The organism is Novosphingobium sp. fls2-241-R2A-195, assembly GCF_030209485.1.
GTDB classification, from domain to species: domain Bacteria; phylum Pseudomonadota; class Alphaproteobacteria; order Sphingomonadales; family Sphingomonadaceae; genus Novosphingobium; species Novosphingobium resinovorum.
Genome location: NZ_JARVRY010000014.1, coordinates 1 through 55,415, shown reverse-complemented (window position 1 = coordinate 55,415; position 55,415 = coordinate 1). Strand labels below are relative to the sequence as shown.

Below are 55,415 nucleotides of genomic sequence, written 5' to 3'. Positions count from 1 at the left end.
TCCGCTTTTGCGACCGCCCTTGCGTGACGCGCTGTGGTTCTCGGGCTTGCCTCGCCCCGATCCGGACTTGTTTCCGCCACCTGATTCCTTGTTCACCGTCGCCCACGCACGGCGTTCGGCTTCCTTCTTGCCGACACCGCGTTCCTCATAGCCTTCCTCGATATGTTCGGCCTTGCGCTTCTGCTTGCCCGTGTAGCTCGACTTGTCGCCCTGCGGCATTGCTACTCTCCTGAACACTAATCCCCGAATTTTGCGAGAACGAACAACTGGCAAATTTGCGCCCTCACTTCGCCGCAGATGCCGCCACGGGAACCGGCGGTTCATGACGCCGTTCTTAAAAAGAACAATATGGGAACATGATATTGCCATGACCGAACAGCTGCACAATCCCAAGCTCGACGAGCATCCCGGCTCGAACACCGAAAAGAATCCCGAAGACTGGGTGTCCGGCGACGATCCGATGACGGGGGCGCAAGGCTCCTATTTGACCACGCTGTGCGAGGAAGCAGGCCAAGCGCCGCCGCCTGCCGACCTCAGCAAGGCCGAAGCGTCAAAACGCATCGACATGATCAAGGCGAACCTCGGTCTCGACTGACCGTAAACAATTCGTTGGTCAGTGAGCGAGCTGGTCGCGGGCGAGGCATATGGTCACGACCCGCTCGCCGCCATGCCACGCTTTTTCGATCGTCCCGCCGAGTCCACGCAGAGCCGCGCACATCAGCTCTGTTCCGAAGCCCTGATCGCCATTGTCATCACTGCCACCGTATTCGCGCCAGGCGATAGTGATGGTTGCATTCGCCACGGTGATATCGACCGTGAGTTGGCCGTCGGAATGGGAAAGAGCGCCATATTTGACGGCGTTGGTGGCGAGTTCGTGCAGAAGCAGCGCCAGTGACGTCGAGGCGTTAGCGCCGACGGGGGCGTCGCACTGCGCGACGGTGATCTGAGCCCCGTTTCGATAGGGCTCCAGTACCGCGCCGATGACCTCGCTTAGCGCCGCACTGGGTCGCTCCTCGCCAGGAAGGCCGAGTAAAAGTTGCTGCGCAGCGCCTAGTGCGGTGATCCGACTGCTCAGGTCGTCAGCAAAGTGATCGACATCGTCGGCCCTTCGGCGGCCAACTCCGACCAACCCTTGCACGATCGAAAGCAGGTTCTTGATGCGGTGATGCATCTCGCAAACAAGGATTCGTTGATTCTCAGCATGACGAAGGCGCTCGCCGATATCACGCGCGATCTTCGACGCGCCAATGATCTCGCCCGCGGCGTTGCGCACCGGCGAGATGGTAACCTCAATATAGACAAGTTCACCATCACTGCGCCGGCGCACCGTTTCGAGGCGATCAATGCGTTCGCCTGCCCGCAGTTTGCCAATGATGTCGGCTTCCTCCTGGAGCCGGTCCTCGGGGATGATGAGCGTAATGGGCTGGCCGATCGCCTCTGCGGCGGTGAATCCGAACAGCTTTTCGGCTCCCGCATTCCAGCTGGTGATGACGCCGTCGAGCGTTTTGCTGAGGATGGCGTCGCCGGAATTGTCCACCACCGAGGAAAGCCACAAACCGGCGTCGAATTTGGGATCATACATCGTCGAATGCCTCACGTTCCCTCGTTAGCGAACTTGCCAGTGGCCATTTCAAAAAACGTGTTGGCTGGCCACATGTGAGGCGCAGCAGTGGGCGTCAAGGACATTATAAATATAGGCGGATGCCATCGACGCCTGTCAGCCTGTTCGTGTCGTGGTCGATTAGCCATCCTTCTTGGCGCTTGTGCGTTGGTGCCGAAGCGGACCTCTCGTGATCGTCCGATCCCTGCCAGTAAACTCTCCGCTCTTGTCGATACTGAAGGATGCGCTGACAGCCTGAGGCTGACCAGCGCGCAAGTTCAAAATGCCTGCGAAGCCGAGGCCTTGATTGAGACCTTTCCCAATGGCGCAATCCTGGGGGGCGATCAGGGCTAAGACAGAAAGGCACCAACCGTCAGGAGGGCCCAGTAAGCACGAGATTTCTTGATCTGGAGGTGAGGATTTCAATGGACCGAAGCGAGCGCTGGATCGCCGCACGGCAGACGGGGGGAGGAGCCGGACCTGCCCAAAAAAATCTCTTGAAACCCCATCCTCTCTTCTTAACTTTTTCTCGCCGGACGCTGAAAACCGGGTCTGGTGGACATTGAGAGTGCCGGCTCTCTCCGGCACGTCTCATGCCCGAATTGCTCAATAGGAGGATTTGGAAATGAGAACCACTGCTTTTGACTTTGCACCTTATCGGCGCTCAACCGTGGGCTTCGATCGGCTGTTCAATCTGCTCGAAGCCGGCACCCGCGAAGATGACGGCTATCCGCCCTTCGACATTCTGAGAGAAAGCGATGACAGCTACCGCGTAACGCTGGCGGTGGCTGGCTTCCACCCTGAGGATATCGAGGTGGTGGCCCAACAGAACCTGCTCACCGTCACCGGCAAGCGAGCCGACGACAACGGGCAGGGCGAATATCTGCATCGCGGCATTGCCACACGCGCGTTCGAGCGGCGCTTTCAGCTCGCCGACTTCGTGGAAGCCGGGGACGCCCGTTTCGAGAACGGCCTACTGAGCATCGCGCTCAAGCGAGTCGTGCCCGAGGCAATGAAGCCGCGCAGAATCGAGATCAGCGGCGGCAAGGCTGCCCAGGATCAGATCGAAGCGCCAAGGGATGAGGCCCGCGAAGCGGCCTGATCCATGATTAAAAGGTTTGCCGGCACCGCCCCCCGCCGGGCCGGCAGGCCTTCACCCTTCCAGCCAGAAAAGGAGATGACCATCATGGCTTTTCGTGATCTCATTCCCTGGAGCCGGCAGGAAAACCGGCTTCCCGTCCCGGTCAGCGCCGAGCGCGACCGCGACACTAATACCCACTCTTTGCTCTCGCTCCACCGCGAGATGAACCGGCTGTTCGACGATACACTCCGCTGCTTCGGCGTGCCCGCATTAACCGGGTTCGACCGCGCTGCCGGCTGGCCGCATGTCGAGCTCGGCGAGACTGACAAAGAAATCCGCGTCACGGCCGAACTGCCGGGTCTCGACGAGAAAGACGTCGAAATCACCGTCGAAGACGGAGCGTTGACGCTTCGTGGTGAGAAGCGCTCCGAGGTCGAAGACAAGGACCGTGGCTATACCGAGCGCAGCTACGGCCGCTTTGAACGCCGTATCGGACGGCCTCAGGGAATCGACCGTGACCACGCCGCCGCAACCTTCAGGAACGGCGTGCTGACGGTCACCCTGCCGAAGACGGAGGCGGCGAACGAAAATGTCCGCCGCATTCAGGTCAATGGCAAGGCGGCATGACGATCTGGCCCGGGACTTCGGTTCCGGGCCATCCGTCAACGATAACCTCACCGGACCAAGCGCGGAGAGCGCGCTACCGCCAGATGCGCGACCCGTGATCGAGCCAGCGCCGAGTGCGACCAACCAGGTTGGACGCGCTTAGCGTGGACAATAGCGGGTGCGCTTCGCCGCGCTGGCGGCGCGTGACCGATCCCCTGACCGGATCGACCGGCTGCGGCGATCCGCTCGAGAAGATCGAGCTGCGCTTTTTAGACGCAGAGACCGCGGGGAGCTACTGTCAGCGTCAGGGATTGGACTTCTCGCTGCATGGTGCGCCGGGTCGCCCGCGCCCGCTTCCCAGTCGCCTGCCAGCGGAACCGACGCCTGTGCTGTGCTGCTGGCCGACAGGTCCGCACGCTCGATGCTGCGGCCGCTATCCCGCCGCGCTTGAAAGCGCGCTGGGCTCGGGAAGCGCGGCTGGCGTCGGGGGGATGGCATTTTCACATTCACCATGATCAGAGGAGACGTTTGATGCGAAAAATTCGTACAGCCGTCCTGGCCGGCGTGGCGGCGGTCGCCGCCATCGGCACCGCGCTGGCGGCGAGCCATGGCAGCCATATTATGAAGGTCGGCCTGCCGGACGGTGCGGTCGCCCGCATAGAATATGAGGGAGATGTCGCGCCCAAGGTCACGGTCACGCCTGCCTCCAGCGTTCCACCGATCACTTGGCTCGATCCATTCGAGCCGGCGGCATTCGCGGCGTTCGATCGGATTGCGGCGGACATGGACTGGCAGAACGACCTGATGATGCGTCAGGTTCGCGCCTTGCCGCTTCCGGCAATGGCCGATGGCGGGAAGATCGACCTTACGGCGTTGCGCAGCCTGCCTCCGGGGACTGCCAGCTACAGCTTCGTCTCGACGACCAATGGGGGAAGCACCTGCAGCTGCAGCGTTCAGGTCATATCCCTTGGCTCGGGGCAGCCACCGAAGGTCGTGTCGCACAATTCCGCTGACTGCCGCGAAGCGCCGCCAGCGGCTGCCGCGCATCCGAACCGAACGGACGCAATGCGCCGCACATGACGCAGCTTGCTGTCGGCCATCCCGATAGCTCATTCAAAGCCACCTGAGTCATAAGGGGGCGGCGTGGCCGCCGCTCCCTTTGCAAGTTTCCGTTGCCTGACCCATGCACATATCACCCAGCATCCTTTCCACCTTTATCACCCTGCTCGTCACCATCGGTCCGATCGAGACGGCGGTGGTCTTCGCCGGCCTGACGGCCGGAATTCACCGCAGCGAGCGGATCAGTCTCGCCACGCGCTCGGTCACGATCGCCACTGGCGTGCTGCTGCTGTTTGCTGTTGCGGGCGGCGTCGTTCTTTCGCTCCTGCATATCTCGCTGCCCGCATTCCGGGTGGCAGGCGGCGTGCTCCTGTTCCTTCAGGCTTTGACGCTCACCTTTTCCAGTCCTGGACTCTCATCCATCAGCGAAGGCGAGCGTCAGGAAGCCGAAGGGCCTGGCGACATTGCGGTCTTTCCGCTGGCGTTTCCCTTGATCGCGGGCCCCGGAAGCCTTTCGGCCGCCGTGCTCGTCATGGGCCGCACCGAGAACTGGATCGAGGGCGGCTGCGTGCTCGCGATGATCATGGTTTGTATGCTGTCGACCTGGCTCGCGATGCTCGCGGCCGACCGCCTTGTCCTTCTGCTCGGCAGCACCGGTGCCGACGTCGTCGGCCGCATCTCCGGCGTGCTTCTCGCCGGCCTCGCCGTCCAGTTCGTCTTCGACGGTCTCGCGGCTGCGCCGTTCCTGGCTGGCTGAATCAGCCGCTATGCGGCCTCGTCGAGCACCCGAAGCACCCGGTCGAGCATGGCGGCGTTCGAAGCGGCCTTGGGCAGTTCGCGGCGGGCGAAGCGCTGAAGCGGTGTGAGGTCCCGTCGCGGCAGTCGCAGCGTGATCAGGCTTTGCCCCAGCGCATCCCGGGGCACGCGCTGGGCTGCCTTGCCGGAGCGCAGGAAATGATCGAGGAGTCGCTTGCGGTCGGCAAAACTCCAGCCCAGCGCTTCCAGCTCATCGGGTGGCACCGACAGCAGGGCGAGCGCGAATTCCATGATGTCGTCGAAGGCGAGGACGAGGCGGACCGTCCGTCCGCCCCGCCCGCGCCAGCGCTCGCCAAGACCGTTCGTCATTGCAGTGGGATGATGCGATCGACCGCACGCCATTCGGTGGGTCCGACCAGTCGGCCATGGGCGATCCTTACCGAATGGAGCGCGGCCTCGACTTCAAGTCGCCAGTGACCCAGGAAATCGAACAAGATGGGGAAATCAGGCGCAAGATCGTATTCCTGCCATATGAACAGCTGGAGAAGCGACGGCGCATCGGGCCGGTAGTAATGGATCTCGGCGGTGGTGAGACCGTAGCCCTCCAGCTGAGCGATGAATCCGCGATCGCTCATTGAAGCGACCGACTATCATTTCGTGGTTCGTCAAGTGATCGCATGGCGGCGAACACCTCATCGATCGAAACGGCTTGCCTGGCGCCGGGAGGCTTTCGCATCAAGGGCAGGTTCTTTACCGCAGAGTGGTCGGATGCCCAGGAGGCGAGGATGGCGCGTTTGACCTCCGGCTCAAGGCTCGGGTGGCGCGCAACGTCGAAGGGGTGCAAGAAACGCGAAAATGGCTGCGACATGGCCGTGGCTCCTTTCCTTGTGTCGCTCCTTTCTCATGCGTGCGGTCCCGCACGAGGCTCAAGATTTTGGTGCTGATCCGAGTCGCGTCAAGAGGGATGATGCCATCGGACGTCACCTAGAATGGCTGGATTGGCACTCAGAAGAGATGAGTGCCAAAAAATTTCGGTCGCCCTCTTGACCCAAAAAATCTCATTTCCTAGTTCACGGGAACCTGTCGTTCAGATGAACGGCAGGGACATCACAACCTGTTTTGCATCTGGAGGTTTTGCCATGCATTTCCGCCCCTTGCACGACCGTGTGGTCGTCCGTCGCATCGAAGCCGAGGAGAAGACCTCGGGCGGCATCATCATCCCTGACACCGCCAAGGAAAAGCCGCAGGAAGGCGAAGTCGTCGCCGTCGGACCCGGCGCCCGCGACGACAGCGGCCAGTTGGTCGAGTTGTCCGTCAAAGTCGGCGACCGCATCCTATTCGGCAAATGGTCGGGCACCGAGGTCAAGATAGATGGCGAGGATCTGCTCATTATGAAGGAGAGCGACATCCTTGGCGTGATCGACACCGTCGTGCCTCTCAAGCAGGCGGCCTGATCGACCGCCCTTATCCCTCGAACATTCAGGAAGGACATAGAAAGGAGTAGCAGCGATGGCTGCCAAGGAAGTGAAGTTTGCGTCGGACGCACGGGACCGTATGCTGCGCGGCGTGGATACGCTGGCAAATGCCGTGAAGGTGACGCTTGGTCCCAAGGGCCGAAACGTCGTCATCGAGAAGAGCTTTGGGGCTCCCCGTATCACCAAGGACGGCGTGACTGTCGCCAAGGAAATCGAGCTTGCCGACAAGATCGAGAATATGGGCGCGCAGATGCTGCGCGAGGTCGCCAACAAGCAGAACGACAAGGCGGGCGATGGCACCACCACCGCCACCGTGCTCGCCCAGGCGATCGTGCGCGAGGGCTCGAAGGCTGTCGCCGCCGGCATGAACCCGATGGACGTAAAGCGCGGCATCGATCTCGCGGTGGGCGCGGTCATCAAGGATCTTGAGAGCCACGCCAAGAAGGTCGGCGCCAACAGTGAGATCGCGCAGGTTGCCACCATTTCCGCAAATGGCGACGAGGAAGTCGGTCGCATCCTCGCCGAGGCGATGGAGAAGGTTGGCAACGAGGGCGTGATCACGGTCGAGGAGGCCAAGAGCCTCGAGACGGAACTCGAGACGGTCGAGGGCATGCAGTTCGACCGCGGCTATCTCTCGCCCTATTTCATCACCAATGCCGAGAAGCTCAAGGTCGAGCTCGACGATCCTTATATCCTCATCCACGAGAAGAAGCTCTCGAACCTGCAGGCGCTCGTGCCCCTGCTCGAGAAGGTCGTGCAGTCGGGACGGCCGCTGCTGATCATCGCCGAGGATGTCGAGGGCGAGGCGCTCGCGACGCTCGTCGTCAACAAGCTGCGCGGCGGGCTCAAGATCGCTGCGGTCAAGGCGCCGGGCTTCGGCGACCGCCGCAAGGCCATGCTGGAGGATATCGCGATACTGACGGGCGGCAACGTGGTCTCCGAGGATCTCGGCATCAAGCTCGAGACCGTCACTATCGATATGCTCGGCCGCGCCAAGAGGGTGACGATCGACAAGGACAACACCACCATCATCGACGGGGTGGGCCAGAAGGACGATATCGACGGCCGCGTGGCGCAGTTACGCCAGCAGATCGAGACCACCACGTCCGACTACGACCGCGAGAAGCTGCAGGAGCGAGTGGCCAAGCTTGCTGGCGGTGTCGCGGTGATCCGCGTCGGCGGCGCAACCGAGGTCGAGGTCAAGGAGAAGAAGGATCGCGTCGACGACGCGCTCCATGCGACGCGGGCTGCGGTAGAAGAAGGCATCCTGCCGGGCGGCGGCATCGCGCTGCTCCGTGCGATCAAGGCGCTCGATGGGCTTAATGCCGCCAATGACGACCAGCAGTCCGGCATCGACATCATACGCCGGGCGCTGCGCGCGCCCGCGCGGCAGATCGCCGAGAATGCCGGCGAGGACGGCGCCTATATCGTCGGCAAGCTGCTCGAAAGCTCCGACTATAATTGGGGCTTCAATGCGGCCACCGCTGAGTATCAGGACCTCGTCGAGGCGGGCGTCATCGATCCGGCGAAAGTGGTGCGTACTGCGCTTCAAGACGCGGCCTCGGTCGCATCGCTGCTGATCACGACCGAGGCGCTCGTCGCCGAGCTGCCGAAAGAGGAGAAGGCCGCGCCGATGCCGGCCATGGACTACTGACAGTATCGGGGCCGGCCTCAACCGGCCCCGATCTTTCTGTTTCAATCGGCAGGCGGGGACTTGTTAATCTCCCTCGACCAATCCGCGAAGGGTGGTGCCTCGAGGTTGACACGCCATGCCCTGTCTTCACCGATCTTGTAGAGCGTGTAGCCTGCCTCCTCCATCCTCAATTATGATGATGGCCGCATCGCCGCACCGCATCCGGAAGCAACGTGCTACGAAATGCGCGCTTGCCATGCGGGCCTCGACAAGAGCGGCCTTGAGACCTCGGGCGCTAACTCAGACTTATCGAAACCGAGTTGCTCGGAACGAGGCCGAAGTCGCCATCGCGAAGCACTTTATTCGCCAGTCCTCAGATTCTCATAGGCTTCCGCAAGCTGATTGAGGAGGCTTTTTGCGCCGGCAGGCTTTCTCACAACTGGAACATCGCGCAGATGTTCGGGGATCATGACATTGTCCCCATAACCTGTCGCAAAGACAAATGGGATCCCCAGTGCGACAAGATGATCCGCAATCGGCTCCGACGTGTCGTCGCCCAGGTTGAAGTCCAGGACAGCGGCATCCGGTTTGTAAGAACCTAAGCTGCGCATGGCGTGCGCAGCATCCGGCGATAAGCGCACTTCTTTCGCGCCAAGCTGGCGCAACAGTTCTTCGGTATCCAGCGCGATCAGAGACTGATCCTCGACCAGAAGGATGGAAAGACCATCCAGTCCGGGTACCGCCGCGCCCGTTCCAGCGTCCACAGCTTCCGATGGTGCTGGCAGAGATCCCTCGGCAACCAGAGAAGCAAATTTCGGAGGAATGACCAGTCGAGCGACTAGGCCGCTTTCCAGATAATCAAGATCGACCAGACCGCCAAGATCATAGACCATCGTCGTTTGAATGAGCTTCGAGCCAAACCCCTGGCGACTAGGAGCGAGCGTTGGCGGCCCGCCTGTTTCGCTCCAGCGGATCTCGCACCCTTCGCTTTCTGAGAACGTCCAGCTAATGTCGAGGCGACCTGTGGGTACTGACAACGCGCCATATTTCGCCGCATTGGTCATCAGTTCGTGGACCACCAATGCCAGGGTTCCGAAAGCCCGATCGTTGAGCCGAACTTTTGCGCCTGCGGCGATCACCCGCTCTGTTTCAGAACCATAGCGATGCAACCCGGCCTCCGCCTCTATTAAGGTTGCAAGATCGCCGCCCACAGCAGCACTCAGCGACTGGTCATGCGCAAAGGCAAGTGCGCGCAGGCGCCCTTCGAACGACGAGGAGTAATCCTCGACCGAACCGGCATGGGCGCCAGTCTGCACCGCAATAGACTTGATCAGCGTGATGATATTCTTGACGCGATGATTAAGTTCGTCATTCAGCATCCGTCGCCGCTGATCGAGCCGCCCGCGTTCTTCGGCAGTGATTTCGTTTTGCTTCAGGAAAACATCGCGCAAATAGGTCCGCACGGTATCGGCTGCGGTCAAATCAGTTTCGCTCCAGGGACGGCTTTGTCCCCGTACCTCTTCGCGCCATGTCTCGAAGCTTCCGCGTGGGGTCAGCCGCTGCCCGTCCGGAGTATCGATGACGAGCTTGGTAGGTTTGCCCGCCCACTTAATTTCATGGGCCTCTTCGCTACGGAAAATCAAGAGATAATCACGCGGCATCGAGGTCAGCGGAATAGCAATGACGCCAGCAACCGATTGTCCGAAATTGACCTGTCCTGTGAGCTTACGCAAGTGCTGGGTATGCCAAAGGGCCAGCTGCGATGACGCGGAGCGCGGATGCACCTGCTCCTCCCCAGCGAGATAACGCACCAGTTCGAGCGCTTCATCATGCGTCGGAGTGACGCCACTGGCCGTCCATTGGTTTTCCGCCCACAGACCGACGCCATCGCAGTCGAAAAGCTCGGAGAAGGCGTCCAGATGGTCACGCAACCCTTCCATCAGGGTTTCATCAACCGCCAGTCCAGCGAGGATCTTGTCGAGCCGTTCACGGGCTACGCTTGAAGCAACGATGTGGGCGCGCCGCTCGGCGACGGAGATTTGCAGGGAAAAATAATGCCCAAACAGCTCGGCGCCGACTCTCAAAGGAACCGGAACCACTTTGGGGCTCTCATGGTGGCAAGAGATGAGACCCCAAAGTTCGCCATCGATCAAAATTGAGATCGACATGGAGGCGTGAACACCCATGTTCTGCAGATACTGGCAGTGTATGGGCGACACGGATCGCAGCTGCGCGAACGACATATCAATCGGCAGTTCGCCTGGCTTGATCGCCGGCTCCAAGGGCACCGGCGCGTAGCTGGCGTCTGCGATGGTCCGGATTGTATTGAGCTTGTAGAGTCGCCGCGCTTGGTAGGGGATGTCTGACGCGGGGAAATGCTGCCCCATAAAGCTCTCAAGCTCTGGCTGCTTCGCCTCGGCGATGACGCGCCCGGCACCATTATGCAAAAACTGATAGACCATGACGCGGTCGAAACCGAGCATCGCCCGAACTAGGCGGGCACCGGATTTCGCCAAGGCGCCGACCTCGGTCTCCACATTCACCCGCCGCATCAGCCCTTGAGTCAGGTCGAGCGCGTCTTTTGCGCTTTTCGCGCCATCCAGCGAGGGCTCGAACTCTACGATCAACCTGTCTTTATGGCTATGGACGATCATGTCGACTGGATCGGTGCCATGAAGCACCGTCATGCCAAGCTCGACGCCGGCAATCTCGCTACCGCCGGCCTTGGCACTGGCATTCCGGACCGAATGGGCAGCTTCGGCCCCAATGATCTCTGCCAGGGGCATACCGGGCTTGATTGTTGCGCCATTGCCAAGAAGGTCGCCAGCGTTCACAGACGCAAACAAGAGCGTGAAATCTGTCGGTGACACCACCAGCATAACTCCGTGGGGCTGGATGCTGCCGGGAATCTGGATCGGTTCCCGATCACAGTTTGTCAGATCGACGGTCATGGCAGGTAGCTTCGCCATATCAATCGGCCCCTTGTGCGCGTTGGAACGCGTTGGCTACGATAAGCATCACGGGGAAACGAAAAACGACATAGGTCGTTTCGATGTCAAACGCCGCTGCAAATTTGTCTGTAAAAGGAGGCACTTCTAGATCCGAGCTGGGTGGCGTTTCCGGCCACGGGCAGGGGAATGCACACTCCACAGCCATTCACCGAAAAAGCTCATAACGCGAGTTATGTGTGCGAGTAACATTGGTCAACCATGAGCTTTGTGCATAAGTGCACCAAGGCGCCCAATGTTAATGCAGATTGATCAGGAGAGACCATGTCGGCGCCTACCCCGGAAGAATTGGCAGGCAATGCCCTACTAGCAACTCTGAGCGATAGTGATCGCGAGCGTCTAATGCCGCACATGCTGGTCTTTGACCTCGAGCCACATGCGGTGCTGCAAAAGGCAGGGGGTGAAGTCGTGGACACATGGTTCCCGTGTGGCCCGGCGATGGCGGCCTTCTGTGTCAGGCTGAAAGACGGTCCGGCCGTCGAGGTCGCGCTGGTTGGCAGGGAAGGGGCTATCGGCGGCATCGTGTCAAATGGGAATGTCCCCGCTTTTGCGACTGCGCAGGTCATGTATGGTGGGCGCTTTTTGCGCATCAAGACGGCCGCGCTGGAACAAGCCAAGCTGGACTCTTTGACCTTACGCCATTGGTTCTCCCGCTACTCGGACTGTCTGCTGGCACAGGTCTTTCAGACCGCCGCCTGTAATGCCACCCATACAATCGCGCAGCGTACAGCAAAATGGCTGCTTGCAGCGATCAGCCGAACGCATTCAGCCGAATTTGCCATCACGCACGAGCAACTCGCGGAAATGCTGGGCGTGGGTCGATCATTTGTGACCCGTGTCATTTCAAAGCTGCGGGAGGCCGGAACGATCGAGACTCGCCGCGGTGTGTTCATCGTCAGGGATGAGCAGGTACTGCGCGATACCGCGTGCGACTGCACCACAACCATCGAGGACCATTTCGATACGGTGCTGCAGGGGATTTATCCGCTGAATTGAATATTTTGATCGAAAACGAGCAAAGCTTTTGCGCTGCAACATTAGCTCCCCCAGATGCGCAAATATGGGCAGGTAGTAGCCTCTAGTCTTCGGCCGTAGCGCTTGGGAGGCAAAACCTCGGACACTTGCTGACATCCTGAATCATGCCGACGCCCTGAAAGGGAAAGGGAAGGCGAGGATTAGACGAGCACCCGGGCATGCTCAACTTGATCGAGTGCTTCAATGCTGCGGAGCATTAACGATCAACGCCCGCAAGGACATTTGAACAGCAATTGCAATTTCGCGCATTCCGTATTATACGGAATACCGATAATTGTACGGATTGCGCGGTATCTGCGCGATAGCAGGAGATCTGGCCATGAGCTTGTCCATCGAAACCTTCCGCTCGAGCGAAGTCTCGAAGCGCTTCGGCTTCTACTACGATGAAGCCATGACCCACCCGATCGCGGTCGAACGCAATGGCGCCGCGCGTGTCGTGATGCTTCCTGCCGCAGAGTACGAACGCTTGGCGCGCCTTGATCACATCGCGCTCGCTCCCGAAGAACTGAGCGACGATGCGTTCAACGCGATCGCCAATGCCCAGCCTGTGCCCGAGTCCTACGATGCCAACAAGCTCCTGGACTGAGCCGCGTCCCGGCGAGGTCATCAATTATCTTTACCTCTGGCGGCACGAGCACGACCGGGGCGAGGAAGAGGGCCGTAAAATTCGGCCATGCATGGTCGTTGGCACGTACCTGAAGCATGGGCGCTTGCGCGTCATCACAGTGCCGCTGACGACGCGGGATTATTCGCCCGAGCACTCACTCGAACTTACCCCGCGCGTGATCGAGCATCTTCGCCTGGATACGCGCAGCCGTATCGTCTGGAACGATGTGAATGAATTCACATGGGTAGGGCCTGACGTTCGATCCGGCGCCAACGGCACCCCGGTAATTGGCGCCATGCCCGAGAAAATCTACCGCCAGGTCGCTGCCAACATCCTTGCGCGCCGGGTGAAGATCACGCACCGGACGGAATGAGGTCTATGCAAACGGCCTCATTCCTGACCATCAGCGCCTTCGGTATCATCGTCGTAGCCGCGACGATCATCGGCAACTTTGGCCTAACCCCGTTGGGGAAATGGTCGTTGCGTCTGGCGGGTGTAATTTTGATCGCGGCAGGCTTACTGCTCGCTTGAAATAAGTTGCCGGCGACAGGCCGGTCGCGTTTAGCCCGCCGCCTCCGGGCGCCTTAACATCTATTGGGTTTAGATCAAGTCGGCGGTCAGCCGATGGATCAAATCATCATAATTCTAACGACCCCCTAAAGATCGATATTCCGGCGCTCGATTTCATCGATCACCGCCTGTTCGAACTCAGACAGGTTTTCGCCGTCTTCGACTTTATCCCATGCATCGACCAACTGTTCGTCGGTCATCGCCTCCACCTGTTCGGCGTGAAGGGAGCGGCCATCCCCTACCTTCAGCCCTACGCCCATCGCGTCGCCTCGCTCGATTCCCAGGCATGGGGCACCGCGGCGCGGCGCGATGCCCGGCGCCGACAGGTATCGAAAACCGACGCTCTTGCGGCCGATCACATGGAACACTGGACCATCACCCAGCTCGATCGACTTCGCGAACCTCATCGCCCGATGGCCATCACCCTCGAACCTGCACCTTCACAGATGCCGTCCGATCCATGGGAAGCCGCCATCCAGCAAGCATAGGCCGAGATCCGAGCGCTCATCGAATCCGGCGAATTGGCTCACGACGAAGTGACCGCTGCATGGATCGAGACATGGGCGGCCGACCTCTACCGCGCTCGCCCCAACGCGGTTTGCCTGTAGCTTCTATTCGTTTCCTCACATACGCTTCAGCTTGAAGGAGATCGTTATGACTACCATCAGTGTCGATCACGCCAGCGCCGCCGCGGCTCTCACTCGCCTGATCGACGTAGCCAGATCGGACACCGGGCAATCGGCCAGAGTGGCCAATTTCCTTTTGGCGTGGTGGAATGGCGACGATTGGGGGCATTTCCCGATTTCGGACCTCTTCGGCGTCGACCGCGAGATTGCCATCGATATCGCCACGATCGTCGCTTATCTCGCAGATCACCCCGGGGCGGTCTATGCAGACGCCTTTGGTGAGCGAGAGGCTATGGGCGATCTGGTCCACTTGTGGCGCTCGGAAACGGGCGCACCGGTCTAGCTCCGAACGGCTACATGGCCGAGGTCATGCAGAATGACTGACCACCTTCACATCATCACAGGCGGTCCAGGATCGGGCAAGACGAGTTTGGTGGACGCGCTGGCCAGCCAAGGCCTTCATCGCATGCCTGAGGCTGGCAGAGCAATCATCCAGGATCAGGTGGCCATTGGCGGCACTGCTCTACCATGGGCCGATAAGGAAGCATTCGCGACCCTGATGTTGGCGTGGGAGATGCGCTCCTTTCGTGAAACGGTAAGCGCACGCGGCCCTATCGTCTTCGATCGTGGCATCCCCGACGTCATCGGATTTCTGCGGCTGTGCGGGTTGCCTGTGCCGGCCTCCACGCTGAAAGCTGCCGAGCTGTTTCGATATGCGAGCAGGGTGTTCATCGCTCCACCCTGGCCGGAGATTTTTACGCAGGACGCTGAACGGAAGCAGACGTTGGCGGAAGCCGAAGATACTTACCTCGCGATGGTCGATACCTATTCAAGCCTGGGATACGAGCTCGTCGAACTCCCTCTGATTACTGTGCCGGAAAGAGCGAGATTCGTTCGCGACCAGATAGGTTAGCAATCACGAGAGGTCCGAGGGCCCAAGGCTGCAGAGGGGAGGGGGAAAGGAAAGATCGAGCGCGGGAATGCGCTCGGTCTGACCCGGAGCCCTACCATGACCTACGACGTCCCGTTCCGTCACATGCAGGCGATCGACCCCAGCAGCCTGACCACGATCACCGCAACACTTCATGCCATCAATCGGGCCACGGAAGATTGCCGCATTGCTGGCGTCGATCCCGACCACGACCCGGCGATCGCGCTGCTCGCGCGCCATTTCGCGACTGTCACCGCCAACCGCGGCGATGATGAAAGTCTGCGCTTCGCCTGCAGCCGCCGTATGGCCGAACTCGAACGCTTCCCCGCGCTTCTCACCCTGGCGGTGCGCGGCGTTGCCCATGACCGGGTAGCCAAGGAGCGATTCCACGCCGACGGGCGTAAGGCCATGAAGGCGCTCGCGCTGGAAATCGGCCTCGCCCCCGGCAGCTTCACCATCAGCTCCACGCCCAGCGATCCCGCGATCGCAGGATATGTCGCGCTGTCGAGCGATGATATTTCGATCATGCTCAGCGTGGGCCCGCTCCATGAAGGCAACGAGGTGCAATACTTCGCCAAGCGCGGTCCTGCAGCCGGTCAGAAACTGCGCTTTGCCCCCATGCGCGATTTCGTCCGGCGTGCACGCTTTGCCGCACGCATCCATCGCGATCTGCGCCTCGATGCCATTGTGCCATCGCCCTCACCCGTCGAGACCACGGCCCCGATCACCCGCGAACCCATCGCCGCTTAGGGAGACATCCCATGCTCACCACCCAACAGGTTGTCGATCAGGTCCGCAGCGATGCCGCACGGATCGAGCGCTTCGTGCAGCGCCGCGAGACTTTCCTCGATGCGCTGGACTGGACAATGCTCACTTGTGATCAGGTCCATGATGCTGCCATGCTGGACTTCATGCTGGAAGATGACCTTGCCGAAGCCCTCCAGCGGGTTTCCATGGCGGAAAGCCTTGCTGCAATGGGCATGCCCCTTGTCCCTACCTTCATCCGCTACAATCCGTTCCCGCGCCCCTGGCATGCGGAATGGCTGGCACTGGTGAACTGACCGGAGATCCATCCTCGTGAGCCGATACGATTTCGCCGGAAAGGGCGTCGCGAGCAGCGTTGCCATCGGATGGGACCGGCCCCTGTCCACATTCTTTGTCCAGGTCATGCAACCGCATCCGCGCATCGAGGGCGAGGAAACAATCTATATCTGGAAGGGCGCGACCCCCGGCGAGCTTCCAACGGCTGCAGCCGCAATCGCTGTGGCGGCCGAATACGCCGATCTGCCCAACGATCTTGGTGCGATGCTTGAAACCGATCGTATGAAGACGCTTGGCACCTTCGACGGCCCCGCTCAGTTGGCCACGAAACCCCTGATCCAGACATCGCCTCTGGCCATCCATACCGAGGCCGAAGCCCGCGAGGCCGGTTATACCCGTGCCGTCGTGGCAGACAGCGTACACCACACGCTTGAATCGCTGATCGATCCGGATACCGACCTCGATTCCACCTTCCTCGCGTTCGACCGCAGCGAGAACGAAATGCTTCAAATCCATGGCTGGAATTTCTGCATCGAGCTGGAGTGACGCGAGGGCGGTTGGAATATCCCGCCCGATAGAGTATATCCAAACTTCATGGAGGATATCCTGATGTCTCTTTACGTCAAAGACGCCGAGGTCAACCGCATGGCGCAGCGCCTTGCCGCGATGCAGCGCGTGAGCAAGACCGAAGCGGTGCGGCGTGCGCTGCTGCACGAGCTTGAGCGCGAGGAGCACACGCCTACCCTTGTCGACCAGGGCCTTGAATTTGCACGTGCGCTGCGCGCCAAAGCCGGTCCCAATGCGGGCAAGCCCGCCGACAAGGCTTTCATCGACGGCCTCTACGGAGACGAATGATGTTCGTCGATGCATCGGCAATCACCGCCATCCTCGCAGGCGAGAGCGATGCGGCAGATCTGCTCGGCCGTCTCCATATTGCGCGCGTGCGCATCACTTCGCCGCTGGCCATCTGGGAGTCGGTCTTGGCGGTGCGGCGCATCCTCGATCTGGAGATCGCTGCCGCACACGAGGCGGTCGAGGAGTTCATGCGCCTTGCTGGTATCGAGGTCACGCCCGTTCCCGCCGAGGCACACCGGCAGGCGGTCGAGGCTTACGACCGTTACGGCAAGTCCCGACATCCTGCCGCGCTCAATTTCGGGGACTGCTTTGCCTATGCCTGCGCGCGTGTCGCCGGCGTGCCCCTTCTCTTTAAAGGCGACGACTTCCCGCAGACCGACATTGAGGCGGCTTGATACCGCTTCGATAGACCCCAAGGGCATCCCATAGCCTTTGAGTTGAGGGGGAAAGGGCTCGTCGATCCATTTGGGATCGACGGAGGTTCCCTTGTCCTACACCATCGACATTGGCGCGGCGCCCGCGAACGCCCACTGCGCCCAACTTGGCCAGACCCCTGATTTCGAGCGGGTCAATCGCTTCGAGATCGACGCCTACCGCATCGGCATCATCGCGATCCATGGCCTTCCCCCTGAAGGCTGCCGCCTCACCAGCAAGCCCAATCGCCACGATTTCGGCACCTACCGCACTCTCGTCCTGCACATCGACGACGAGAATGACCCTGCGGTCGCCGCCTATGCCGAGGCCGTAGAAGACGGGCTTGGCTCCTGGATCGAGGCCGCGATTGCGTGCCCCGTCGAATATGACGGCAATGTCGGCACCATTCCGAGGCCCGAACTCGACGAGGTGACGATCGGGGCTCTGCTGACCACGCGCCCCGGCGCCAACGGCCGTTTCGCGATCCCCGCGTTTGAGACCATCCACACCAACCTTTCGGCCGCATTCCCCAAGCTCGCCGAGGCCGCCCGCGCGCGCCTCGCTGGCGATGCCGCCTGAGCGCGCAGGAGATCCATCATGGCGAATAACTACCTCTCCAGTTCCTTCATCCTCGAGATGACCGCCGACGATGCCGAAATGGTCAGGCTGGCGCAGCGCGCGAGCGAGATCGTCGAAAATCCCTGTATAGGCGATACCGGACGCGACCTCGAATACGCCGACCTTGGACCGCGCTTCGCCGCACTCTTCCCGCCTAAGGACGATGACGATTTCGGCAGTTTCCTCGACCTCTTCGACGATCCCGACTTTCCGACGTTCGACTGCAGCATCGTCATCAGCGAACCCGATACCGAGGGCCACTGCAAAGTCAGCTTCAGCGGCAACCAATTTGGCGTCGATCAGGTGGCGAACCTGATTTTCGCCGCATGCAAATCCGCACTCCCCTGCGCATTCTCATGGGCATACATTTGCGATGCCTTGCGGCCCGACGAGTTCGGCGGCGGCTGCGTCATCATCACCGAAGCCGGAATCGACTTTCACAGCACGACCGGGATCATCGGACGGGTACTCGGCACCGGCGCCGGTCCCTCCGAGACCCCCAAGCCGGTATTCGACCCGGCGCTCGTCTCCATCGAGCAGAAGCGCTTCAGCCATACCCAATGGGAAATCCTCGTCTGCTACAACGGCCAGCGCATCGAGCAGTATGGCGACAAGATCGAGCTGGCCGGCAAGGAATATCGAGGATACCCGCCCGAGGTGTGGATGGCAGTCGCCTATCCCGAAGCGATTGCGCGTGACATGGCCAGCAGGCTTCCCGTCGTCGAGGAAGCCGCGATAACCTCCCATCTGACGACGCACTGATCCTATGCTGCACCAGCATCTGCAGCCTGCCGGTGCCACGCCGGCAGGACTGCCTTCGCTCGCCCTGCCTGCCGAGATCCGCGCCGCGATCAAGACTGGGGCCTGGATCGTCTTCAACGTCTCGGGCGGCAAGGATTCCTCCGCCGCAATGTTCGCCGTCTCGATCGTGCTCGATCAGCTCGGCCATCCCCGAAGCCGCCGCCTGGTTATCCATGCCGACCTCGGCCGTGCCGAGTGGGACAGTACACCCGCCATGGTCGAACGGCTCGCAGCGCTTGCGGATCTTCCGCTCCGCGTCGTGCGTCGCAGTGCCGGCGACCTGTTCGACCGCTGGGCGCAGCGCTTCGAGAACGGCAAGCGCCGCTACGAGGCCCTTGAAACCTACAACCTGATCGGGCCGTGGTCATCGGCCTCGCTGCGCTTCTGCACCTCCGAGGCCAAGGCCCATGTGATCGGCCCGCACCTGGCCCGCACGCTGCGCGGCGAAACGATCATCAACGTGCTCGGCATCCGCCGCGACGAAAGTACCGCTCGATCGAAGGCGCCGGAATGGATGGCCGACACGCGCTACGCCAGTGCCGGCAATGCCCATGGCACGCGCATGATGCTCTGGCATCCCATCGTCGAGTGGAGCACGGCCGAAGTCTTTGCGGCCCATGACCATCTCGGCATCCCGCTTCACGAAGCCTATACCTGCTACTCCAGTTCGCGCCTTTCTTGCCGGTTCTGCGTCCTGCAGTCGATCGCCGATGCGCGCGCTTCAGCCAGCGCTCCTGCTAATCGCGATGCGCTGATCCACCTATGCGGCCTCGAGGCGCAATCCACCTTTTCGTTTCAGCCCGCACGCTGGCTTGCAGATACCGCGCCCGATCTTCTCCCGCGCGACCTTCAGATCCGCATCGCGGCCGCCAAGATCGACGCCCAGGACCGGCGCGAGACCGAGGGCGTGATGCCCAAGGGCCTGCGCTACGTGAAAGGCTGGCCGCCGCGCTTGCCGACCATGTCCGAGGCCGCGGCTATTGCCAAGGCCCGCGCGCCGATCCTTGCGCGCCACCAACTCGCCAACCGCTTCCCGACCGCCCGCGCCGTGCGGGAGCGTTTTGCCGACCTCATCGACCAGCGCCGCCGCGCCTGACCCATCGCGAAAGGATACTGTCATGACCGCTTCCACAGAGCATCCCATCATGTCCCAGGCCGAGGCCGTTGCGCTCGGCTTCGCTGGCTTCAACGACGTGCCGCACAAGCCGATCGACGTGCCCGATGGGGAATACACCATCACCGCCAGACCGAGCGACGGCCGCCGCGTCACCTTCTGTTTCCTGCCCGATCGCGAGCGCAGCCATGCCGGGTACGTAGACATCCAGTACCGGCGGGTTTGATCTGAGGAACCTGGCGTCGTCGGATTCGCAGATTCCAGCACGTGTCTTGTGCGGAAGAATTTGCCGATCCGTCGAAGGCGCCGCTAAATAGCGACCCCTCCATTTCCCCCGGCCCGAGCTCATTCCTATGTCGCGAATACCCCCCGATTGCCCTGATCGCAGCCTTGGCTACGGCCTACCCCTCGCAAGCAGAGGACACGCTCAGCATCGACATTTATGCGATCCCCTCACCGTCCATCGTTGATGCGGTAACGGAAGCGAGCGTCGGTCTCGCTGCAAGGGGGATGACCATGTTTCACGCGTAAGGCCATCCGGCACACGTCACGCTTTACCTGACGCAATACCCGGCATCCGCGGCGCCTGCGCTGAAAGCTGCTGTCGCCAAGGCCGCGAAGGCGTGTAGGTCATTCCCGCTCACGGTCACCGGCCTGCAAAGGACTGCCTCGAACTGGCTGTTCTTGAAGGTCGAGAGATCGGCCGCTCTGCAAAGGCTGGCAGATGAGATGACGTTGGCGGCAGAACTATTGCGATCGCACAACCTAGCCCCGCCATCGTCGATGATGGAATACCCTGCAAAGCTGCCCGCTTTCGACCGCTATGGGTCGCCGAACGTGTTCATGCAGTTTGATCCCCACCTGACCCTTCTTGCGAACGAGGCCAATCCAGACCTAGGCAAGTATATGGCGGACGTTGCCTCCCGTCCGCCGCGCCGAGGGCCGGGTGGCAGGTATTTGTCTGGGGATCGTTGACGCGAACGGGCAACTCGTCAGGACGCTGGCGGAATATCGCTGCAAGGCATGATCATGCTGCTCACGGATGGCGGTGGGCGCTCCTTGTTCGCCAAAGATCCGCGCTGTCACATAACTGTCATATTGACGTTTCGGGAATGCTCGGCCTAGCTCTTCGAAGATTGGAGACCTGCCTTGAAGTTCAAACTGTCGATTGCCGCCGCAGTGACCGCATCCGTGCTCATCGCCGCATCCGCAGCATCGAACGAAAGACCCAAGGGCTATCTGGCACCCGGCGAATTCGACGTGACGCACGTCGTCGAGCCAGCACCGCGCCCCGGCGATCCGCGCTACGAAACCGACCGCAAGATATTCAAGGCAACGCGCAAGCTCGCTGATACCCCGCGCTGGCAGCTGGCCACACAGGATGCCAATTATAGCGTGCCGGCGCTGGCGCGCGATTTCAGCTGCGCGGTCGGCATCAAGCTCACGCCGCAGAATGCCCCGAAGCTCATGATGCTGATCGAGCGCGCAGGGTCGGACACGGGTGCGCAGTCCGGCAAGGCCAAGGCGGTTTATCAGCGGCACCGTCCCTTCACGATCGACAAGGGCCGGATCTGCCAGCCAGAATCCGAGCTCTACGATGAAAAGAAGCACCGGATGAGCTATGATTATCCCTCAGGTCATACGACCTGGGGGTGGACCTGGGCTCTCGTTCTTTCCAGCATCGCGCCCGATCGTGCGCAGCCGATCCTCGAACGCGGCCGGGCCTACGGCGACAGCCGCTTTGTGTGCGGCGCCCACAACGAAAGCGCAGTCGAGGCGGGCATGCTATCGGCAACCGCCACGATGGCGCTGGTGCAGACCAAGCCGGAATATCAGGCTGACCGTGCCGCTGCAAAAGCGGAACTCGACGCCCTGCGCCAGACCGGTGAAAAGCCCACCGGCTGCGAAGCGGAAGCATCACTGCTGAATCAGCGGGTCATGCCGCGCTTTTGAAGTTAAGCTCACCCACGCTTCGCTGTTGCCTGCCTTGGCGTGACCCGCTTAGGATTGCGTCGACGGCGTTACAGAGTTGAAAAATGCCTCTTCAGACGCACGCCCTTCCTTACCGCCGGACAAGCGACGGCCTCGAGATCCTGCTGGTGACGTCTCGCCGCAAGGGCAAGTGGATCCTGCCAAAGGGAAAGATAGAGGCGGGGGAAACGGCGGCGCAACGTGCTGCCATCGAAGCGTTTGAGGAAGCCGGAGTACGCGGCTCGGTCTCGGCCGAGCCCCTGTTGGCATCCTCACTGGCAGATCCCAGTCGAGCGCAGATCTATCCGCTCGCGGTGCTGGAGGAACTGGACCAGTGGCCGGAAAAGGCCGTGCGACAGCGTGCCTGGTTCTCGGTCCCGGAAGCGCGGGCACGATTGCAAGATGAAGGGACGCTGCGTGCCCTCGCTGCTTTTTCGGCAATGTTTTCCCACGCCCCACGCCCGTCAGATCCAACCGGCTAAGCCGCTGAGGTCCAGTTCAGAGCCACCCGCAGGCCTCCGATAGGCGCTTCGGCAAACGCCATCGTGCCCCCCGTCGCATCGACCAGTTCCTTGACGATGGCCAGCCCGAAGCCGTGGCCCGAACCCGCCTCATCTAGGCGCGCACCTCGCGCCAGGGCATCATCGATTCGCCCGGCATCCATACCGGGGCCATCGTCATCAATGAAGACACAGATCTTCCCGGCCTCGGCGATGCAGCTGATCGCAACTCCCCGGCGGGCGAACCGGACAGCATTCTCCATCAGCGCGCCGATGACTTCCGTGGTCTCAGGCGCAGCCACGGGAACGGCAAGGCCGTCATCGACGTGGACATCGTAGACCAGACTTCCGCCCTTTTCGGTCTGCTCCAGTACCGAGATGACGTTGTCGACGACATCGGTCAGATCGGCGGTCTCGCCGTTGGAACCACGCGCCAATGCGCTTCTGGCGCGCGCCAGCTCCGTTTCCAGCGCGGCACGCGCGACTGCAAGAGTACGATCGATGGCGTCAGCAGCATCGGGAGCACCTTCACTGCGCGCCCGGCGGCTCTGCGCGGCCATGGCTGCAAGCGGCGTCTTCAGGCTGTGGGCGAGATCCGCAGCCCGGTGGCGTGCTCGCTGCACGTCAGCTGCCCGCGCATCCGCCAAGGCGTTGATAGCTTCGACGAGGTGCGCGATCTCACGGGGGTGGTCATTCGACAGTCGCGCGGATGGATTCCCTCGCAGCCTCTCGACTTGCCCCTGTACGCGCAGAAGCGGCCGCAGGCCAAGCCTGATCTGCACGCCGGCAGCGACCAGAAGCACGAGCCAGAGCAGTACCAGGGCAAGCGCCGTTTCATTGCGGAATTCGCGCAGCGAGAGCACCAGGGCATCATCATCCGAAGCGAACTGGACGAGCACCGGCTCATTGCTTCCGGCTGGCCGGATGATCCGGGAAATGACGATCAGTCGATGCCCGAAGGGACCGTTGGTGCGACTGAGGCTCCACGCTTCGCGCGATGGCTCGGCAGGTGCCGACAGCCGCTGATCCCAGAGGGACGTCGAGCGGATCGCACCTGAGTTCGTCGACGCCTGCCAGTATAGCCCCGAAGCCGCCCGCCAGAACCGGCCATCGCTCGGAAAGCCCGCCGCCATTGGTCGGCCCATGGCATCGATCCGCAGCATGGGAAGCAGTTCGCGTGCCTTGGCTTCCATCGACAGGGCCTCACGGTGCTCCACATGGCGCTGGAACAGCAGGACAAGACCGGCGCCGGCAATCGCCAGCGCCAGGCAGATGGCGAGGCCTCCACCGATGAGCAGACGCGAGTGAATAGAGCGAGCGAAGCGCACTCAATCGTCTGCCAGCATATAGCCCAGCCCCCGGCGGGTTTCGATGATCCCAGCGCCGAGCTTGCGGCGCAGACGGGTCACCAATGCCTCGATCGCGTTGGTGTCTCCGGCCTCGGCCGTGCCGTAGATGTGTTCTGCAATTTCATGCGCGGCCACCGGCTGACCCGGCCGGTGGCTGAGAATTTCAAGGAAGCGGTATTCCAGAGGCGACAGACGCACGGTGCGTCCCTCGACGACAGCGGCAACGCGTCCCGTATCAAGGCTCAGACGCCCGACGTTGATGGCCGAGGATAGATGACCACCGGCGCGCCGGATCAGGCCGCGCAGACGGGCGACCAGCTCGCCCATCGCAAATGGTTTTGCCATGTAATCGTCCGCCCCGGCATCGATCCCTTCGACCTTCTCGGTCCAGTCGCCCCGCGCGGTCAGGATTAGCACCGGGAAGCGTCGACCACTCTCTCGCCATCGGCGCAAGACGCTGAGGCCATCGAGCCGCGGCAGCCCGAGATCGAGAATGGCAGCAGCATAGTCCTCGGTGTCTCCGCGGAACCAGGCCTCATCACCCGCATCGACAAGCTCGACCACATAGCCGGCATCGACCAGTGCCCGGCTCAGGTCTTCCCCGACGTCGGGATCGTCCTCGACTACCAGAACCCGCATCAATCGTCCTCCACCGTGAGGATCTTGCCGGAATGGGCATCTATGGTCACCTCACGCACCCGGCCATCCGGTGTCAGCATCTTGACCTCATAAACGAACCTGCCGTCGTCCTTTTCAAGTTCCACTTCGAGCACTTCGCCCGGCACGCGCTTCTGGGCAAGATCGAGAATGCGTGGGAGCGGCAGAACCTCGCCGCGTCTGACGGCGGCCTGGATGTCGCGGGGATCATGCTGCTGGCCAAAGGCCTCGTTCGCGCCGGACATCTCCAGAACCACCACATAGAGAACTGCGACGAACATCAGGAAATAGCGATTGCGTGCCATTCCATCGCCGTAGCATCCGCTCGCTGACGCCGACCTGACGGCAGGTGCCGGGTTAGTGTCAGGAAGCCTTCGCTATCCCGATCTGATCGAAACGAGGAGATCGACATGAGAATGATAATGATCGGCGCAGCCCTTTGCGCGTTCGCCGCTACGCCTGCCCTCGCTGACCAGCCCGGGCGAGGCTGGATCCCGGTGGCCGCATTGGCAAAGGTTATCGAACGCCAGGGATACCACATGACCAAGGTCGAAGCGGACGATGGCCACTGGGAAGGCGAGATGACCAAGGCAGGCAGGGTCTATGATTTTCATGCCGATCCGCGCACCGGACGTCTGACCAAGGTGGAGCGCGATTACGACTGACCTCGTGCTGTCGGGCAGGACCAAGCGGCATCCTTTGCTGCCTGGTCCTGTAACGGCCCGCTCGAAATCCTCACCGAAAGGTTCACTGGGCAAAGATGATATCCCAATACGAAACCGTCATGCGGCTGCTGGTGGCCGCGCTTCTCGGCAGTCTGGTGGGGATGGAGCGCGAGCGCCTGCTTTGGGCCGCCGGTATCCGCACGCACATGCTCGTCAGCGTAGGCGCCTGTCTGACGATGATCGTGTCGGCTTACGGATTCCAGAATTCCATTCAGCAGCCTCACACCGTGCTGGATCCGGCGCGCATGGCAGCGCAGGTGGTATCGGGCATCGGCTTTCTGGGGGCCGGATCGATCCTCCTGCGGGGAAACTCCGTGCGCGGGATGACGACCGCTGCCAGTATCTGGTCGGTTGCGGGGCTTGGCCTCGCTGCCGGCGGCGGTCTCTACTTCGCGGCCAGCGTCTGCACCGGCATCATTCTGGTCATCCTCGCGGGCATGAAACCGCTTGAGGAGGCCTATCGTGCACGCATCCAGAGTTGCACCTTTCGAATGCGCTCAGAGCGCGGCGCGGTGCCGTTCGACCAGCTCAAGAAGGTGCTGCGCGTACGTGGCGGTCAGGTGAAAAGGATCGAGGTCCAGAGCGTCGAAGACGATCTGGACGACACCACCATCCTGCTGGTCCGGGTCTCGCAGGCCGACATCCGCGCAGGTGCGGCCAGGTTGAAGGAAATGCCCGGCGTGCAGAACGTGAAGGTGTCGAAGAAGGGCTCGCGCAAGCTCTGATGCCCGGTTAGCGTTCCGAGATGAACCGAAGCATGCCGGCAAGTCGTGCGGGTCCGCCCGTATCGTTGGGATGCTGTATGCCGTCGACGACGGGCACTTCTTCGAAATCGAAGGGGCTGATGCCCTCCAGGCAGGCGACGTTCACGCCAAATTGGTTTGGGTCCGAGCGGCGTTGATGGTGTGTGTAGATCCCGCAACGCGAACAGAAGAAATGCTGTGCTGCGCCGGTGTTGAACCGATAGCTGGTGAGCAGATCCTCGCCTTCGAGAATGCGGACACCGCCCATCTTGGCCGCGACCACGACTGCCCCCCGCATGCGGCAATAGGAGCAGGTGCAACGGCGGATCGTGGCGAAACCATCAATGAGCGCTGCTTCGAACTGCACAGCTCCGCAATGGCAGGCACCGCCCATCTTGTCCGAGGGATTGGTCATGATCTATTTCCCTGAATGACCGCTCGCAGGGATGGCCGAAGAACCACCATGAGCGGAACGATTGCCATAGCAGTCAGTGCCGCCGCCACGATCGCGAAGCCTTGACTGCTATGATCAGCAATGATGCCGTAAAGGACCGGCGCAGCGCCGCCCGCCCCGATCACGGCGGTGTAGAAGATCGCGAAGCCACGGCTCGTATCACCCTTCGGCGCAACATCAGGAACCGTGCCATAGAGTATCGAGGACGTGCCATTCAGGACGATCCCGAGCACCGGCAGAATGCATAATGTCGGCCGCAGCGGCGTGAACAGCGTGGCAATGATCAGAAACGCCGTGGCGGTCTCGGTTGCGACGACACTTGCCAAGATGCCAAAATGCTCGCTTAGCCTGTTGCAGGTTGCCTTGCCGAATGCTCCGCCGATGAACAGCAGGGCAAGCGCAAGCCCGACGTTCGCAGACCCGCCGCCGCGACTGTGCACCAGGAAGGGCAAAAACAGCAGGTAGCCCATACGCGTGGCGGTATCGAGACCGCCAATGAGCGTCAGCACTGCGAAGCCGGATCGAGCTTGCCCTACCCGCCACGAAGCTGGGTCAACCTTTTCCCGTGATGATACAGAAGGTGCCAGCGCAACTAGGGCTCCGGTGACGACAATGCCCAGCAGCGCCATGGCACCAATGACCGGGCGCCAGGAAAGCACCGGCAAGAGGAGGGCCGCCAGTGCCGGGAGGGAGGCTTTCCCCAGATCGCCTGCGAAGTTGTAGACGCCAAGCGGTCGCCGTGATGCAGGCCCATAAGTATCGGTAACCAGGATCGATCCGCGGGGATGCTGGATGCTGGACCCGATGCCTGCACCGAAGAGGCCTACGCAAAGGCCGACGAAGCCCAGGGGCAAGACCATGATGGCAAATCCGGCAACAGCGATAAGCGTGGCCAGGGTGAGCGCGGTCCGTGGGGCCGTACCATGCAGCACGCGATCGGCAGGGATCTGAAGCGCGCCCATCGTTCCGTAATAGAGTGCCCGCACCAGTGCGAGGCCGGCGTACGAGAGGCCGAAATGGCTCTGCCAGATCGGCAGGAAGGCGTAGAGCCCGTCGGTATAGCCATCATGCAGAGCATGGACGAGGCAGGCAGCCAGCAGGTTGCGCGGCTTCTTCAACGTGGCCCCGTTAGGCGAGGCCGGGGTGGCGAGTGTGTGGGCGGTGTCCATCGAACCTCCAGCCTCAGATGTAGACCCGCGCCATTTCCAGAAACAGACGGTGCTTGATCACGACACCTGTGAGTTTTACTCACCTGATATGCGATCCCTGCCTCCACTCAACGCTCTTCGGGTTTTCGAGGTGGCGGCGCGAACCGGCAGCTACGCCGCTGCCGCGACCGAACTTGGCCTCACGCATGGCGCCGTAAGCCGTCATGTCGCGACCCTGGAAGCCTGGATCGGCCAGCCTCTGTTCCGCCGGGACGGGCGCAGGATGGTCGCGACGCCACAGGGTGCTTTGTTCGCAGCCGAGGTCGGTCAGGCATTCGATCGTATCGCGCGGGGTGCGCAGGCATATGGACGGCCAACGGCACGTCGTATCCTGCGGGTCAACGCACCGACCAGTTTCGCCATGCGGTGGCTCATCCCGCGCCTTGAGCAGTTCCATTCAGATCATCCGCATGTCGAGGTCGTTGTGAGCACCGTATCGACGATGCTGGAAGACCTGCGCGGCGGTTTCGATGTCGCGATCCGCCGTGGTCCGGCTCGCGACAATGCTTGGCCGAACCACTATGCTGTTGCGGTGCTAGAGGACGTTGACACGCTAATTGCGAGCCCGGCGCTTCTCGACAAGAAGCCCATCGGGTGTCCTGCCGACATCGAGGGGCACACTCTGCTGGCAAGCGAAACGCGCGCCGGCGACTGGATCGATTGGCTCGACGCCGCAGGCCTGTCGCACATGACGGGGCACGCCCGCCAGACCTTCGACCATTTCTACGTCACACGCCAGGCTGTCGAGGATGGGCTGGGTATTGGAATTGGCCCATTACCCATGTTGGCGATCGACATCGCGGCAGGAAGGCTTGCGACCCCGCTTCCCCATATCGTCGTCCAACGGACGGGGTACGTCGCGGTGGTGCCGGACTACGCGCCCCCGCACAGCACCCTTATGGAATTCGTCCATTGGCTGGCACAGGAAGGCCGGCAGGCGATTGCCGGCAGGTTCTAGCTCGAAAACACAACGAAGCCGGTTATTCGCTCATCAGCGTTATCGGGATGAAGGCGCGTCATCGTTGCCTTGAGAGAAGGCGGACTATCAATGCTTCGGAGCGAGTACGCTTTGGCAGAGCAGCCAGAATAGATTGGCAACCGATCCTGCGTGAACGTCAGCTATCCACGAGACCCGGCTCCGAAACGGACATTCCTCAATCGGCCAGTCTTGAGCGTTCAGAATGGGAAAGCAGTCGGTCGGCACTTGGGCGCGTAAAATTGGGTGCTGAACGACCGGGAAGGGTCGGCCGCAGAAAGGATTGCTAAGCGCCCGCCGCCACGGTCCCGAGATAGAAAAGATTTCTTAAGTTGTTCAACGCGGAGAAGGGCCTTTCGACGACGCCTTGCTCATTGACTTTCCTCTCCATGAGTGTCGCGGGGGTAAGGTGGTCAATTCGTTCTGGGCAATACGGCCTGGCCGTTTGCGCAAGCGGCCGTCCCTTCCATGCCTGCCACTTGCACGGGCGCCGAGCAGGCGATGCGCACGGTCCCGTGGGTGCCGCTGAACTGAACCTGGGTGCTGGATCCCATCGCGAGATGGGCGGTGACCTTCGCCAGCGAGTCGACAAGGACCGCGCCTGAGCGGCGGACATAGCTTGCGTCCACGACTGTGATCTCGTCCGGAGCCGTGTTTTCGTCGCGGCCCAGGGGGCGGCTGACAGCCAGGATGTAGGCGTCAGTGTCGAGCCCGGCGATCGTGGCGTTGGCATTGCGATGGCGAAGTCGTCCGTCTGCCAGAAGGTTGAAGTAGACCTCCGTGATGCGATCGGCGCCGGTGATGCGCACGCCGATCCAGTTCGTGCCTTCGAGGCGTTCGATCCGCGACGGGGACATGCCATCGTTGTGGGGCTGCAGGGCGACCAGAAACTTCTCGCGATCGCTTTTCCCGACCGGCTGGAAGCCGAGGTAGGCCTGCTTTATCTTCGGGTCCTCGTCGGCGAGGCCCTCATGGCCGACGAGGCGCAGTGCATAAGGATAGTCGGTCGGCAGGCCGCCGTCCGGCAGAGCCGCCGGGAACAGCGGCGTGACGTCGACGCCGGCGTCCGCGTCGCGAATTTCGACTGTCCTGCCTTTGCGCGTCGCCGTCCCGCTATGATGCAGCAGCCACTCAAACTGTCCGGGATCGCGGCTGCGCAAGTCGTCGATGAGGAGGATCGTGTCTCCCACCCAAAGGATATTGCGGTAGTTGCGCTGAAAATATCGGCTCGTCGGGCCGGTGGCATCCGCCCAGGCATAGCGAATGTTGGGCGTATCGAGCACATGGTCGATCGTGCCCATCGAAGCCGACCCGTCGTACAGGTCGCTGGCGGGCTCCGCTTTGCCGTCGATGGTGACGACGTTGTGGGCTTCGCTTTGCCGGTAGTAGCCATCGTACTCCGGCGTCGAGTAGCCCGAATGGCCGGAATCCGCGATGAGCGTGCGCCCCTTGTGGTAGAGGATGAAGCTGCCGGCATCGGCATGGTTGTGGTTCCAGGTGAAGCCGGACTTGACCCCGAGAAGCGTCGCATCGGGGGACCAGTCGCTGCGCATGGTCAGCAGGCCCTGGTCGCGCGATACGTACGTGCGCGATGTGGTGGTGGACGAAGATGCTGAGGCGCGCGCCGAGGCGTCAGGGAAATAGGGAAGGTTGGTGGCATCCTTCCACGCATCCTTCGCGGGCACGCCGGAGAAGCCGGCGATATACTTCAGGTACTCGGGATTGTGGTCGCCGAGCGCCCACAGGTCGGCCAGCGTGTGGCAACCACAGCTGGGCGGGCGGCTGTCACCGAAGTTGAGCGACACCCACCCCTCGCTGCGGGGATAGCTGGTGGCGAGAAAATATCCCGCGATCTTGTCGAGACCCTTGATGGGGGAGGGCTCGGTGCCCATCGCCTCGGTCCATGAGCGGCGGAACAGCATCAGGCTGTGCAGCGCCAGCTCGGCATAGGAGACAGTCTCCGAGTAGGCACCGTCGCTTCCGAATGTGGGGGGCTTAGTGCCGATGCGGGTGCCAGGAAACTCGAACCATTCCACGCTCGCCTCGTCGATGCGGCGCGCCCATTCGAGGCCGCGCGGATCGTCCTCGCGCACGGCAAGCGCGGCGACGCCCGCGCCGAAGACGATATGCGCCCACCAGTTATGCCCCATCGTGTCGAGCGCATGGATGCGCTTTGCGCCATCGATCCAGTCGTCCATGATCGGGAGGATAGCGCCTCGGATGAGGCCCTGGACGATGGTCTGGCGCTCGGCCTGCGAAAGCGTGTCGCGCACGGCGTCATAAGCAATGCCGGTGCTGGCGGCGGCATAACCCATACCGAGATCGGATCTCCAGGGCGGATCGCGGCGCGCGAGGGGGGTGTCGGTCAGCCAGTCTTTTCTGGCCGCGCGCTGCAGCAGGAGGGCCTTGGCTCCTTGCGCGTACTTCGCCTGTCCCGTGACGCGGAATGCGAGCCCTAGCGCTTCCAGAGCACTGTCGATCTCGCGGTCGCCGCGCGGGGTCGAAGTCAGCGCCTTGTCCGCCGTCTTGCGCAGGGCATTCCAGCGGGCGCGTGCTTCGGGGTCGCTGGCGACGAGTTGCTTCACCCGCGCGATGTTGGCGGGATTGAATGCCAGGGAGGCAGGCGATGCTCCGGTCTGCTCGTATGCCTGGCCCTGTGCCATCGCGGGCGCGGCTGACAGTATCACGGCCATGGCGGCCAGGGCGCTTCGCATCATTTCATCCATTCCTCGTCCAGGCCCGTAGCGCCTGGACAATTTGCTGCACGGTTCGTTGTCGGGCCCATGATCACGTCAGGCGCTCGAAGAGGATCGCCTGGCCGCCGCTCGGCTGCATCGCGACGGTCAGAATGGCAGCGGCATCCACCTCGCGCCGGGCGATGTCCACCTTGGTCCGTCGGGGCTCCGGCGCTCGGGAACCGTCCGCAAAGACCATCGCCTGCCATTTGCCTTCGCCCAGGAAGGCGAGCGGGATCTGGATCGTGCGGGCCTCCTCGTTCGTCATCGCGCCCAGGAACCAACGATTGCCGCATCGCCGCGCGACCGCCACATATTCGCCGGGCTCGCCGCCAATCGCGCGGGTTTCGTCCCAGGTCGTGGGACATTCGTCGAACCATTGCAGCGCGGGCCAGCTGCCGGCGCGGTACTTGGCCGGAGCGTCGTACCAGTAGAGGAACGTCAGCGGATTATAATAGACGGCCGCCATCGCCAGTTGGTGCGCGTTGGTGGTCTTGTTCATGTAGTGGTCGTAGCAGATCGTATAGTCGATCGGACCCGAAAGCGCGCGGGTGAAGGGCAGGGTGACGTTGTGCCTTGCGGTGGGGAACTGTTCGTTGCCGCGCACGCCTTCGAGTGCGACGTAGTTCGGCAAGGTCCGCTCCAGCCCGGCGGGACGAAGGTTGTCGTGCAGGTTGACCAGGAGGTGGTTGTCGCCGCAGGTCTTCACGAGGTTGTAGATCCAGTCCACATCCTCCTGCCGTCCTTCCCAGATGAAACCGAACTTGATCCCGGCGATGCCCCACTTGCGGTATGTCGCGACGATGGCATCGAGCTGGCGCATCGCGGGCACGCGGTCGACGTAGACGATGGTGCCAATCCCCTTCGCGCGCGCGGCGGCAACGATGCCCTCGATGTCGAAGCCGTCGATGGGGCGGGTCGCATCGCTGGGGTCGGTGCCGTCGCCATACCAGTGCGCGTCGAACTCGATGTAGTCGAGCTTGCGCTCGTGGGCGAAGGCGATGCCTTCCATCGCGCCGGCGTTCGAATAAGGCTTGCGGATCCGGAAGGCGCGGCCCGGGCGGATCCAGTCGTCGGAGCCCAGCCTGTCCGGCGTAGCGAGCGTGGGGACGAGCCCGGCCTTGTCGATGAGCGCGGCGGGACGTTCGCCGACCATGATAACGCGCCAGGGCGTCGTGAAAGGTGCTTCGACGGCGAACAGGGGAGCGGCATGGGTGTCGCCGGGCCCCGAATAGCCGGTGGCGCGGCCGGGGAAGTGCATCAGGCGGCTGACCATGGTCTGCTCGTCCTCACCCGGAGCGAACATCATGCGCGGGTAGTGCAGCCGGTCGGATTCGCATAGCAGCATGGCAAGGCCCGCACGTGTCTGGGCCAGCGCCGGGGTGTCGGCCAGCGCGCCCTTGTCGGTGCTGGCGGTCAATTCGGGATGGGGCGCAGGCGCTATGCGGCCTGGCGAGGACACAGCGTATTCGCCTTCGTCGCGGCTGGTCCACACACGGGTTCCGGTTGGCATGCGGAATTCGATCTGCTCGCCGCCCAGCGTTATGGATTTCTTTGGCGCGGAGATCAGGACGAAGCGGCAGGCGATCCCGTCGTTGTGCGCGAACAGGCGGATTGCGAAGCGGATGCGTGTCCGGCGGTCCTCGAAGCGGGCTTCCAGCTGGCTAGCCCTGCCGTCATAGCGCGCGGCGATCCCATACGGCGGCTGCCAGGTGCCATCGATGGCGGTAATCTCCGAGCCAAGGAATTTCGCATCCGGTCCGAGGCGTTTGCCATCGTCAAGCACGAGTGCCAAGCGCGATGGTTCCAGCATGACGGCATCGCCATGCCGGGCGGCCCAGCGCGGGTGCTCGCGGCGCGATGCGGGAACGAGCAGTTCGAGCGTGGTGCGTCCATCGGGCGATGAGACGGTCAGGCGCCGCCCCTCTGGCGCGACCTCGGAGCGGGCCGCGGGGATGGTCGCGGCTATCCCTGTAGCGGCAGCGCCAAGGCTTGCCAGGATGGTGCGGCGATTTGTCTTCATGCTTATTCTCTCTCCCGGTGGGCGTACCGCATCAGCGGATGCGCAAGCTCTCGACATGCTTGCCCACCACCATATCCGCCGCCTGCGGGGTGTCGATGCGCTGGCCAGCTATGCTGAGGTTCTCGATCGTGACGTTGCGAACCGCGGTCTTCGCGGAAAGGCCCGAGATGATCGACTGGCTCGGCATGCCTTCGCCAGTGAAGGTGACGTTGCGGATGGTAACTCCGTCGATCCCGCGTCCCGGCGCCTTGTTGTAGCGGGCGTTGTTGCCGGCGACGATATTGATCAGCTTGCCTTCCTCGATCCTGTCGACGCGGATGTTGCTGAAGGTGATATTGCGGATCAGCGTGCTGTCGCCCGAATAGGCCGCGATCGCGCCTTCCCAGTCGGGATCGTCCTCGTCGAGATTGGCGATGTCGATGTTGTCGAAGGTCACGTCGCGGATCGTGCGCGGGTCGGCATTGTCGCCGAAATGCCCGATATAGAGCGCGTGGGCCACATCGTTCCAGATGCGCAGGTTGCGAACCGAGATATCGAAGGTGTCCCCCGGCGGGTCGATGTCGGGAATGCCCGTCTGCGCCGCCCGCTGCCGGCACAGCGGACAATCGGCAACAGCATAGACCACCACGGCGTCATCGGACACGCGCAGATAGCCGCCGTCCACCGAGACATGTTGCGAGGTGGAAATGTTGATCCCGTCCGACCACTTGCCCGAGGTGAAGCCTGTGACATTGCGCAGCGCGACATTGCTGGAGTTGCGGATGTTGATGACCCGCGCGGCGTCCTTGCGGTCGCTGTTGACCATGATCAGGTCCGAGATTGCGACATTCTGCGCCTTTTCCAGGTCGATACCCCGTCCGGGATCCCAGAGCATCCCTCGCCCCGATATCTTGACGTCCTTCACCCCCTCCAGCGCGAAGGAGCCTTTCAGGACGGCCCCGCCCGCAAGGTAGATGCGCTCTCCCGACTTTACCGGGAACACGTCGCTGCCCTCAGGCGGGACATGGAGCCCGGGTTCGAAAACGCGCACGTTCGGACCGTTCGATGCGGCTGCGGGCACGGCGCCGGCCAAGATGTGCAGATTGTGAAGCCGGTCGTCATCGAACTGGAGCGAGAAGCTCTCCGGACGGGTCAGCGTCATGCGCACCAGACTTCCGTTGCGTTCTGGCTTCACTGCGCCCGACAGTGGTGCAACGGTGATCTTATCGAAGCGGCCGTTATTCTTGAGGACTTCGATTTCCACGGTGCCCTGAAAATCGAAATACACCATGGAGGCATTCTGCCTCGTGTCCGTGTCGACCTGTACGCGGTACTCGTAGAGATCCTGCCATGCTCCGCCCGGCTTGCGCACGCGGACGGTGAAGTCGTCGTTATGCGCGGCATAGAGCAGTCCCTTCGGCACGGGATAGACCTGCAGAGCATCGTCCGCCGCGAGAACGGCAGGGGCCGCCGCGCAGGACAATGCGATAGCGGCAAGGCCGATGCCGGTCCGGCGCAGGATCGCGGGTTTGCGCATCGAAGTGGCTCCTGAGCTGTGCGATCGCATCAGAAATTCGCTGTCCCGGTCAGAAAGAACGAGCGCGGCTGGGTGGTAAGGATGCCAGTAGTCGCATTGGGATACATGCTGATGATCTGGGCCTGCGACAGGCCCGAGACGGGCAGGTTCGGATTCTGGATGGAGAAGATGCCGATGTCGTTGAACACGTTGTTGACGTTGAAGCCGAGGCGGAAGTCGGGCGACACATCGTAGGACAGCGACAGGTCCGTCTGGGTCTGGGTGGGGAAGGTCGTCAACCCGGTGAAGCTAGACGGGCGTGAACCCAGATAGGTGAAGTTGACGAGCGCCGTGAATGGACCGGTCGCGTATTCCAGGCCGATGCGGCCCTGCACCTTTGCCAGGTTCTCAAGCTTGCTATTGGGATAGGCTTCCAGCTGGTCGTCGGCCCGGCCGGTCTGCCCCATGTTCCAGTTGTACCATTCGAGCGCCTTGCCCTTTTGGAGCGTCACGGCCGCCGTTAGCCGCAGCTGGGGCGTCACCCGGATATCGCCCTCGATCTCGACCCCGTAGACCTTCGTCTTGTTGAAGGCGGGCGTGGTTACGTAAGTCGTGCCGTCAAGGTCGGTCCCCTGGCCGACGACGTTCACCTTGTCGAGCAGGGTGAGGAACGGGGTCAGCGTCAAGCGAACAGCAGGGCTCACATAGCTGAAGCCCGCTTCGTACTGGGTGATCAGCGGCGGCGTGATCGGCTGGTTCTGCGCCTTGAACACGGTGTCGTACCCGCCCCAAAGCCCGTCGCCGTTCTTCTTTCCGCGGGCGTAGCGGACATAGGCGGAGAAGCGATCGGAGAAGCGGTAGTTGGCGGCCGCCGTGTAGTTCACGAAGCTCAACTTCTTGTCGAAGGGCACTTCGCGGTTCAGCACGCCCACGAGATTGTCGTAGATCGTCAGCGGGTCGCCATCGACGCCGCCGTAAGTGCGGTCGCGCGCCTGCGGGTTCGCCGAGGCGAGCAGGTTTGTGCCCTTGTAGCCGAAGCGCTCGTAGCGGATGCCGGCATCCAGGGTGAGCTGGTCGGTCGCCTTCCAGTTGAGGCCGCCGAATAGCGAGGTCGAGCGGTTCTTAACGGTGTTGCGGACCGGCGCGGTACCGATCGAACCGAACCCGGCGGGATTGGTCATCTGATAGACATTGCCGGTCGCAGCGTCGGTGAAGGATACCTGCGCGGCCCCCATGTCGGACTCTATCGGGGCGATGTAGCCGCCGGGGGGCAGCAGTTCGCGCACGAACTTCGATCGCGAGAGGTAGCCACCGGCGGTCATGGTCAGGCGGCCGATCCGCTTGGAGATCGTCAGCTGGTTGATGAACGACTGCTCGTCGAAATCGGTCGAGGTGCCGGTCCCCGAAATGACGCCGTTGGCCAGAACCTGCTGGTTGGGCAGGTTGTTGGTCAGCACCGTGTAGCCGCTCGCGGCGCTGGCCACGCGGGCGAGCAACTGGCCGTTGCTGCCGGTCACCGTGATCGTTCCCGGAACGCGGCTGAGCCCTGCGGCGCTGAAGCCCAGGTTGTTCCACAGGTTCTGGTTGTCCAGGCCGAACGTTCCGACGCCGTTCTGATTGAGCTTCAGGCGGTTGTCGTTGTACCGGAAGTGATTGCTGATCTGGAGCGTGTCGTCGACATCGTGCTCCCACTTGAGGCCCACGGTCCGCGCGACGGTGTGGTCGAGATTGTCCGGATCGAAGCGCTGGCTGTCCACGACGCCTGATCCGGGGATGGTGAAGGCCGATTTGCGGCCCAGCGTGTAGTTGTCATAGCGCGACAGGCCGGGCGCGATTTGCGGATCGTCGAAGCCGATCGAGGGGATACGCTCGGAATCGTAGGATCCGTTGTGATCGTCGAGATACTTGCCGTAGAGGACCAGCGAGCCGGAGCCGTAGTTCCAGCCCAGCGATGCCTTGATCTGCCCGCCCCGGTTGAACGGATAGGCGGTCGGCCGTGCGCCGAACGAACGGCGATAGAACCCGCCTATCGACCCGTAGACGCCGCTCTCACCGAATTCGGTGCCGTAGTAGGCGTCCGCACGCTGATAGGGCTGGCTTTTGCCTTCGAGACCGAGGCGAACCGAAGCCACGCCGCCGTCGTGATCGGTGAGGGCGTTCTTGGAGATGTAGTTGAACAGACCGCCGGGTGCGTTGGGCCCCGTAACAGTCGCGCTGCCGCCGCGCAGCGCCTCGACGCGCTTCAGCGTCAGGTCCTGACGATAGAAACTGTCGGGCTGGAAGCCGCTGCCCTGGATGCCGATCACCGGCAGGCCATCGTCGAGCAATGCAACGAAGTAGTAGCCCGATGTCGCGGACTGCGTTCCGACCGACAAGCCGCGCGCATAGACGATGTTGCGCGCCTCGCCGATCGACGAGTTCACATAAACACCCGGCACGTTCTTCAGAAGGTCGGCCGCGCTGACCGGGGCCGAGCGCTGCACCGTATCTGAATCTATGGTCGAGATGGCGACGGCGGCGTCACGCTTGGCCGTGCGGTTGAGCACGCCGGTGACGATAATCTCGTTGGCCGAGGCATCCTGTGGAGCCTGGGACGCAGGGGCGGCGTCCTGGGAAAAAGCCGGAAATGCCGAGCACGAGGCCAGAAGCAGCGAGGCCAGTCTGGCTGTTGTGGATACGCGTCCGCGGCAGCGGAGCGAGGCGTTGCGATTCATGTGCGCTCTCCCGAGGGCGTCTGGTTGTTGCAAATATGATATCGATATCAGTCGATACGTGCAAGGGGATATCGATACCATGGGATTGTCTTTCCGATGTTTCGAGGTCGGACGGCTTGCGCGCTGGCCTAGCGCCGCACGTCGCCGCCGCTGGCGGAGAACGCTTCCAGTTCGCCCGGCCCGACGAGGCACATATCGCCCGGCACGGTATGCTTGAGCACGGTGTAGGCCAGCCCCGCCTGCGCGGTGGCGACGAGGTCCGCGCCCTGCAGCCACTTGTGCAGCACGCCCGCCGCAAAGGCGTCGCCGGTGCCGATGCGGTCGACGATGCCGGTGACGTCCACCTCGCTGGTCTGGTGCGCCGCGTCTCGCGCATCGAGACGCGCGGCGATACGGTGATGGCCGGAGTTCACCACGTGACGCGCCGTCGAGGCGATCAGCTGCAGCTTCGGAAACGCCTCGAAGGCGGCCAGCGCGGCCTCGCGCCGACGGTCGGAGCTATCGCCGGAGAACGCCTTGCCCAGCAGCAGCGAGATATCCCGGTGGTTGCCGATCATGACCGTCGCCGACTGCATCAGGTCGGTCAGGATGGCGCGCGGATCGCTGTCCCAAGCATCCCACAGCAGTGCGCGGTAATTGCCGTCGAAACAGACAGGCACGCCGGCGCTGTTGGCCGCGGCGACGGCGGCTTGCGCAAGCGCGACGCCACCGGGGCCGAGCGCCGGCGTGATGCCCGACAGGTGGAGCAGTCGGGCGCCCTCGAGCGCGGAGGCGAAGTCGAACTGGTCCGCCTTGGAGGTTGCGAACACGGAACCCGCGCGATCGTAAGTGATCGACGAGGGCCTCAGGCCCGCTCCGCTCTCGAGGAAGTAGAGGCCCATGCGGCCGGTATCGCGCCCGACGTGGGCGGTATCGATCCCGGCGGCATTCAGGGCCGCGCGCGCCTTGTCGCCCAGCGGGCTGGACGGCAGGCGCGTCAGCATCTTCACGTTATGGCCCAGCGAGGCGAGCCCCGCCGCGACGTTCGCCTCGGCCCCGCCGACGACCATGTCCAGCGCATCGCACTGCACCGTCAGCCGCGCACCCGGCGTGGCGAAGCGAAGCAGGACTTCGCCGAAAGTGACGACGTGGCCGGAAGCGCTATTGGTCATCAGCGCGCCAGCCAGCCGCCATCGACGGCGAGGACCTGACCCGTCACGTAGTCTGATGCCTGCGAGGCGAGGAACACGGCGGTGCCCGCAATGTCCTCGGGACGGCCCCAGCGGCCGGTCGGGATGCGCTCGAGGATCTGGCGGTTGCGCGTCTCGTCGGCGGAAAGCGCAGCGGTGTTGTTGGTGGTGATGTAGCCCGGCGCGATCGCGTTGACCTGCACACCCTTGGGCGCAAGCTCATTGGCCATCGCCTTGGTGACGCCGGAAACGCCCGACTTCGCCGCCGCATAGCTCGGCACGCGGATGCCGCCCTGGAAGGTCAGCAGCGAGGCGATGTTGACGATCTTGCCGCCGGTTCCCCGCTCGACCATGCCCTTCGCGGCCGCCTGGCTGAGGAAGAACAGGGTCTTGAGGTTAGTGTCGATCACCGCGTCCCAGTCCTCCTCGGAGAACTGCAGCAGGTCGTCGCGGCGGATGATACCGGCGTTGTTGACGAGGATGTCCACCTTGCCCAGCCCTGCCACCGCCTCGTCGATGACGCGCTGGACCGGCTCGATGCTGGACAGGTCGGCCTTGATGTTCACGGCCTTGCGGCCCGTCGCGGCGATCAGCGCCAGCGTCTCGGTCGGCTCCGAGCGGCCCGCGACGGCGACGTCGGCGCCTGCCTCGGCCAGCGCGACGGCGATGGCCTGGCCGATGCCGGTGTTGGCGCCGGTGACGAGCGCGGTCTTGCCCGTCAGGTCGAAGGAAATTGCCATGATACCCTCTCTCGTCATTGCGAGCGCAGCGAAGCAACCCAGGGCGGTTGCGACGCTGGCTCGATGGATTGCTTCGTCGCTGCGCTCCTCGCAATGACGAGCGTAGGGGGTAAGCGAAGGCTTACTGGAGCTGGCAGATGTCCAGCACGTTCATGTCGGTGTAGTCGAGGTTCTCGCCGCCCATCGCCCAGATGAAGGCGTACTTCTTGGTGCCCGAACCCATGTGGATCGACCACGGCGGGCTGATGACGGCCTCTTCGTTGGCGATGACGATGTGACGCATCTGGTCGGGCTCGCCCATGTAGTGGAAGATGCGGTCGTTCTCTTCGGGCAGCTCGAAGTACAGGTAGATTTCCGAGCGGCGGTCGTGGAGGTGCGGCGGCATCGTGTTCCAGACCGAGCCTTCTTCCAGCACGGTCAAGCCGAGCAGCAGCTGCGCGCTCTCGCACACGCCGGGGATCACGAGCTGGTAGATCGTGCGCTGGTTCGAGTTGGCGAGGTCGCCGCGCGCCAGCGGGTTGGCCTGGTCGAGCGTGATGTGCTTGATCGGCAGCGCCTTGTGAGCGGGAACCGAGGCGATGTAGAAGCGCGCGCCCTCACCCTCGAAGATCACCTCGTTCGTGCCCATGGGGACGTAGAGGCATTCCTTGTTCTTCATCTCGAAGCGCTGGCCGTCGATGGTGATTACGCCCGGGCCGCCAATGTTGGTGATGCCGGCCTCGCGGCGCTCGAAGAAGGACTTGCCCTCCGCGCTCTTGGGGACGGTCTGCAGCGGCAGGGCAAGCGGCTCAGCGCCCGGAACCGCGCCGCCGATGATGAAGCGCTCGTTGTGCGAGTAGTTGAGGTTGACCTCTCCCGCCTTGAACATGCCGGTGACCAGGTAGCGGTCGCGCAGTTCCTCGTTGGAGACACACTCCATCATGTCCGGATGGGTGGCGTGGTACGTCTTGCAGAACACTGGTTTCCCTCCTTGGGGTATCGGTTTGTCTGATGCTGTTCGAATTCGTGGTCTAGCCTCGGCCCTAGGACGACACGCGGGCGACAAGCGCATGCATTGGCCCCTCGGCGGCAATGTCGCAGGGGCCCTCGGAAACCCAGCACTCTCCGGCGGTCCAGCGATCTCCGTCGATGAGGCCGTGACCCTTGACCGGCACGAACCAGGAGACGTCGTCGGCGAGGGTGAACGTATCGCCATCCTTCCCAACAATGCTGTCCACGCTGAAAGGCGCGCCACCCGGTTCGACCAGGCATTCGTGCTCGTTTGCGGACACCGTCCGTTCGGGCATGCAATAGGGGCCCAGCTGTGCCACGGCGAGGCCGCGTTCGAGGTGGAGCTCGCGGGGGCGGCCGTAGTCGTAGAGGCGATACGTGACGTCGGCGCTCTGCTGGATTTCCACGATCTGCAGGCCCGCTCCGACGGCATGGATCGTTCCGGCCGGAATGTAGAAGAAGTTGCCCGGGCTGACCGGCTTCCAGTCGAGGAGATCCTGCAGCGATCCGTCGAGAGCGGCGGACCTGACCGCAGCGGCATCCATGTCAGCGAGCAGGCCTATGCCCAGCCGTGCATCCGCCTCTGCTTCGACGACATACCAGCACTCCGACTTTCCGCGCGGCAGGCCTACGGTCCGGGCATCGGCATCGTTCGGGTGCACCTGAACCGACAGCTTCTCGCTCGTGAACAGATACTTCACGAGCAGTGTCGAGGCATGCATCGGGGCATCGGTGAACCAGACCTCGCCGATCCGGTCTCCGGCTATGGACTGGAAAGCGGACGGGACATCGGTGATCCCCCAGGGCTTTGAAATACTGCGTGCAGTGAGGCGATGGACGGTCATTGACTGCTGCCTTCCACGGCTTTCGCCGGATTGATGATGACCCGGCGGTATCGGGTCAGCGCTGGAAATCTACGGTCGGTCACCTGCAGGATGGCGTAGATCGGCTTCGCCAAACCATGCGTCACGCCCAGTAGGGCGACCAGGGACGACGCAGGCGCATCAGGCCCTCGAGATAGAAGTAATCGCCCCAGATGCAGGCTTCATCGACGCCAGCCTTGTTAGGCATGTGGTAGACGCCGTGAAGGAGCAGCGCGTTGGACCCATCGACAGGCGCGAGGTAATCCTCCGAAAGCGTCTTCATGATCGCGACGGCCCAGGCCTCGTAGGTCTCGCGAAGGGCATCGGACAGCGGCAGTGCCTGGGCCAGCTCGAGCAGGCCGCAGGCGGCGATGGCGGCTGCCGAGCTGTCCCGGTCGACACCCTCGTTCTCGGTAAAGATCAGGTCCCAGCAGCAGATGCCATCGTCGGGAAGACGGTTGAGAAAATGGTTCGCCAGCCGCGAGGCGAGGTCAAGGTAGTGCTGCTTGCCGGTATGCCGCCAGGCGAGAGCGAAGCCATAGATGCCCCAGGCCTGTCCGCGCGCCCAGCTGCTGTCGTCAGAGTAGCCCTGGTGCGTGCTGCCGTGGCGCGGTTCGCCGGTGACGGTGTCGATGTAATAGGTATGGAACGTCGAGGCATCGGGGCGCACCAGCAGGCGCGCGGCCTGCTCGAGATGCTGGTCGGCCGCGGCCGCGAAGCGAGGATCGCCGGTCTCGCGGGTCGCCCAGTAGAGCAGCGGCACGTTGAGGTTGCAGTCGATGATCATGCGGCCGCGTTCGGCGGGCACGTCCATGTCGCCCCATGCCTGGATGACCTTCGCCACCGGATCGAAGCGCGCCAGCAGCTGTGCCGCCGCGGCAACGCCGGCATCCCTCGCGTTGCGATCGCCCGTCAGGCGATGACCGGCACAGGAGGACAGGGTGTACAGGAAGCCGAGATCGTGATGGTCGACGTTGATGCGCTTGTCGATCCGGTTGGCGAACGAGACGAGGTTCTGCGCCGCGATCTTGCGGTACTTGTCCGCCCCCGTGAATTCCCACGAGAGCCACAGCATCCCGGTCCAGAAGCCGTTGGTCCACTCGACATTGTCGATGGGGCCATAGATGTCGCTCTCGCTCGAGGGCGCGGGAAAATGGGTATCGAACTGCGGCAGCATGCGATCGACCCGCGCCAGTGCCGCGGCGATCCAGGCGTCGATCAGGTCCGGACCGGGGCGTTCGAGTGCGCGGGAAGCCAGGTCCTCGAAGGTAACTTCACTCATCAAAGAGCATCCTCGTAGCGGCGAGCGTCCGGTGCGGAGGCGATCGCGGCGGTGTCGTGCGCCTGTCCGGCCTTGGGAGGGACAGGCGTGTATTCGGGCGGGGTCGGGGCAAGGGAGAACGCCGACCAGATCCAGAAGAAGAGCGCGAAGCCCGCGATCAGGAAATACGTGTGCTGGAAGCCGAAGAAGTCGTATCCGATGCCCGCAAGCGGCGAGAGGATGGCGAGGCCAAGCGAATGGCCGAAGCTGACGCCGACCATGTAGACCGTCGAGGCGAACCGGCTCTCGAAGTGATAGGCGATGTAGCGGAAGATCGAGACGGCCAGGATCGGCAGTTCCACGGCATGCGCCATCTTGCACATAGAGATCGTGACCGGACCGATCGCGAAGCCCGATCCGGCGATGCGAATGATCATGATCATCGCCGCCAGCAGAAGTCCGCGGGTGGCGCCGATCCGACGCACAATGAGCGGAGCCACGAACATTCCTCCCGCCTCGACGAAGATCTGCGCCGCGTTGAGGTAGCCGAACATCGCGTTGCCTTCCTCGGGCGTCGGGAAGAGCGAGGAGAAGTAGAACGGAAACTGCTGGTCGTAGACGAGGTAGAGGTTGGTGACGCCGAGGATCAGGATCATGAACCGCCAGAAGCGGGCTTGGCCGAACAGGGCGAGCGTGTCGCGCAGCTTCAGCTGGTCGGCGGCCTGTTGCGCCTCCTCGTCCGGTTCGATCCGGGCAAGGCGGATAAGCGGGATCAGCGCCAGGCCGGCGAGGCTGGCGAGGAAGAAGTTGATCACCGGATCAAGGTTGTAGAGACGGCCGGAGAATGCCGCAGCCGTCGCGAAGCCGATCGAGCCCCACAGCCGGGTGCGGCTGTATTCGAAACCGTAGCGCCGGCCGACACGGTCGACGTAGCTCTCGAGGGCATAGCTGCCGGCCATGAAGGTGAAGCCGAGATAGATCCCGCCTGTGGCCGCACCCAGCATCAGGCTCCATCGCAGCAGCGGCGCATAGACGTACAGGAAGAACGGCCCGGCAAGGATCACCAGTGAGGCGATCATGACCGGCACCACTTTGCGAAAGCCCATGCGATCGGACAGGAAACCGTAGGCGGGCTGGGCCAGCATCGCCCCGATCGAGTTGACCGCGAAGACCGTCCCGGCCTGCGCGCCGTTCAGGTGCAGCGAGCGGGTCAGCCAAATCGACAGCAGCGACATCGCCATCGCCTGCGCGAAGAAGAACGCGAACAGGAAGGCGCCAAGAACCGCGTAGTTTCTTTGTCGATTGGCAAGCACGGCATCCTCGTTCGCTGCGTGGCGGCTGCTTCGATCTCGCGAACGCGCCGCATTCTGTTATCGATATCACGTATGCAGCCGCGATTCCCGTTTGGCAAGGGCCTAACTTGACACATGGCCAAGAGAGGTTATCGATATCAGAAAGGGAAGCGCGCTACCGTATCGGGTGCACGCCGGCCGTGATGGCCCTGGAGAGGCAATTTGATGGCAAATGAGTCGAAGCGCAAGGATAGCGGCGCGAAGAGTGCGCATCGCCCTGTCGTGACGATCCATGATGTGGCGCGTCATGCCGGTGTGTCGTCGATGACCGTATCGCGGGTGATGACCGGCAAGCGGCATGTCAGCGAGGCGATGCGCGAGCGGGTGAATGCCGCGATCGCCGAACTCGAGTATTCGCCCAATCTCAATGCGCGCAGCTTTTCGAGCGCGGTGCGGGTAGGGGCGATCTATTCCAATCCCTCCTCGTCGAACCTGGGGACCTTCCTCATGGGCGCGTTTCGCCAGAGCGGGGAGAGCGGCTGCCAGTTCCTCATCGAGCCGGGCGCGAACGAGGCGGAAGCCATCGCCAGCCTCCATCGTCTTGTCGAGGCGCGCATTGGCGGGGTCATCCTGCCGCCGCCGCTGTGCGATTCGCAGGCGCTCCTCGATCTCGCGGCGAGCGCGGACGTGATCCCGCTCGCCTTCGCGACGGCCATCCCCCGCGAAGGCATCTCGGCCATCATCGTCGACGACTACAAGGGCGCCTTCGACATGACGCGCTACCTCATCGGCAAGGGGCACCGTGCGATCGGCTTCATCCAGGGCGATCCGGCGCACTCTCCGTCCCAGCGCCGCGAGCAGGGCTACCGCGCGGCCATGGCAGGCGCATCGCTCACGATCCGCGACGAATGGATCGCGCCGGGGCTGTTCAGCTACCGCTCGGGGCTTGATGCCGCGCACAAGCTGCTCGACCAGCCCAACCGGCCGACCGCGATCTTCGCCAGCAACGACGACATGGCGGCGGCCGTCACCGCGGTTGCCCATGGCCTGGGCCTGCGGATCCCGGGCGACCTCAGCATCGCCGGCTTCGACGACGCGCAGATCGCCGCCACCATCTGGCCCGAGCTTACCACCATCCGTCAGCCGATCTCGGATATGGCGTCGCGCGCTGTCGCGCTGCTGAGCGACCAGGTGCGCGAGGCACGGACCGGCGCACGGCCGGAAGTGAAGCATGTGCGCGAGATGCTGACACTGGTCGAACGCGCCTCGACCGGCGCACCGATCGACTGAAGCGGCTGCGCCTGCAGCCATCCAGACATTTCGCGAAAGGAAAATCGCATGACCATCTTCGGCGCGATCGAAGCGGGGGGCACCAAGTTCGTCTGCGCGGTGGGCAGTTCGGGTGGCGGCTCGCTGCGCACCGTCACCATCCCGACGCGCGATCCCGATGCCACCTTCGCGGACGTGGAGGCGTTCTTCCGCTCGGCGGTGGACCTCGGCCCCTTGGCGGGGCTGGGTATCGCCAGCTTCGGGCCCGTCGGCGTCGACCCGGCCGGGCCGCAGTACGGGCGCATCCTCGCGACGCCCAAGCCGGGCTGGGAGGGAAGCGACATGATCGCGCGCGCGCTCGGTTTCCTCGACGTGCCGATCGGGCTGGATACCGATGTCAACGCCGCCGCCCTCGCGGAGATCGCGGCGATCGGCGGGGGCCTGCGCGATCTTGCCTATGTCACGGTGGGCACCGGGATCGGTGTGGGTCTCGTGAGCGCCGGCCGTACCGTCCATGGCATCGGTCATCCCGAGGCCGGGCACATCCCGGTCCGGCGACATCCGGCGCATGGCGATTTCGCTGGACTGTGCCCCTTCCACGGGGATTGCCTCGAGGGCCTTGCGGCAGGCCCCGCCGTGGCCGCGGCCTGGGATCTCACGCCTTCCCACGTCCCTCACGACCATCCGTTCTGGGATGTCGAGGCGAGCTATCTCGCGCAGCTGTGTGCCTCGCTGTTCCTGACCACCGGGCCGCAGCGCATCGTGCTCGGCGGAGGGGTGATGAAGCAGGAGCGCCTGCTGCCGCTGATCCGGGCGCGCACGCTCGAATTGCTGGGCGGCTATGTCCATGCGCTGCGCACGATCGACGACATGGAACGCGCGATCGTGTCGCCCGCATGCAGGGAGCCGTCCGGACTGGTCGGGGCCTTCCTGCTCGCCGAGGACGCCGCAGCCTGACCTGGGAGAAGACCATGCTTCGCACGAGCTCGCTTTCGCTCGCGGTTCTTGCCGCATGTATGACCGCAGGCGCATCCGCTGGAGCAGGTGCCGGTGACGGACGCTGGATCGCCGACCAGGGTAACCGCACCTATCGCAACCCGGTGCTGGCGGGCGACTATTCGGACCCCGATGCCGTTCGGGTCGGCGACGATTTCTATCTCGTGTCGTCCTCGTTCACGGATGTACCGGGCCTGCCGATCCTCCACTCGCGCGACCTCGTCAACTGGACGCTGATCGGTCATGCCCTTCGCCGTCTGCCCCCTGACGACCATTATCGCACCGCCCGGCGAGGAGGAGGAGTGTGGGCCCCCGCAATCCGTCATCGCGATGGTCGCTTCGTGATCTACTATCCCGACCCGGACCGCGGCATCTTCATGGTCTCGGCGATCGACCCGAAGGGGCCATGGAGCGAGCCGGTGCTGGTGGACGGGACCACCGGCGCGATCGATCCGGCGCCGTTCTGGGACGATGACGGCACCGGCTGGCTCGCATACGCCTTCGCGAAGAGCCGGGCGGGCAAGGCGAACCTCATCGCGCTCAAGCGGCTGAATGCGGAAGGCACCAGGACCGAAGGCCACGAACGCATCATCATTGACGCCGGGCGAATGCCCGAGGTCGCGACGAGCCTCGGGCCGCGTCCCTGGCAGACGACCGAAGGGCCCAAGCTCTACAAGCGCGGTGGCTGGTACTACGTGTTCGTGCCCAGTGGCAGCGTCAAGGGCGGCTGGCAGGGCGTGTTCCGCAGTCGCAGGATCACCGGTCCCTATGAGGGGCGCAATGTGATGGATCAGGGCGGCACGGCGATCAACGGGCCGCACCAGGGCGCGTGGGTCGACACGCCGGGCGGCGAGGACTGGTTCCTCCATTTCCAGGATCGCGATGCCTATGGGCGGATCGTCCACCTCCAGCCGATGCGTTGGAAGGACGGCTGGCCGGTGATCGGGACCGACACCGATGGCGACGGCCGCGGCGAGCCGGTGCTCGTGCATCGCAAACCCGGCGTGGCGACACAGCAGGTCGCGGCGCCGGTTGCCGATGACGAATTCGATCAAGGCTTTTCTCTCGCCTGGCAGTTCGGCAGCAACCCCGGAGACGACTGGGCCAGCGTCGAGGACGGATGGCTGAACCTCAAGTCGGTGACGGGATCCGCGGACCTGTACGAGACCGGGGCGGTGCTGTCACAGAAGCTTCCCGGACCGGCGTTCTGTGCGAGTACGCTGATGCGCTTTGCGCCCCTGCGGATCGGCGAGCGGGCCGGGCTGGCGGTCCACGGGGTCAACTTTGCATGGATTGGCCTGGAGAACCGCCCCGAAGGCATTCGGGTGGTGCAGGTCCGCAAGGATGACGAGCGTCCCGCCATGCCGATCACCGAAATAGCCGGGCCGGTGCTGAAGCAGGACCGTGTCTGGCTCAGGGCCTGCGCCAGGCCGGTCATGGTGGATGTGCCGCCCCCCGACTTCGCGCCCTACTGGCCCTCGATGCTGCGCGATACCCGCATGGCGGTGCGCTTCGCCTACAGTCTCGACGGCGCGCGGTATGAAGAGCTGGGATCGACGTTCGAAGCCAGGCAGGGGCGCTGGGTCGGCGCCCAGATCGGTCTCTTCGCGCAGGCTGCCCTCGGCACGCCGGCCGCGGTGGCGACGAGTGTCGGATACGCGCGGTACGACTGGTGGAGGATCGGACAGTGAAGCCCTTGGCGCTCGTCGCGCTTGGTGCGCTTGCCGTTGGACTTCCCGCACAGGCCACGCCGGCCGCCGCGCCCGGGGTTCTCGAGGTCTACCCGCCGCCGCCGGGCAGCGACTACTACACCTCGTTCGACGACACTTTCACGGTGCGGGTACGACAGCCCGGAGGGGAATGGCGGGACCTGTACGAATACCGCGTCATGGTCGATCTCGACAAGCCGCAGCCCGCCTCGATGGTCACCTTCGGGACCAGCGTCCCGGTCGAGGTGGCGATCCAGAAGAACAACGGTGCGGTTCGTCACGTTACCGTGCGGCCCGCGTCGCGCGGCATCGCGGCCAGGCTCGTTGGCGCGATCGCCTACCTGAAGCTGGATGGCCCGGCGAACCTGTCGGTCGAGTTCGACGATGATCGCCTGCACAACCTCCATCTCTTCGCCAATCCGATCTATCCGGCCGCCAAGCCCGCGAAAGGGCGCAAGCTCGTGGCGTTCGGTCCCGGCATTCATGTCCCGCCGCCAGGGCAGGACAGCTTCCGCTTCAAATCGAATACCGATGTGCGCCTTGCCGGCGGCGCGATCCTCAAGGGGCAGGTCGATGTCGCCAACGCGCACGACGTGCGCATCGTCGGGCCCGGCATCGTCAAGGGCGGCAAGGAGGGGATAACCGTTCTCCATTCCCAAGCCATCGGGATCGAAGGTCCGATCGTGATCAACCCGGGCCATTATACCTTGATGTGCGGACAGTCGCGTGGGCTGACGATCCGCAACCTGCGTACCTTCAGTGCGGGCGGCTGGACCGACGGCATCGACCTGATGGCCTGCTCGGACGTCCACATCGACGGCGCATTCCTGCGGACTTCCGACGATGCCGTGGCGATCTATGCCGATCGCTGGGACTATCACGGCAATGCGCGCAACTACCTCGTGGAGAACTCGACGCTCTGGGCTGATGTCGCCCATCCGGTGAACATCGGGCTTCATGGCAGCAAGGACGAGCCGCGCACGATCGAGAACCTAGTGTTCCGCAACATCGATATTCTCGATCACGACGAGGACGACCGCGACTATCAGGGCGCGCTGGCGATCACCGATGGTGACAACAATCTGGTCCGCAACGTGGTGTTCGACGACATCCGCATAGACCGGATCGAGGAGGGCATGCTGTTCAATTTCCGGGTGGTCTTCAACCAGAAGTACAGCCTTGCTCCGGGGCGCGGGATCGAGAACATCGTGATGCGCCATGTCCGGTTGCGCCGCGGGAGCGTGAACCGCCCCGTCGTCGCCGGATTCGACGCCCACAGGAGCGTGCACGATGTCAGCCTTGTCGATGTAGGCGGACCGGATGGGGCCCTGTCGCTCGAGGATATCGATGTCGGACCCTACGCGGAACGGGTCTCGATCTTGCCGCGGTGAAACGCGGGCACTGTAAAAAATGGGTCGCCGGCGGAGGAGCCGGCGACCCATCAGGCTTGAGAGGGTTTCATTGGGAGGAGTCCCCTCTCGTCCCGGAAGCGTCAGCTTCCGAAATTGTAGCGCAGGGTCGCGCCGAAGTTGCGGCCGTTCATGAAATGCTGGCGTTCGATCCCGGTCGCGAGATCGGGTTCGCCGACGAAGCGGTCGGCCGCCTGGTTGGTCAGGTTCGAAGCGGTGATCGCGAGCGAGAAGTTGTGAGGCAGGTTGAAGTTGATCGAGGCATCGAGGAGTCCGAAGCTGCGGATGTAGCGACCGTCGATCGGGTTGGCCGCCAAGCCGAACAGGATCGCCTTGGAGCGCCAGGTGTAGACGAGGCGCGCCGAGATCGTCTTGTCCTCGTAGAGCCCGGTCACCGAGTACGAGTACTTGGACGTCAGCGGCTGCATCGTGGTGATGCGCTGTCCGTTGAGCGTCAGCGGATTCTTCGTCTCGACGTAGGTGAACGAGCCCTGCACGCCGAAGCGGTGCGCGAAGTCAGGCAGGAAGTCGTAGTCGAAGAAGGTCTGCCCCGCCAGTTCGATACCCTTGGCGGTTCCCTTCTCGCCATTGATGGTCTGGGTGATGAAGTACTGGTCGCCCGAGCAGCTGGTATTAGTCGTCGGGGTCGGGGCACCGGAGACGTTCTGGCACGAGGACACGCCGCTGAAGAATCCGTCGATTTTCTTGTAGAACAGCGCGGCGGAGACGTAGTTCACCGGCGAGAAGTAGTGCTCGAACGAGAGGTCGAAGCTCTGTGCGGTCTGGGGCTTGAGGTCCGGGTTGCCTACCGCGCCTACGCCGGCGGCGGTGTTGATGATCAGGGAGGGATTGAGCGCCGAGAATTCGGGACGGGTGATCCCCTTGCCGTAGCCGAAGCGTACGAGCGTATCGGGCGTGATGTAGCCTGTCAGGTTGAAGCTGGGCAGCGCATAGGTGTACGAGGATGTGCTTTCGCTCGGAACCACGTTGCCGGTGCTGAGCGGATCGATCATCGCGCGAACGAACGTGTCGGTCTTGACCACGCGAACGCCGGCGTTGCCCTTGATCCGGTCGTCGAGGAACCCGAAGTCGGCGACGGCGTAGCCAGCGTAGCTCTTCTCGCTGAAGTAGCGACGATTGAGCACGATTTCGGCCAGCGAGTCCTCCGGCAGTATTCCCGCGTTGGCAAAACGCGAGCGTACGTTGTCGCCCAGCAGGGCATCGGGTGAGAACGTCAGGTAGCCGCCCGAGTAACCCGCCTCGCCATTCATGAAGTTGGTGGGCGATGCCGCGACGAGATCCGCCATCGAGGCCACCGATATCGCGTTCGAACGATCGGCAGCAAGCGCCAGTCCGTTGGTGGTCAGGTTGCGGTTGCTGAACGAGTAGTTGCGGTAACGGTCCTTCTGGGTGGCGTAGCGTGCGCCGACCTTGATGTCCTTGAGGAAGGAATCGTCGAACTTGTACACCAGATCGAGCACGGCGGAGATGCCGTCGTCACGCCAGGCCTGGTTGGTCGCGTTCGAGTAGTTGTTGAATACCCAGGAACTCGCGGACGACAGGTCGGGGCCGGTGATCGAGACCTGTTGCGGTCTGCCAAGATCACGGGTGATGTCCCAGGTCAGCCCGGCGGCCGAGGCCAGCGTCACGGCCCGGTTGTCCTGCGTCTGATCGGCCTTGACGTAAGAGAAATCGAAATCGACGTCGAGGTGATCGGTCGCGGCCCACTTCGTGCCGCCCGCGATGACGAAGGTCTTGTACCGGCGATGCTCGTCGCCGCCGGTGGTCGACAGCCCGGAGTTCAGGAACGTGCCGCCGGTGATGCGCTGGCCGGACAGCAGGTCGTTCGACCCGCCGTTTGCGTTGCGGTTGGCCAGCATCTCGTCGATCGTGAAGGCCTTTGTCGTCAGGCCTTGCGCGTACCGGCTGTCGGTCGCGTTGAGGAAGCGATAGTTCTGGTGGTAGAGGTACGAGTTGTAGTTGCCCTCCACGTAAAACTCGAGCCCCGGACCCGGGCGCCATTGCAAGGCACCGTTGAGCCCCTTGCGGGTGCGGGCATAGTCCTCCTGGGCGATGTTGTTCTGCACCCCGACCGACGTCAGCAGGTTCTGGCGATCGCTTGCCGAGACGGTGGCCGGATTGACGTCCGCCAGATAGGTCACGTCCGAGCGGCCGAGATAGGCGCCATTGAGGTTCAGCCCGGTGCCGACGTTGGCCGCATATTCGGCGCTGTCCGCGCGGATCGCCCGGCGGAACTGGGTGCCGCCGACCGAGGGCGTGTTGTCGCCGCGATTGAAGCTCTTGGCGTAGCTTGCCGCCAGCAGCACACCGATCTCGCCGCCGCCTGGAAGGTCCCAGCGGTTCGACACCATCCCGAAATATTCGGGCGTGAGCTTCTTGCCCAGATCGTTGTAACGCCCGCCCGCTGCGGCGGATAAGGCCAGGCCCTTGAAGTCGAAGGGCTTGCGCGTGCGGATGTTGACCAGACCACCGATTGCGCCTTCGATATGCTCGGCCGACGGGTTCTTGAACACATCGAGGCCGGCCACCATGCCAGGGCTCGCGCCCTCGACGTTGAATTCGCGGCTGCCCGCGGTGAAGTAGGCGCGTCCGTCAACGCGCGATCCGGTCTGGCCCGTGAGGCCGCGAATGGTCAGGCCCGAACCGTTGCCGACGGGCGACGACGCCTCGCCGCCGAAGCGATAGGCCTGGACGCCCGGCACCCGCGTCAGGGTCTCGGCGACGTTCGGATCGGGCAGTTTCCCGATGTCCTGCGCGGTGATGGAGTCGACGACTTCCATCGTGTTCTTCTTCATCTGGACGGCGCTTTGCAGACTGGCGCGAATGCCGGTCACCACGATGTCCTGGCTCGCGGTTTCCGTTGAATCGGTCTCGGTCTGGGCAAGTGCAGGCATGGCAATGCAGCTCGCGAGAAGTGCGGACGTCAAGCGTACGATGTTGTTCATATATCCCCTCCGGCAGTTCGGATGCTTTGGGCACCCTGAACTTCTTCGACTCCCTCGAACCCTTACTGGTATCGATACCCATTCTGATATCGATACCAGATACGCTGCGCAACCGGAATCTTTCACTCGAGCGGGTGCTCGGAGATATTGCCAATAAAATCATCGCCATGCTGGCAGATCCGGGGGTGCGGATTGCCGTTTGCCGAGATTGCGTCAGGCGATTTCGGCTTGGTGGGGTGTTGCCGGTTGACCGCCCGCATGGACTCGCTGTGGGGAGGGGGTGTCGCAGACGGCAGCGCATTGGGTGGGTCCAAGCATGCTCGGCGACGTGCCGAGGTCCATCTGCCTTCGTGAGATCGTCTCGGCTTGCCGCGCCCAGGCGGCGGATCGCACCAATCTCAAAAACCCTATTGTCGAAAATATCTGATATCGATATCAGTATTCGCAGCAGGCCCGCCTGCCAATCCAGAACATCACGACAGGAGAGGATGATGACGCGATCGCGCATCACGACCATTGCAATGCTTTGGGCAGGCGTCGCACTGCCCGCACTCGTACCGGCAGCGGCGCAAGCGCAGGGCGCGGCGGCGAGCGCTGCGCCTGCCCAGGAGGAGGCAACCACCGAGGAGATCATCGTCACCGGTGTCCTGCGCGACACCGCCGCTTCCAAGGCGCCGGTCGCGGTGACCACGGTCGGTGAGGAGAAGATCCGCGATACCGTCCCGGTCAGCGCCGCGGATCTGCTGACCGAGATTCCCGGCGTCGTGGTGAACAGTGACGCCGGCGAGACCAAGAACACTGTCTATGCGCGTGGTCTATCCAACGGCACCGCCTCCGGAACGTACGGCTATTACTGGACGACGATCCTCGAGGACGGCATGCCCGTCGTGCCCGCGCCGTACTCGAATTTCCAGCCGGACATGTTCCTGCGCGCCGATGCGACCATCAAGCGGGTCCAGGCGGTGCGCGGCGGTTCCGCCGCCGTCACCGGCCCGAACGCTCCGGGCGGCCTGTTCAACTACATCTCGAAAACCGGGCTCTCGGATCCCGGCGGACTTGCCATCGCGCGCCTGGGCATCGAGGGCGAGGACAATCCCTACCAGAAGTTCGACCTGTACTACGGGTGGCGCAACGAGGAGCGCAATCTCGGCTTCTCGATTGGCGGAAACTATCGTCGCAGCTTCGGCTACCGCGACATTCCCTATCCGCTGAACCGGGGCGGGCAGATCAAGGCCAACGCCAACGTCAACTACGATTCGGGGTTGGGATCGGGCGGTTTTCTCGTCAGCTTCAAGTATCTCAACGACCACACCGGCAATCTCGATAATTATCGCCCGCTGGCCTACGGCTTCGACAATCCGCAGTTCACCGAGCAGTTCGGCAATTCGGTCAACTTCCTGCCCACCGGAAACCTCTCGCACACCGTGCCCTTCGGCGGCGATGGCGACACGCGCGAGTGGAATCCCAGCAGCTTCAGCCACGAGAAGTCGATTGCCGGCGGCATCAAGTGGGATCACGAGTTCGGCGGCGGCTGGTCGTTCACCAACAACCTTCGCATCCAGCGCAATCAGGTCAACCATACCTACGCCACCGACATCGGCTACCAGAGCCTGCTGAACGCCGACACCTTCCGCCTGCTCGGAACCCAGGCAGCAGGGCTTGCCAACACGCCCGGCTTCTTCACGCTAAGCGACCGGTCCACCGGTCAGGTGCTGGCCCGCGTCTATCGCGTCACCGCCGCGAGTCAGAACGGGGTCTGCGTGACGCCGGTGAGCAACGGTTACTGCATCGACCGCAACACGCCCAACCTCCTGCCCAACCAGAGCATCGTCAACCAGGCCCCGATCGACAGCAGCAACCTCATCCTGACGGTGGGATCATCCAATGCCAGCGGCGTGATCCGCAGCCGCGACATCACCGACCAGTTCACCCTGACCAAGGACTTCGGTCCGGTCACGGTGACCGCGGGCACCTACTTCAACCTGACCCGCTTCTCCCGGGACTTCGCCTATGCGGGCCGCGGGATCATGCCGCTGCAGAACAATCCGACCACGCTGGACGTCGACTTCCAGACCACGACGACGACCGCGGCCGGTGGCGCCGCTGGCACCGTCTACCAGCTGACCGATCCGACCGGCTTCGGCGCGTTGGGGAGCAGCACTGGCCTCACGCTTCGCGACCGGGCCAACGTCCGCGAGATTTCGCCGATGTTCGGGATCACCTGGGAGCCGACCAGCCGCCTGCTGTTCGACTTCGGGGCCCGCTACACCTTCTACCGGGGCTGGGGCGTCAACCGGCGCTACTCGACCAATCCGAATGCGGCCTCACGCACCTTCGGCGGCGTCGATGGCGATCCGCTGACCCTGTACGACAACCTTTACGCGATCGAATCGGCAGCGACGACGTTCCGCTACGACAAGAGCACAAGGTTCCTGCAGTACAGCGGCGCCGTCAGCTACATGATCAGCAGCCAGGCCGCGCTCTACGCCCGCTACACCAAGGGAAGGAAGAACAACGACGCATTCTGGGACGGCTTCAACGTCTCCCAGACCCTCGCAGATCAATTCTCGCTCGACCCGCTGCCGACGATCGAGCAGTACGAGCTGTCGCTGCAGTTCCGCAACAAGTGGCTGACCTTCAATCCGGTGGTGTTCTACACCGACCTGACGAACGTGGCGGTGCGCAACAACAGCGGCCTGCTTGCCGACGGCGTCACGCGCTACACGACGCGCCCGTTCTTCAGCCATTATCGCTCGTACGGCGTGGAACTGGACAATGCGATCCGCTTCACGCGCTGGTTCGACATCCGCAATGTGCTGACCTTGAACAAGGGCAAGACCGTCTCGTTCGCCTCGATCAGCCTTGGAACCTGCAACGGGGTGCCCACCCCTGAAAGGTGCCCCAATGGAATCCTGCCTCCCGACGACGATACCGCGACCTATCTGTCCGGACCGCAGGAGCGGGCCGCCGTCGTCACCTACAACGGAACCGCGAACCTTCATTTCGGACCGTTCGCGGCGTACTACCGCTTCCGCTACATCAGTTCGCGCCCGGTGACCGTTCGCGACACTTTCCGCCTGCCTGCGCAGAAGCTCTCCGATATCGGCCTGCGCTACAACCTGAGCAAGGCGGTCACTCTCAATCTCAACGTCAACAACCTGTTCAACGACATGAACCCGACGCAGCTCAGCCAAGTTGGCACGCGTCCTCCGGAACTGACGGAAGAACAGTTCTTGGAAATGTACCCCAACGCGCTGTCGCAAGTGCAGACGAACGCACCGCGATCCTATTTTTTCACTGCGACCGCTCGCTTCTAAGTGTCTGATTCAAAATTGCGGGCGTGGCAATCAGGGCCTTGCGATGCGGCGAGC

Annotated in this window: 57 protein-coding genes (1 of these 57 running past the window's edge); 33 read left to right on the top strand and 24 right to left on the bottom strand. The window is 63.0% G+C overall.

Going from position 1 to position 55,415, the window contains the following annotated elements:
• On the bottom strand, positions 1-219 hold the 5' portion of the coding sequence (locus QRN25_RS12230) for a plasmid stabilization protein (protein WP_285019758.1). It extends 78 nt beyond the left edge of the window; the window shows 219 of its 297 coding nt (coding positions 1-219); it begins with the start codon at positions 217-219; its stop codon lies beyond the left edge, outside the window.
• A gap of 148 nt (positions 220-367) precedes the next feature.
• Here QRN25_RS12230 and QRN25_RS12225 point away from each other — a divergent pair, with 148 nt between their 5' ends.
• A complete protein-coding gene (locus QRN25_RS12225) occupies positions 368-595 on the top strand; it encodes a DUF3072 domain-containing protein (protein ID WP_285019718.1) in 228 nt (75 codons plus the stop codon).
• A gap of 18 nt (positions 596-613) precedes the next feature.
• On the opposite strand, the gene QRN25_RS12220 is transcribed toward QRN25_RS12225, so the two are convergent.
• Entirely contained in the window at positions 614-1,582 is a 969-nt protein-coding gene (locus tag QRN25_RS12220) for a PAS domain S-box protein (RefSeq protein WP_285019717.1), read from the bottom strand.
• Between the two features lie 643 nt (positions 1,583-2,225).
• Here QRN25_RS12220 and QRN25_RS12210 point away from each other — a divergent pair.
• The 4 genes from QRN25_RS12210 to QRN25_RS12195 all read left to right on the top strand — a co-directional run bounded on the left by QRN25_RS12210 (position 2,226) and on the right by QRN25_RS12195 (position 5,103).
• The gene (locus QRN25_RS12210) at positions 2,226-2,702 is read left to right on the top strand and encodes an Hsp20 family protein (protein ID WP_008833438.1); all 477 of its coding nucleotides are present in this window, start codon (positions 2,226-2,228) and stop codon (positions 2,700-2,702) included.
• An 84-nt stretch (positions 2,703-2,786) separates the two neighbouring features.
• Positions 2,787-3,308, top strand: coding sequence for an Hsp20/alpha crystallin family protein (locus tag QRN25_RS12205; protein ID WP_285019757.1), 522 nt, complete (start codon positions 2,787-2,789; stop codon positions 3,306-3,308).
• Positions 3,309-3,818: 510 nt separating this feature from the next.
• Positions 3,819-4,367, top strand: coding sequence for a hypothetical protein (locus QRN25_RS12200; protein WP_285019716.1), 549 nt, complete (start codon positions 3,819-3,821; stop codon positions 4,365-4,367).
• Positions 4,368-4,470: 103 nt separating this feature from the next.
• Complete coding sequence (locus QRN25_RS12195) at positions 4,471-5,103, top strand: MarC family protein (RefSeq protein WP_285019715.1); 633 nt, start codon at positions 4,471-4,473, stop codon at positions 5,101-5,103.
• Positions 5,104-5,111: 8 nt separating this feature from the next.
• Here QRN25_RS12195 and QRN25_RS12190 read toward each other — a convergent pair whose 3' ends face one another.
• From QRN25_RS12190 to QRN25_RS12180, 3 genes are read right to left on the bottom strand one after another with little or no spacing between them, the layout of a single operon-like run.
• Entirely contained in the window at positions 5,112-5,471 is a 360-nt protein-coding gene (locus QRN25_RS12190) for a hypothetical protein (RefSeq protein WP_285019714.1), read from the bottom strand.
• Positions 5,468-5,737, bottom strand: a complete 270-nt coding sequence (locus tag QRN25_RS12185) for an usg protein (RefSeq protein WP_285019713.1) — start codon at positions 5,735-5,737, stop codon at positions 5,468-5,470. The genes QRN25_RS12190 and QRN25_RS12185 overlap by 4 nt, the downstream gene beginning before the upstream one ends.
• Entirely contained in the window at positions 5,734-5,970 is a 237-nt protein-coding gene (locus QRN25_RS12180; protein WP_285019712.1) for a hypothetical protein, read from the bottom strand. Before QRN25_RS12180 ends, QRN25_RS12185 begins: the two co-directional genes overlap by 4 nt.
• A 271-nt stretch (positions 5,971-6,241) precedes the next feature.
• On the opposite strand from QRN25_RS12180, the gene groES reads away from it, so the two are divergent.
• Positions 6,242-6,556, top strand: a complete 315-nt coding sequence (groES, locus tag QRN25_RS12175; protein ID WP_285019756.1) for a co-chaperone GroES — start codon at positions 6,242-6,244, stop codon at positions 6,554-6,556.
• Positions 6,557-6,611: 55 nt separating this feature from the next.
• Positions 6,612-8,231 carry a chaperonin GroEL gene (gene groL, locus QRN25_RS12170; RefSeq protein ID WP_285019711.1) on the top strand — a complete coding sequence of 540 codons (1,620 nt, stop codon included), beginning with the start codon at positions 6,612-6,614 and terminating at the stop codon, positions 8,229-8,231.
• Between the two features lie 338 nt (positions 8,232-8,569).
• Here groL and QRN25_RS12165 read toward each other — a convergent pair whose 3' ends face one another.
• The gene (locus QRN25_RS12165; protein WP_285019710.1) at positions 8,570-11,161 is read right to left on the bottom strand and encodes an HWE histidine kinase domain-containing protein; all 2,592 of its coding nucleotides are present in this window, start codon (positions 11,159-11,161) and stop codon (positions 8,570-8,572) included.
• Between the two features lie 321 nt (positions 11,162-11,482).
• On the opposite strand from QRN25_RS12165, the gene QRN25_RS12160 reads away from it, so the two are divergent.
• The 4 genes from QRN25_RS12160 to QRN25_RS12145 all read left to right on the top strand — a co-directional run bounded on the left by QRN25_RS12160 (position 11,483) and on the right by QRN25_RS12145 (position 13,391).
• A complete protein-coding gene (locus QRN25_RS12160) occupies positions 11,483-12,214 on the top strand; it encodes a Crp/Fnr family transcriptional regulator (protein ID WP_285019709.1) in 732 nt (243 codons plus the stop codon).
• A 358-nt stretch (positions 12,215-12,572) separates the two neighbouring features.
• A complete protein-coding gene (locus tag QRN25_RS12155) occupies positions 12,573-12,839 on the top strand; it encodes a type II toxin-antitoxin system Phd/YefM family antitoxin (RefSeq protein ID WP_285019708.1) in 267 nt (88 codons plus the stop codon).
• The gene (locus QRN25_RS12150; RefSeq protein ID WP_285019707.1) at positions 12,817-13,233 is read left to right on the top strand and encodes a type II toxin-antitoxin system PemK/MazF family toxin; all 417 of its coding nucleotides are present in this window, start codon (positions 12,817-12,819) and stop codon (positions 13,231-13,233) included. Before QRN25_RS12155 ends, QRN25_RS12150 begins: the two co-directional genes overlap by 23 nt.
• A gap of 5 nt (positions 13,234-13,238) precedes the next feature.
• Positions 13,239-13,391, top strand: coding sequence for a hypothetical protein (locus QRN25_RS12145; RefSeq protein WP_211152038.1), 153 nt, complete (start codon positions 13,239-13,241; stop codon positions 13,389-13,391).
• 125 nt (positions 13,392-13,516) lie between these two features.
• On the opposite strand, the gene QRN25_RS12140 is transcribed toward QRN25_RS12145, so the two are convergent.
• Positions 13,517-13,837: a hypothetical protein gene (locus tag QRN25_RS12140; protein ID WP_285019706.1), complete on the bottom strand. Its 321-nt coding sequence runs from the start codon at positions 13,835-13,837 to the stop codon at positions 13,517-13,519.
• A gap of 247 nt (positions 13,838-14,084) precedes the next feature.
• On the opposite strand from QRN25_RS12140, the gene QRN25_RS12135 reads away from it, so the two are divergent.
• The 14 genes from QRN25_RS12135 to QRN25_RS12070 all read left to right on the top strand — a co-directional run bounded on the left by QRN25_RS12135 (position 14,085) and on the right by QRN25_RS12070 (position 22,283).
• Positions 14,085-14,399: a DUF7673 family protein gene (locus QRN25_RS12135; RefSeq protein WP_285019705.1), complete on the top strand. Its 315-nt coding sequence runs from the start codon at positions 14,085-14,087 to the stop codon at positions 14,397-14,399.
• Positions 14,400-14,432: 33 nt separating this feature from the next.
• Positions 14,433-14,969 (top strand): AAA family ATPase, encoded by a 537-nt coding sequence (locus QRN25_RS12130; RefSeq protein WP_285019704.1) that lies wholly within the window; start codon positions 14,433-14,435, stop codon positions 14,967-14,969.
• A gap of 96 nt (positions 14,970-15,065) precedes the next feature.
• Positions 15,066-15,737: a hypothetical protein gene (locus QRN25_RS12125; protein ID WP_285019703.1), complete on the top strand. Its 672-nt coding sequence runs from the start codon at positions 15,066-15,068 to the stop codon at positions 15,735-15,737.
• A gap of 11 nt (positions 15,738-15,748) precedes the next feature.
• Positions 15,749-16,048, top strand: coding sequence for a hypothetical protein (locus QRN25_RS12120; RefSeq protein WP_285019702.1), 300 nt, complete (start codon positions 15,749-15,751; stop codon positions 16,046-16,048).
• Positions 16,049-16,064: 16 nt separating this feature from the next.
• Complete coding sequence (locus QRN25_RS12115; RefSeq protein WP_285019701.1) at positions 16,065-16,574, top strand: hypothetical protein; 510 nt, start codon at positions 16,065-16,067, stop codon at positions 16,572-16,574.
• Between the two features lie 63 nt (positions 16,575-16,637).
• Complete coding sequence (locus tag QRN25_RS12110) at positions 16,638-16,883, top strand: type II toxin-antitoxin system VapB family antitoxin (protein ID WP_285019700.1); 246 nt, start codon at positions 16,638-16,640, stop codon at positions 16,881-16,883.
• Positions 16,883-17,278, top strand: a complete 396-nt coding sequence (locus QRN25_RS12105; protein WP_285019699.1) for a type II toxin-antitoxin system VapC family toxin — start codon at positions 16,883-16,885, stop codon at positions 17,276-17,278. Before QRN25_RS12110 ends, QRN25_RS12105 begins: the two co-directional genes overlap by 1 nt.
• A gap of 91 nt (positions 17,279-17,369) precedes the next feature.
• On the top strand, positions 17,370-17,876 hold the full coding sequence (locus QRN25_RS12100; protein ID WP_285019698.1) for a hypothetical protein: 507 nt from the start codon (positions 17,370-17,372) through the stop codon (positions 17,874-17,876).
• A gap of 18 nt (positions 17,877-17,894) precedes the next feature.
• Positions 17,895-18,677, top strand: a complete 783-nt coding sequence (locus QRN25_RS12095; RefSeq protein WP_285019697.1) for a hypothetical protein — start codon at positions 17,895-17,897, stop codon at positions 18,675-18,677.
• Between the two features lie 4 nt (positions 18,678-18,681).
• Positions 18,682-19,812, top strand: coding sequence for a phosphoadenosine phosphosulfate reductase domain-containing protein (locus QRN25_RS12090; RefSeq protein WP_285019696.1), 1,131 nt, complete (start codon positions 18,682-18,684; stop codon positions 19,810-19,812).
• A 22-nt stretch (positions 19,813-19,834) separates the two neighbouring features.
• Entirely contained in the window at positions 19,835-20,056 is a 222-nt protein-coding gene (locus QRN25_RS12085; protein WP_285019695.1) for a hypothetical protein, read from the top strand.
• 332 nt (positions 20,057-20,388) lie between these two features.
• Positions 20,389-20,805, top strand: coding sequence for a DUF1045 domain-containing protein (locus tag QRN25_RS12080; RefSeq protein WP_350224251.1), 417 nt, complete (start codon positions 20,389-20,391; stop codon positions 20,803-20,805).
• 174 nt (positions 20,806-20,979) lie between these two features.
• Complete coding sequence (locus QRN25_RS12075; RefSeq protein ID WP_285019694.1) at positions 20,980-21,783, top strand: acid phosphatase; 804 nt, start codon at positions 20,980-20,982, stop codon at positions 21,781-21,783.
• A gap of 83 nt (positions 21,784-21,866) precedes the next feature.
• The gene (locus tag QRN25_RS12070; RefSeq protein ID WP_285019693.1) at positions 21,867-22,283 is read left to right on the top strand and encodes an NUDIX hydrolase; all 417 of its coding nucleotides are present in this window, start codon (positions 21,867-21,869) and stop codon (positions 22,281-22,283) included.
• Here the strand turns inward: QRN25_RS12070 and QRN25_RS12065 are convergent.
• From QRN25_RS12065 to QRN25_RS12055, 3 genes are read right to left on the bottom strand one after another with little or no spacing between them, the layout of a single operon-like run.
• On the bottom strand, positions 22,280-23,629 hold the full coding sequence (locus QRN25_RS12065; RefSeq protein WP_285019692.1) for a sensor histidine kinase: 1,350 nt from the start codon (positions 23,627-23,629) through the stop codon (positions 22,280-22,282). The genes QRN25_RS12070 and QRN25_RS12065 overlap by 4 nt on opposite strands.
• Positions 23,630-24,289: a response regulator transcription factor gene (locus tag QRN25_RS12060; RefSeq protein ID WP_285019754.1), complete on the bottom strand. Its 660-nt coding sequence runs from the start codon at positions 24,287-24,289 to the stop codon at positions 23,630-23,632.
• Positions 24,289-24,612, bottom strand: coding sequence for a PepSY domain-containing protein (locus QRN25_RS12055; RefSeq protein ID WP_285019691.1), 324 nt, complete (start codon positions 24,610-24,612; stop codon positions 24,289-24,291). Before QRN25_RS12055 ends, QRN25_RS12060 begins: the two co-directional genes overlap by 1 nt.
• Positions 24,613-24,717: 105 nt before the next feature.
• Here QRN25_RS12055 and QRN25_RS12050 point away from each other — a divergent pair, with 105 nt between their 5' ends.
• Together QRN25_RS12050 and QRN25_RS12045 are read left to right on the top strand one after the other, a co-directional pair.
• A complete protein-coding gene (locus tag QRN25_RS12050) occupies positions 24,718-24,972 on the top strand; it encodes a PepSY domain-containing protein (protein WP_285019690.1) in 255 nt (84 codons plus the stop codon).
• Positions 24,973-25,091: 119 nt separating this feature from the next.
• A complete protein-coding gene (locus QRN25_RS12045; protein ID WP_285019689.1) occupies positions 25,092-25,757 on the top strand; it encodes an MgtC/SapB family protein in 666 nt (221 codons plus the stop codon).
• A gap of 7 nt (positions 25,758-25,764) precedes the next feature.
• Here QRN25_RS12045 and QRN25_RS12040 read toward each other — a convergent pair whose 3' ends face one another.
• Positions 25,765-26,190: a GFA family protein gene (locus QRN25_RS12040; protein ID WP_285019688.1), complete on the bottom strand. Its 426-nt coding sequence runs from the start codon at positions 26,188-26,190 to the stop codon at positions 25,765-25,767.
• Positions 26,187-27,398 carry an MFS transporter gene (locus QRN25_RS12035; RefSeq protein WP_285019687.1) on the bottom strand — a complete coding sequence of 404 codons (1,212 nt, stop codon included), beginning with the start codon at positions 27,396-27,398 and terminating at the stop codon, positions 26,187-26,189. The genes QRN25_RS12040 and QRN25_RS12035 overlap by 4 nt, the downstream gene beginning before the upstream one ends.
• Between QRN25_RS12035 and QRN25_RS12030 the strand changes: the two genes are divergently transcribed.
• On the top strand, positions 27,391-28,395 hold the full coding sequence (locus QRN25_RS12030; RefSeq protein WP_285019686.1) for a LysR substrate-binding domain-containing protein: 1,005 nt from the start codon (positions 27,391-27,393) through the stop codon (positions 28,393-28,395). The two genes, QRN25_RS12035 and QRN25_RS12030, sit on opposite strands and share 8 nt — an antisense overlap.
• A gap of 431 nt (positions 28,396-28,826) precedes the next feature.
• On the opposite strand, the gene QRN25_RS12025 is transcribed toward QRN25_RS12030, so the two are convergent.
• The 11 genes from QRN25_RS12025 to QRN25_RS11980 form a co-directional block, all read right to left on the bottom strand.
• Entirely contained in the window at positions 28,827-31,130 is a 2,304-nt protein-coding gene (locus QRN25_RS12025; RefSeq protein WP_285019685.1) for a heparinase II/III domain-containing protein, read from the bottom strand.
• A 70-nt stretch (positions 31,131-31,200) separates the two neighbouring features.
• Complete coding sequence (locus QRN25_RS12020; RefSeq protein ID WP_285019684.1) at positions 31,201-33,171, bottom strand: glycoside hydrolase family 97 protein; 1,971 nt, start codon at positions 33,169-33,171, stop codon at positions 31,201-31,203.
• A gap of 31 nt (positions 33,172-33,202) precedes the next feature.
• Positions 33,203-34,687 carry a glycosyl hydrolase family 28 protein gene (locus tag QRN25_RS12015; RefSeq protein ID WP_285019683.1) on the bottom strand — a complete coding sequence of 495 codons (1,485 nt, stop codon included), beginning with the start codon at positions 34,685-34,687 and terminating at the stop codon, positions 33,203-33,205.
• A gap of 29 nt (positions 34,688-34,716) precedes the next feature.
• The gene (locus QRN25_RS12010) at positions 34,717-37,380 is read right to left on the bottom strand and encodes a TonB-dependent receptor (RefSeq protein ID WP_285019682.1); all 2,664 of its coding nucleotides are present in this window, start codon (positions 37,378-37,380) and stop codon (positions 34,717-34,719) included.
• A 128-nt stretch (positions 37,381-37,508) separates the two neighbouring features.
• Positions 37,509-38,531 carry a sugar kinase gene (locus tag QRN25_RS12005; protein WP_285019681.1) on the bottom strand — a complete coding sequence of 341 codons (1,023 nt, stop codon included), beginning with the start codon at positions 38,529-38,531 and terminating at the stop codon, positions 37,509-37,511.
• Complete coding sequence (gene kduD / locus QRN25_RS12000) at positions 38,531-39,289, bottom strand: 2-dehydro-3-deoxy-D-gluconate 5-dehydrogenase KduD (protein ID WP_285019680.1); 759 nt, start codon at positions 39,287-39,289, stop codon at positions 38,531-38,533. The genes QRN25_RS12005 and kduD overlap by 1 nt, the downstream gene beginning before the upstream one ends.
• A 121-nt stretch (positions 39,290-39,410) precedes the next feature.
• Complete coding sequence (kduI, locus tag QRN25_RS11995; RefSeq protein ID WP_285019679.1) at positions 39,411-40,247, bottom strand: 5-dehydro-4-deoxy-D-glucuronate isomerase; 837 nt, start codon at positions 40,245-40,247, stop codon at positions 39,411-39,413.
• 64 nt (positions 40,248-40,311) lie between these two features.
• A complete protein-coding gene (locus QRN25_RS11990) occupies positions 40,312-41,124 on the bottom strand; it encodes a class I mannose-6-phosphate isomerase (RefSeq protein WP_285019678.1) in 813 nt (270 codons plus the stop codon).
• The gene (locus QRN25_RS26365) at positions 41,121-41,249 is read right to left on the bottom strand and encodes a hypothetical protein (RefSeq protein ID WP_350224249.1); all 129 of its coding nucleotides are present in this window, start codon (positions 41,247-41,249) and stop codon (positions 41,121-41,123) included. The genes QRN25_RS11990 and QRN25_RS26365 overlap by 4 nt, the downstream gene beginning before the upstream one ends.
• Entirely contained in the window at positions 41,246-42,424 is a 1,179-nt protein-coding gene (locus QRN25_RS11985; protein WP_285019677.1) for a glycoside hydrolase family 88 protein, read from the bottom strand. The genes QRN25_RS26365 and QRN25_RS11985 overlap by 4 nt, the downstream gene beginning before the upstream one ends.
• A complete protein-coding gene (locus QRN25_RS11980) occupies positions 42,424-43,716 on the bottom strand; it encodes an oligosaccharide MFS transporter (protein ID WP_285019676.1) in 1,293 nt (430 codons plus the stop codon). The genes QRN25_RS11985 and QRN25_RS11980 overlap by 1 nt, the downstream gene beginning before the upstream one ends.
• 204 nt (positions 43,717-43,920) lie before the next feature.
• Between QRN25_RS11980 and QRN25_RS11975 the strand changes: the two genes are divergently transcribed.
• The 4 genes from QRN25_RS11975 to QRN25_RS11960 are packed head-to-tail and all read left to right on the top strand — an operon-like array spanning position 43,921 to position 49,060.
• Positions 43,921-44,985 (top strand): LacI family DNA-binding transcriptional regulator, encoded by a 1,065-nt coding sequence (locus QRN25_RS11975; protein ID WP_285019675.1) that lies wholly within the window; start codon positions 43,921-43,923, stop codon positions 44,983-44,985.
• Positions 44,986-45,033: 48 nt separating this feature from the next.
• Complete coding sequence (locus QRN25_RS11970; RefSeq protein ID WP_285019674.1) at positions 45,034-45,921, top strand: ROK family protein; 888 nt, start codon at positions 45,034-45,036, stop codon at positions 45,919-45,921.
• A gap of 14 nt (positions 45,922-45,935) precedes the next feature.
• Entirely contained in the window at positions 45,936-47,651 is a 1,716-nt protein-coding gene (locus tag QRN25_RS11965) for a glycoside hydrolase family 43 protein (RefSeq protein WP_285019673.1), read from the top strand.
• The gene (locus QRN25_RS11960) at positions 47,648-49,060 is read left to right on the top strand and encodes a glycosyl hydrolase family 28 protein (RefSeq protein WP_285019672.1); all 1,413 of its coding nucleotides are present in this window, start codon (positions 47,648-47,650) and stop codon (positions 49,058-49,060) included. The genes QRN25_RS11965 and QRN25_RS11960 overlap by 4 nt, the downstream gene beginning before the upstream one ends.
• Positions 49,061-49,161: 101 nt before the next feature.
• On the opposite strand, the gene QRN25_RS11955 is transcribed toward QRN25_RS11960, so the two are convergent.
• On the bottom strand, positions 49,162-51,993 hold the full coding sequence (locus QRN25_RS11955) for a TonB-dependent receptor (RefSeq protein ID WP_285019671.1): 2,832 nt from the start codon (positions 51,991-51,993) through the stop codon (positions 49,162-49,164).
• Positions 51,994-52,535: 542 nt separating this feature from the next.
• Here QRN25_RS11955 and QRN25_RS11950 point away from each other — a divergent pair.
• On the top strand, positions 52,536-55,361 hold the full coding sequence (locus QRN25_RS11950) for a TonB-dependent receptor domain-containing protein (protein ID WP_285019670.1): 2,826 nt from the start codon (positions 52,536-52,538) through the stop codon (positions 55,359-55,361).
• Positions 55,362-55,415 lie beyond the last annotated feature (54 nt).

Excerpts from the sequence above, each read along its gene's own strand:
- QRN25_RS12050 (WP_285019690.1), top strand. The coding sequence starts at position 24,718 with ATGAGAATGATAATGATCGGCGCAGCCCTTTGCGCGTTCGCCGCTACG.
- QRN25_RS11955 (WP_285019671.1), bottom strand. The coding sequence starts at position 51,993 with ATGCCTGCACTTGCCCAGACCGAGACCGATTCAACGGAAACCGCGAGC.
- QRN25_RS12140 (WP_285019706.1), bottom strand. The coding sequence starts at position 13,837 with ATGAGGTTCGCGAAGTCGATCGAGCTGGGTGATGGTCCAGTGTTCCAT.
- QRN25_RS11985 (WP_285019677.1), bottom strand. The coding sequence starts at position 42,424 with ATGAGTGAAGTTACCTTCGAGGACCTGGCTTCCCGCGCACTCGAACGC.
- QRN25_RS11970 (WP_285019674.1), top strand. The coding sequence starts at position 45,034 with ATGACCATCTTCGGCGCGATCGAAGCGGGGGGCACCAAGTTCGTCTGC.
- QRN25_RS12120 (WP_285019702.1), top strand. The coding sequence starts at position 15,749 with ATGCTCACCACCCAACAGGTTGTCGATCAGGTCCGCAGCGATGCCGCA.
- QRN25_RS12020 (WP_285019684.1), bottom strand. The coding sequence starts at position 33,171 with ATGAAGACAAATCGCCGCACCATCCTGGCAAGCCTTGGCGCTGCCGCT.
- QRN25_RS12125 (WP_285019703.1), top strand. The coding sequence starts at position 15,066 with ATGACCTACGACGTCCCGTTCCGTCACATGCAGGCGATCGACCCCAGC.
- QRN25_RS11950 (WP_285019670.1), top strand. The coding sequence starts at position 52,536 with ATGACGCGATCGCGCATCACGACCATTGCAATGCTTTGGGCAGGCGTC.
- QRN25_RS12025 (WP_285019685.1), bottom strand. The coding sequence starts at position 31,130 with ATGATGCGAAGCGCCCTGGCCGCCATGGCCGTGATACTGTCAGCCGCG.
- QRN25_RS12220 (WP_285019717.1), bottom strand. The coding sequence starts at position 1,582 with ATGTATGATCCCAAATTCGACGCCGGTTTGTGGCTTTCCTCGGTGGTG.
- QRN25_RS12210 (WP_008833438.1), top strand. The coding sequence starts at position 2,226 with ATGAGAACCACTGCTTTTGACTTTGCACCTTATCGGCGCTCAACCGTG.
- QRN25_RS12160 (WP_285019709.1), top strand. The coding sequence starts at position 11,483 with ATGTCGGCGCCTACCCCGGAAGAATTGGCAGGCAATGCCCTACTAGCA.
- QRN25_RS12110 (WP_285019700.1), top strand. The coding sequence starts at position 16,638 with ATGTCTCTTTACGTCAAAGACGCCGAGGTCAACCGCATGGCGCAGCGC.
- kduD (WP_285019680.1), bottom strand. The coding sequence starts at position 39,289 with ATGGCAATTTCCTTCGACCTGACGGGCAAGACCGCGCTCGTCACCGGC.
- QRN25_RS12040 (WP_285019688.1), bottom strand. The coding sequence starts at position 26,190 with ATGACCAATCCCTCGGACAAGATGGGCGGTGCCTGCCATTGCGGAGCT.
- QRN25_RS12180 (WP_285019712.1), bottom strand. The coding sequence starts at position 5,970 with ATGTCGCAGCCATTTTCGCGTTTCTTGCACCCCTTCGACGTTGCGCGC.
- QRN25_RS12165 (WP_285019710.1), bottom strand. The coding sequence starts at position 11,161 with ATGACCGTCGATCTGACAAACTGTGATCGGGAACCGATCCAGATTCCC.
- QRN25_RS12185 (WP_285019713.1), bottom strand. The coding sequence starts at position 5,737 with ATGAGCGATCGCGGATTCATCGCTCAGCTGGAGGGCTACGGTCTCACC.
- QRN25_RS12085 (WP_285019695.1), top strand. The coding sequence starts at position 19,835 with ATGACCGCTTCCACAGAGCATCCCATCATGTCCCAGGCCGAGGCCGTT.
- QRN25_RS12095 (WP_285019697.1), top strand. The coding sequence starts at position 17,895 with ATGGCGAATAACTACCTCTCCAGTTCCTTCATCCTCGAGATGACCGCC.
- QRN25_RS12145 (WP_211152038.1), top strand. The coding sequence starts at position 13,239 with ATGCAAACGGCCTCATTCCTGACCATCAGCGCCTTCGGTATCATCGTC.
- QRN25_RS12035 (WP_285019687.1), bottom strand. The coding sequence starts at position 27,398 with ATGGACACCGCCCACACACTCGCCACCCCGGCCTCGCCTAACGGGGCC.
- groL (WP_285019711.1), top strand. The coding sequence starts at position 6,612 with ATGGCTGCCAAGGAAGTGAAGTTTGCGTCGGACGCACGGGACCGTATG.
- QRN25_RS12055 (WP_285019691.1), bottom strand. The coding sequence starts at position 24,612 with ATGGCACGCAATCGCTATTTCCTGATGTTCGTCGCAGTTCTCTATGTG.
- QRN25_RS12130 (WP_285019704.1), top strand. The coding sequence starts at position 14,433 with ATGACTGACCACCTTCACATCATCACAGGCGGTCCAGGATCGGGCAAG.
- QRN25_RS12005 (WP_285019681.1), bottom strand. The coding sequence starts at position 38,531 with ATGACCAATAGCGCTTCCGGCCACGTCGTCACTTTCGGCGAAGTCCTG.
- QRN25_RS12070 (WP_285019693.1), top strand. The coding sequence starts at position 21,867 with ATGCCTCTTCAGACGCACGCCCTTCCTTACCGCCGGACAAGCGACGGC.
- QRN25_RS12135 (WP_285019705.1), top strand. The coding sequence starts at position 14,085 with ATGACTACCATCAGTGTCGATCACGCCAGCGCCGCCGCGGCTCTCACT.
- QRN25_RS12010 (WP_285019682.1), bottom strand. The coding sequence starts at position 37,380 with ATGAATCGCAACGCCTCGCTCCGCTGCCGCGGACGCGTATCCACAACA.
- QRN25_RS12045 (WP_285019689.1), top strand. The coding sequence starts at position 25,092 with ATGCGGCTGCTGGTGGCCGCGCTTCTCGGCAGTCTGGTGGGGATGGAG.
- QRN25_RS12200 (WP_285019716.1), top strand. The coding sequence starts at position 3,819 with ATGCGAAAAATTCGTACAGCCGTCCTGGCCGGCGTGGCGGCGGTCGCC.
- QRN25_RS12155 (WP_285019708.1), top strand. The coding sequence starts at position 12,573 with ATGAGCTTGTCCATCGAAACCTTCCGCTCGAGCGAAGTCTCGAAGCGC.
- QRN25_RS11990 (WP_285019678.1), bottom strand. The coding sequence starts at position 41,124 with ATGACCGTCCATCGCCTCACTGCACGCAGTATTTCAAAGCCCTGGGGG.
- QRN25_RS12190 (WP_285019714.1), bottom strand. The coding sequence starts at position 5,471 with ATGACGAACGGTCTTGGCGAGCGCTGGCGCGGGCGGGGCGGACGGACG.
- QRN25_RS11965 (WP_285019673.1), top strand. The coding sequence starts at position 45,936 with ATGCTTCGCACGAGCTCGCTTTCGCTCGCGGTTCTTGCCGCATGTATG.
- QRN25_RS12015 (WP_285019683.1), bottom strand. The coding sequence starts at position 34,687 with ATGCGCAAACCCGCGATCCTGCGCCGGACCGGCATCGGCCTTGCCGCT.
- groES (WP_285019756.1), top strand. The coding sequence starts at position 6,242 with ATGCATTTCCGCCCCTTGCACGACCGTGTGGTCGTCCGTCGCATCGAA.
- QRN25_RS12150 (WP_285019707.1), top strand. The coding sequence starts at position 12,817 with ATGCCAACAAGCTCCTGGACTGAGCCGCGTCCCGGCGAGGTCATCAAT.
- QRN25_RS12090 (WP_285019696.1), top strand. The coding sequence starts at position 18,682 with ATGCTGCACCAGCATCTGCAGCCTGCCGGTGCCACGCCGGCAGGACTG.
- QRN25_RS12195 (WP_285019715.1), top strand. The coding sequence starts at position 4,471 with ATGCACATATCACCCAGCATCCTTTCCACCTTTATCACCCTGCTCGTC.
- QRN25_RS12225 (WP_285019718.1), top strand. The coding sequence starts at position 368 with ATGACCGAACAGCTGCACAATCCCAAGCTCGACGAGCATCCCGGCTCG.
- QRN25_RS12105 (WP_285019699.1), top strand. The coding sequence starts at position 16,883 with ATGTTCGTCGATGCATCGGCAATCACCGCCATCCTCGCAGGCGAGAGC.
- QRN25_RS11975 (WP_285019675.1), top strand. The coding sequence starts at position 43,921 with ATGGCAAATGAGTCGAAGCGCAAGGATAGCGGCGCGAAGAGTGCGCAT.
- QRN25_RS12205 (WP_285019757.1), top strand. The coding sequence starts at position 2,787 with ATGGCTTTTCGTGATCTCATTCCCTGGAGCCGGCAGGAAAACCGGCTT.
- QRN25_RS12060 (WP_285019754.1), bottom strand. The coding sequence starts at position 24,289 with ATGCGGGTTCTGGTAGTCGAGGACGATCCCGACGTCGGGGAAGACCTG.